The organism is Desulfobaculum sp. SPO524, assembly GCF_044987625.1.
Classification (GTDB): Bacteria; Desulfobacterota; Desulfovibrionia; order Desulfovibrionales; family Desulfovibrionaceae; genus Desulfobaculum.
Window position 1 is genome coordinate 56479 of the sequence record NZ_JBJDSB010000002.1, and the last position, 57671, is coordinate 114149.

Consider the following 57671-nt stretch of genomic DNA (forward strand, 5'->3'; position numbering starts at 1 on the left):
GTGAAAGGCGTCGTGCTGGAGTTGTTCCTCGGCGCGTTTTCGTTCGGTGATGTCCATGGCGTAGATGTGCAGCTGCTTGTCGCCGGGGATGGGGTGGTACACCCACGAGTAGGTCCGCCCCATGACGGTATGCTCAATGGCATCGGAGTCCTGTTCCGAAGCCAGCGCGGCGGCGGCGATGTGCTCGTGCCCCTGCGGCAAAAAGTCGCGCGGGCTTAGAAGGCCAAGGCGCTGGATATGCGCGGTGGCCGAAGGGTTGGTGTAGGAGATGTTCCCGGTGGCGTCCACGGCCAGTACGGGGTTGGGATTGAGTTCCGGAAACGTGGCAAGGCGGCGGATTTCCCGCTCCTGCTCACGGATTTGGGTCAGGTCCGTCACAAGGCTGAATGCGCCGATGGTGACGCCGTCCAAGTCGAAAATGGGCGCGACATCGTAGCGGAAATGGATGGTGCGTCCGGCCTGTGTGGTCAGGGACATTTCAATGTCCTGAAAGGCCCGCCGCTCGCGCATGGCGCGTCCTGTGAATGTTGTGTGGTCCGTGTCGCCGTAGAAGAATTCCGCGATGCTTTGCCCCACGTATTCCTCTGGCGCTCCGCTGCGGTCGTACATATCCAGATAAGGTTGGTTGACGTAGGTCAGGCGCTCCTCGGCGTCCGCGACCACGCAGGGCACGGTGAGGCCGTGGAGGATGCCGTTCAGGTAGCCCATGCGCTCCTTCATTTGCTGGACCATGCGCTGGATGGAGGTGGCGAGTTTGCCGACCTCTGCGCTGTGGTCCGTTGGCAGGGTGGCGGAGTAGTTTCCGCGCGACACCGCGTGGGAGTAGTGCACCACTTCGGCGAGGGCCACGGACACGGAGCGGTAGGTGCGGATGACCATCCACACGGCAAAGGCCAGCGCACAGACGCTGAGTGCCAGCCCCATGGTGCGCCATGTGGCGTAGCTGTTGCGGCGCAGGCGGATGAGGGTGCCCAGTTCATCAAGGGCGGTGTTCATGAGGCGGACCTCCGCGTCCGTGGCGGTGCGCAGCAGCGCCGGAACATTGGCGGCGGACGTGGGGCTGGTCTTGATGGCGGTCAGCGCCGTGAGCACATCGTCCATGGTGGCGGAAAAGGCCGCAAGCTCGGAGGCAAAGCGGTCCTGAAGCGTGGGGCTTGCGCCGTAGAAGGCGTCGTCCTCCATGATGGCGGCGGCCGCGGACTGCGTCAGGTCCACAAGGTCCCTCTCCTTGATGAGGGCGAGGGTCTGCAGCCACTGCTCGGACAGGGCGGCGCTTTTGGGCGCGTGCACCACTGCGGTGGTGAGCATGCCCAGCTGGTGCGTATGGACGATGATATTGGGCAGAATGCGCGACACCAGCCGCGCAAGGTGGGCGCTGTCGTGCACGGGGTCCACGGTGATGAGCGAGCTGTCCGCTGTGTTGCGGATAAGGGTTTGCAGGGCGGTCATAAGCGGCGGCGGAGTGCCCGGCGTGGGGGGAAGCGCCGGAGCCGGGGCGTTCCATAGCTGGTGGAGGCCGTGGGGATGCGGTCGCATGCGGATGCGGCGGGTTATGCCGACGATGGAGCCGTTGACAAAGCGGTCAAAGTCTTCATCCATGCGCATGAGGTCGGCGATGGTCGCCTCAATGCGGCGCGCGGCCTCGGCCATGTCGCCTTCTGGCGGCACATCCTGCGCGGTGCGTGCTCCGGCGCGGTGCAGGGCCGAAATGTCGCGGAAGAGAGGGGTGGCCGTGCGGATATACCGCGTGCCCACCAACTCGGTGTCCGCAATGCCGATATCGTAGCGGAAGCTGACCTCCATGAACCATGTCAAAATGGCGAGAGGCAGAACAAAGGCCAGAGAGCTGAGCAGCATTCTGGTGGAGAGGTTCAGGGGGCGAAAACGGGCCTCCACGGCGGTGTGCTCCTGTGGTGTGACGTGAAGCGGACAGGACCGCGTCGCCCCCGCGTACCCCATGGAAGAAACTGCAGGGGCGGGCTGGGCGCGGCGGTGGATAACACCTTTGGCAGTGTACCCGAGGGGAAAGAAAAAAGCGACAGCTCTGACGCGATGAGGACGCGCGTGAGGGCTTCGTCACGCAGTGCGGACGTAAAAAAGCCCGGCAGGGCCGGGCTGGAAAGACTGTGCAAGGGGCGCAGGCTAGGAGGGCAGAACAGCGTCCGGCCCAAGGCGCTCCATAAGTGCGCCAAGGCGTTCGCGGGGCTGACGCCGGGTCAGGTAATTGTCCAGAACCTGCGCGGCAAGGGCGGGAATGTCGCTGGCGGCGACGGTGCGGTAGCACTCTGTGGCAAGTCGCGGGTGTCGGCCCAGCTTGCCGCCAAGCTGAACGCGGAAGCCGTGGGGACCGGGCGTAAGCGTGCGCGTTGGGCAGGAGGCCATACACGCGCCACAGCGCACGCAGGCGTCCGCATCAACAGCGGTAACGCAGCCCATGTCATTGGCGACAAGGGCCTTTTCGCGGCACAGGTCAAAGCAGGTGCCGCATCCGGCGCACGGGGCGTCGCTCACCAGCGGGGAAACCGCGCCAATGCAGCCAATGTCCGCAATCTGCGGGCGCGAACAGCCGTTGGGACAGTACGAGATGGAAATGGTGACCGTGTGGTGCATGGGGACCACGCCGCCAAGAGCGCTGTGCAGACGCTCGCCAAAACCGGAGGCGGTTACGGCCTCAAGGATTTGCTCGGGCAGAGTAGGGGCGTCCAGCACGGCGTTGGGGCAGCCGTTGGCGCCGAAGCACGGCGTAATGCGCAGACCGGGGCCTTTGAGAATCTGTGGTGTGGGGCGCTGTGTTGTCATGTGTCCTCTGTGCATGAAGAAGCGGCCGCCGTCTTTGACCTTGGTCAAAAAGGGCGGCCGCTTTTGGTGGCAGGGGCTAGAGCGCGGAGTCGGCGCCGGGGTCCTGAACGGGCTGGTTCCAGTCCGCGACGGGCGCGCCAATGTCCGTGGCAATGGTGCTCATGATGGCCTGAATCGGCTCCATGGGCATGCGCGACTGCTGGGTGAAGAAGATAAAGTCCTTGGTGTGTCCGGGGCTCATCTGACCGGCCTGCGCCATGGACCAGATAAGCGAGCCGGTGGAGGCGTCGTAGATTTCTACGCGAACGGCGAGGTTGGTTTCGCCCTGCGTGCCGCCAAACATCACATGGGTGATGTCTCCGGCCACGATGAGGTCGGCGTGCGCGGCGCGGGCAATGGGCATGGCGTTGGCGGCGGTGGTCCATTTGGCGTCCGGCGCAAAGGTGATGACGGGGAACACCTCGTTTTGCTGCCACTTCTGGAGCAGGGTGCGGGTGAGCTCGCGGCTGAGGTAGCGGTGGTCGTCCACGCGCTGGTGGATGCGCAGCGGCAGGACCACGGCTGTGAGCTTTTGCATGGGGTGGTTTTGCGGATGCACCATGGTCTGGACATCCGAAACATCCACATATTCGTTGATGTAGACGGTTCCCGGGCCGGAGAGGTCGAAGTCTGCGGCGCATGAGCACAACATGAGGCTGGCCGCGAGGGCGGCGCAAAAGAGAGTGATGGTGCGGACGGTCATGGTTTGGGAAAGCTCCTTGCGTTCTTGCTGTTCTGCCGGAAGGCGCGGGGCCTTCCGGCAGAAAGTGAAGCAAGATGCATGCCGCAGGTGAGCGGTTATTGGATGGTCGTGGTGGGGGACGGCGCGGAGTTGAGCGACTCCAAAAGCTGATCGCGCGAGGAGAGCAGGCTTTCGCGCAGTTCCAGCCGCTTTTGCGGGGACAGGCGCTTAAACTCCGGCTTGGAGGCAAGGTCCTCAAGCTGGGCCATTTCCTCTCGGATGCGGCGCAGGCGGGTTTGGAACCTCGGCTCGCTATGCCAGAGTTTTGACGCGGCGTCGGCCAACTCCAAAAGCTCCGCGGATAGTTCCAGAAAGCTCTTGGGGTCGATTTCCTTGGCCCTGCGTCTGGCCTGAATGGTCTCGCGAATGCGCTGTTTGAACTTTTTGATCATGGCCGCTCCTCGCCGGAATTAGAACACGGGCTGCTGTCCCGGACCTGCGGCCAGAAGCACCGCCGTCACAAATGCCGTAAACAGGATAAACGGTATCCCAAGGGCAATGGTGACGCGGGTGTAGCTGGTTTCGTGCGCATGCTTGAGGCCGATAATGATAAGCCCAAGGTACCAAAACGACCCTGCAAGCGGCCCAATAAGCGGCACGGCGGCCAGCAGTGTGGGCGCGGATGCGTACGAGCAAACCCGGAACGTCGTGGTAAACCCGTTCTTGGCCGCCTTGAAGGGCATCAGGGCCAAGTGGGTAATACCCGATGTCACCATAATGCCGACGGCGAGGAGAATAGGCAAGACCATCACGAGCGCGGCAAGGGTCGCGGCGGTGGATGCGGACTCGACGTTATTGCTCTGCGGGAAGATATATGTCGTCAGGTCAAGGCCCATGGTCTGCCACGCCGTCTGGAAGTAGGCGGACAGCATCCCCGTGAGCATATAGAAGGCAAAGGGCCGCTTTTTGCCGGTATCAAGGGGCATGGTGGCAAAGAACAGGCGCGGGCTCAGGCAGATGCGCTTGATGGTTTCCGACAGGCCGTTGAAGAAGCCGTGCTCCTCCAGATGCTCAAAGGGCACGTCGATACGCGGGCGCTCGGCGTCGTGAGTGTCGCGCGGGGGCGGCATGTCGCCGGGGCGGCGCTCGTCTTCGGGGGCCATGTCCTCCAGTTTGGACCAGATGTCATCCGGCGCGTCCGGACGGCGCTGGGGCTGGCCGGGCATGTGCGCATGGCCGGGGGCATGCATGCCTGCGCGGTCTGCCTCTTCTGGCGCTGTGGTGGGCGCTGTGGTGGGCGCTGCGGTGGGCGCGGCGTCATCAGATGCGGGGGCCGCTGGCGCGGCCTGTGTCGCCCCGTCTTCTGGCGTCCCGTCTTCGGGACGTGGCGTGCGGGGTGTGACGTCCTGCGCCGGGGTCTCATGCGGCGTGGACGCGGCGCCGGTCTGGCTGGCCTCCGTGTGGGCGGCGGTGCTTTCCGGCTGGTGTGCGGCGGTTTCGGGCTCGGTCTCTTCCACGTCCTCCTCAAGGGTGAACTCAAGGGGGCGGAAGCGGAACTTGGTATGGCACTTGGGACAGGTTGCCATGACGGACTTGGATGGAATCTTGTCGTCGGCAACGTCCCGGGCAAATTGGCATTCGGGGCAAATAATCTTCATGTAACAACCTTTCTTTTTTGTAGAACTTTGTATCCTACCGGGAAGGTGGTCCGGAATCAACCCATGCTGGGCGCCTCCGGCGGGTGCGGTAAACGCAGAAATGCTGTGGGGCTGGCGGTTTGGGCCTCGTCCATGCAGTGGACGGGCATGCATGGGTAATCGCTGTGCAGACGGTGGGCAATGCCGCCGCCTGCTGCCGCGTCAAAGACGGCCAGCTTTTGCCGCAGGGCGGTGTCGTCCTTGAGCAGTCTGGAGAGGTGCAGAAGCGGCGCGCCGCAGGCAATGCCGACAGGGCCGCCAATGCCGTGCAGGCGCTCATGCACAGGGCGGACGTAGGTCAGGCCCGGCGTGCGGCGTACGGCGCGCAGTTGCAGGTCCGGCCAGAGGCCGTATCCCGTCAAAAAGGCTTCTTCGTCGGGAAACAGTGTGCGCCGGGGAAAGTAGTAGGCGTGGATGTCCGCGTTGTGGGCGGCGCGGACAAGGGCGCGCAAGGCGTGCCACCCCTGCGGGGTCCAGCGTTCGTCCGCGTCGGGCGTGAGCATCCAGTCCGTGGTGCAGGCGGCGAGGGCGGCGTTTCGCTGCGCGGCAAAGTCGCCGCCAAGGGGACGGGCAAGGTGGCGCACCGACGCAGCGCAAGGGAAGTCCACCGCCGGGGGCGCTGGCGCGTCCCAAACCACGATGACCTCATCCAGCCACGGGGGAAGCCCTGCGAAAAAGCCTTCAAGGCCGCTGTCGTGCGGGGAAAGAATAGCGGCGACGCCTATGGTCGGCTCCTGCGCCGGGGCGGGAGCTGCTGCGGCGTCGTGCAGGCGCGCGTCGGTCATGGTGCGCAGGAAGGCCGTCAGGGTATCGCGCTCGGCGCAGGGGGCGCTTGTCTCTCGCTTGGAAGGCTGGTTCTTTGGCGCGTGTGGCCGGTATTCGGGATTGACGCGGAAGAGGGCGGCGCTTGGCCCAACGCCGCAGGTGGTAAGGAGCATCAGATGCGCCCATGGCGAGGTGTCCACCAGCAGAGTGGACCGCGGAGAGCGGCGCAGGGCGTCCAAGGTGCCGTCACTCTCGTGCTGCCGCAGCCGTTCCGGCGTCATATCGACGATGACGAGGGACGCGCCGGGCGGAAGCGCGGCGTCGAGGCGGGTGGCGAAATCCCCGGAGCCAAGGCCCAGCAGGACGACGGTGTCCTTGCCCGTGGCCTCCAGTTGGCGCAGGGTGGAGGCAATGTGCCGCGCGGCGGCGGTGGCATCCAAAGGCGCAGGGGCATGCGCCGCATGCGCCGCGCCAAGGCGGAAGGATAGAACTTCCTGCGTGTGGCGTTTAAACAGACGCCGAACTGGCGGAGTAAGGGGCGTTGGCATCAGTGGTGCGACGGTCCAGCAAATCCTGATACAGGGTTTCGAGGGCGCGGGTGACATGTTGCACACGGAAGTGCCGCACCGCCTTTTCCCTGCCCCCTGCACCCATGGTTCGGGCAAGGTCCGGGTCGGTCAATAGGCGCGCAATGGCAGCGGCGTAATCGTCTTCCGTGTTCACCACATAGCCTGTCACGCCGTCATCCACAAGCTCCAGCTGGGCATTGTCGCGCATGCCTTCGGCGGGGTGGGTGACCACAGGCAGTCCGGCGGCCATGGCCTCGGCAATGGAGAGGCCAAAGCTCTCCCCCGTGGCATTGGCGTGCGCAAGCACGCTGCATGAGCCATAAAATGCGGCAAGGTCGGCTTCCGTGACGGCGGGGCCGCAGTACTGCACGTGCTGGTCAAGGCCGCGCGCGGCAAACCAGTCGCGGACCTCGGGCGTTGCGCCAATGATGCGGTAGGTCGCGTCCGGCACGCGGCGCAGAAGCCGCGGCAGAAAGCGGTAGCCAAGGGGTGACCATTTGCCCGGGTCCGGGCGGGAGACACGGCCGGCGGTGTGGCCCGTCCAGTCGCGCGGGACGGGGTTGTCCACATAGAAGTCCGTGTCCACGGGGTTGTACAGCACCTGATAGCGCGGTGAGGCCGGGATGCCGTTGACCGTCCGGTAGCGCCACAGGCAAAAATGCGAGACGAACAGGTGCCTGTCGATGATGGAGGCCTGCGGGCTGGGGTCGAATCGCCCAAAGACGTTGGTTTCCACCACGTGGGGGATTCCGGCAAGGGCGAGGGTGCGCAAAAAGCGCGGCTCGGGCCAGCCCGCGCGGTGGATATGCGCGATGTCCGGCCCAAGACGGCTGGTCAGGTCCAACAGGTCGCCGCCGACAAACACCTCAACGCCCGCATCCTGCAACGCCCTGCGCCGGGGACCGTCCTCAAAGCTGTAGACAACGGGGGTAAAGCGTTCCCGGTCAAGGTGCGACACGAAAAGCTGCATCGTCTTTTCCGTGCCGCCAAGGCCAAGATTTTTGACGATGTGCAGGACGCGCGCGGGGTGGGACATGGCCTTTTCCGCCCTATTTGATGGTGCCGGAGGGGCCGTAGGTTCCGGGCATATTCTTGCGCCGGAAGGTGCTGGGGCGCTTTCCGGTGGACTCGTCCTCGTCCTTGGCGGTTTTGTCCAGCAGGCCGGGGATGATGCCGCCACTGATGGAGGGAGCGGGCTGTGCGGGCTTGACCGGGGCCTGAGGCTGCTTGGCCTGAGGCTGCGGAGCGCTCTTTGGCGCAGGCGCGCCCTGCGGCACACCGGCAAAGGACTGCCCGAGCAGGTCCGGGAAGCTGCTGACCTTGGAAGTTTTTTCCGGGTGCTCCGAAGGGGCGGACAGCTGCGGCGTTTGCGGCGCGCCAGAAGAATCTGCGGACGATTCTGCGGACGATTCTGCGGACGGTTCGCCGGAAGGCTCGCCGGATGCGGCGCTTTGCGGCGCACGCTGGGCGGGCGCGCCAGCCGTGGAGGCAACCTGCTGGCCGCCGCCACCCTGAATTTCCTCAAACGCGTCCTTGAGGCCCTCAAGGATGCGGATGATTTCGTCAATGATGCTGACGTCCATATTCATATTGGCGCGCAAAAGCCGCGTGCTGCAATAGAAATACAGCTGGTGCAGGTTCTGCGCGACCTCGCCGCCCTTTTCGTTGTTGAGGCTCTGGTCGAGCTCGGCGATGACGTCGAGCGCTTTGGAAATAAGCACGCCCTTCTTGGCGAAGTCCTTTTCCGCGATGCGCTCCTTGGCTTGCATGAGGTATTTGATCGCACCGCTGTAGAGCATGATGAGAATATCGCCCTGCGACGTGGTGCTGACCTGGGTCTGGAGATAGGCCTTGGCGCCTTTGATCATGGATGGCTCCTGAAACTCCGGTTACTTGGAGGAAAGTTGCTTCAACTGGGATTCCAAAGACTTCTTCTGCTGCTCGTACGTGCCAAGCGTCTCTTCCAGTCTGGCATACTTGAGCCGGAGTGTCTTTTCGAGCTTAATGAGGCGTGTTTCCTCATAGTCGATCTTCTTTTGGATGTTTTTGATGATGTCCCGATAGTTGTTCTCAAGGATTTTGAGTGTCCCATCTTGGACGTCTGTCAGGTCCGAGAGAACATCGTAGAACTCACCGGCCTTGCCCTGCTTCACGCGGGCGTTGCCGGAGTGCGTCCCGGCATTGAGGTTGTTGATCGTCAGCGACAGACCGGATTCCGGGTTGCCCGACTTACCGGTAATCTTGTTGCCGTTGATGGTGGCCTCGTTGCCGTTGATGGTGGCGGCGGTGATGGTGCCGCTGCCGTCAACGGTGTATTCCACGGCGTATTCACCCGGCTCGGTGATGCCGGGAATCATGGACTCGAAGGCGAAGTCCGAGGTATCCGTCGCGCCTGTGCCCTGTGAGCTGAACAGCTCGGCCACGGCGTCGGAATCGTTCTCCAGCGCTTCAAGGAAGTCGGCTTCGTCAAAGACCAGCAGGCCCTGCGTGGGGGACCCTTCCGTGGCGTCGGTCAGGATGCCAATCTGCGCAAAGGTGGAGTAGACGTCGTCGTCGTAGTCAAAGCCGATACCCTTGGTGGCGGTGACGTCCTTAATCTGCGTTGCCACAATCTGCAGGCCGTAGTTGCCCTGCAGGATGGCGCCCTTTTTGGTCTCTTCGTCGTATTTGGTCAGCGCGCGGATGGAGGCGCGGACCTCGTTGACCTTGTCCACAAAGGTGCGGACCTGCTCAATGATGGCGTCCGTATCGTTGGCGATGGTGATTTGCGTGGTGCCCGTGGCTTTGAGGTTCATGGTCACGCCCTCAATGGCCTGCGTCACTGCGTTTGTGGCCAGTTCGATGTAGGTGCCGTCATTGGGCCAGCCGTCCACGGTAATCTGCGAGTTTTGCGCAAGTTGGGTGTCGTCGAAGCCCCCTGCCCCGTAATTGGTAAGGGTGGTTGAACCGTCAATGGTGATGGAGTTGTCCGCGCCAAGGTCCATGCCCTTGACTTGCAGAAAGTAGTCACTGCCGTTGTAGAGGATGCTGGCTCGTACGCCGGGGTTGTTGTTGTCCTTATTGATAAGGTCGCGCAGGCCGGCGAGGGTGGTGCCGTTTGGCACGTCAAGGCTGACGGATGTGGAGCCGTAGGTGTAGTCAAACACCAGCGAACCGCCGGAACTGTTGATGGACGTATCTTCCGTTGCAACGGCGAATGTGCTGGTCTTTATCTCGTTTTGGGCGAGCTGCTTGACGAAAATTTCGTGCGAGCCTTCCATAGCGCCGCTATCCGCAGAGGCGGACAGCACACTGGACGAGGAGACGTCCACGTTCTTTTTCAGGAACTCGTCCAAGGTGTCCATGGAGCGCATTTCATTCTTGAGGCTGAGCATCTGGGAGTTGAGGGCAGTGAAATACTCCTTCTTCTGAACCCAGGACTCCTGCCAGCTTTCAAGACGTTTCTTGTGAAAGCCCTCGGCAGTGAGTGTGGCCTCGATGATTGCGTCGAAGTCGGTCCCATTGCCGAGACCGGTGAAGTGGATTGCGCCTGATGTTGTAATTTCCGATGGCATGTGGGGTCCTCTCAGGAAAATTTTGCCGGGTGCCGAAGTATTCACCAGAATTTGTGCAAACGCAATGCCACTCAAACAGAGACCGGGGCGCGCGATGTCCGCACGCCCCGGCCAGTTCAGGGTGTTAAGCCGTTAGCGCGCTAGCCCTAACCGCCCAAGAGCTGCATAGCCAGCCTCGGCAGAGAGTTGGCCTGGGCGAGCATTGCCACTGCGGACTGCGACAGAATCTGCTGCCGCACGAACTCGGTCATTTCAAGGGCCACGTCCACGTCCGAGATGCGGGATTCGGACGCCTGCAGGTTCTCAGCCTGAATCTGCAGGTTGGAGATGGTGTTTTCCAGCCGGTTCTGCAAGGCACCGAGCTTGGCTCGGATGTTGTCCTTGGAGACGATGGCGTCGTTCAGCCCCTCCAGGGCGTTCTGGGCAGCGGACTGGGTGGAAATGGTGTAGCCGCTGTCCGTGACATCTGCCTGGTTGCCGACACCAAGGGCCGATGCCGTCGCGGTGTCGATCTTGATGTAGTAGTAGTCCTCTGCGCTGTCGTTTGCCGAGCCAAAGTGGACCTTCAGCTGACCTGTGGGCGTCAGGCCTGTGCCGTCATGGGTGCCGGACAGGTTGCCGTTCAGCAGGTGGATGCCGTTGAAGTCCGTGGCGTTGGCGATTCGTGTGATTTCCGACGCCATGGCCTGATATTCGGAGTCGATAATCAGGCGCTGGGTGGAGTCGTACGTACCGGTGGCGGCCTGTTCCGCAAGTTCCTTCATACGGACGAGCTTTTCGTCGATGACGCCAAGGGCGCCGTCTGCGGTCTGGATGAGCGAGATGGCGTCGTTGGCGTTACGCACGCCCTGGTTCAGGGCGGCAATGTCGGAGCGCATAAGCTCTCGGACGGCAAGCCCTGCAGCGTCGTCTGCCGCGTTGCCGATGCGGAGGCCGGACGACAGACGCCTTGTGGAAACGCCAAGGGCGCCGAATGACATACTCAGGTTGCGGGCAGCATTCATCGCCATGAGGTTATGATTGATAACCAGAGACATAGTACTTTCCTCCTTGAAAGCGTTTGTCTTCCTCGTGCTTGCGGCGTCCTTGCCCAAGCGATTACGGCCCTAAGGCCAGAGAGAAATCATGTGTTTGTGACCACACCTCCTTGCAGCTCTTGAGTGTGCCGGGCTGTTGCTCAATGTATCGTCGTGATGGGCGGAAAACTTTAGTATGCAGTGTGGCGGCTACTGCGTTATATATTTCGGTATGTTGCGTAGTTGTGTAGTGTTTGATGTGCGTTTTGTGTTGTTTTGTGTGGTGTGAAAAGCGTAATGAGTGCGAGGTGTTGCATTTATTGCGGGCTGCTTTGGGCAGAAGACGAAAAAAATCCCCTCACTGGTGCATCCAGTGAGGGGAAAATGCGTTGGGTCTTTGGCTGGTTGGGGCGGTGCGCCGCCAATACCGCGGGTGGAACGAGGCAGAAAAACATCCGCCACAGGGAGGAAATACCGCTCGCGGTGGGGCGTGTGACCGGACGGCGTGCTAGGCGTCGGCCTCGCTTCCGCTTGGGGCGCGCAGGCTGGAGGTGGCGTCGTCAAGGCGGCGTTCGGCCTCGTCGGGGTCCATGCCCCGGCGCTCGGCTATGCTGCGCAGATTGTCCTCAGCGTCCGAGGCGCGCAGGTACAGCGGATCGACGGGCGCGGCGGAATACTCGGCGGCGCAGGCCGCTTCGGCATAGACCTCGGGCAGAGGGTGGTCGAAGCGCGGCGGCAGGATGGCGCCGGCAAGGGGCGACTCGGCAAAGAATGCCGCGTTGCGCCGAAGGCCGCTGCCCAGCAGGGCAAGAGGGCCGTCAAAGGTCGCGCACAGGGCCAGGGTCTCGTCCAACGACAGCGGCGCGGGCGCGGCAAGGGCCGTGCGCGTGGCGGCGGCAAAGGGCTGTACATACACCTGCCGGGTGCGGGAATGCGTGACGGCGACGATGGTGCCTTCGGCCATGGGGGCCGGTCCAGCGGCCAGCAGGGGCAGATAGTCCAGCCCAGCCATGGGCACGCCAGCCGCGCGGGCAATGCCAAGGGCGGTGGCGAGGACCATGCGCAGGCCGGTAAAGCTGCCGGGGCCGCGTACACAGGCGATGCCCGTCAGGTCAGCGGTGGTGAGGGAGGCGCTGTCCAGCAGACCCTTGATGGCCGGGGCCAGAAACTGCATGGCGCGTCCGGGCACGGTCCATTGCTGGGCCGCGCCGACAAGGCCGTTTTGGGCCAGAACAAGATGGAGCCGGTCCTCGGTGCCATCAAGCACGAGGACCGGCGCGTCAAAGGTCGGTGTGGATTGTGGTTTACCCATGATGTGTCTGCTACATCGCCGATGGGGCGAAGAGGCGGTAGATGTCGTTGTAGGTGGCAAGGACCATCAGCGAGATAAGCAGGATGATGCCAAGTCGCGTGGTCATAATCTGCCACTTTTCGGGAACGGGCTTGCGGAACACCATCTCGAAGGTGAGGAACAGGATATGCCCGCCGTCCAGAACCGGAATGGGAAAGAGATTCAGCAGGCCAAGGTTCACGCTGATGATGGCCGTCAGGAACAGCACCTCCATCAGCCCGCGCTTGGCCTGTTGGTTCACCATCTGGGCGATCATGATGGGCCCGCCCACGGTGTCCAGTGGCACCACACGTTCGAACAGCTTGCCGATGCCGCGCATGGTCAGCTCAATGACCTGCCATGTCTGGTTGGCGCCCTCAACGAAGGCGCGGCCGGTCCCGAGGGGAATGGTGACGGTTTCACCGGCGGCGCTGACGCCCACCATGGGCGTGGAGATGGTCTCGCCGAAGATGTTTTTGCGCTCCATCACGCGGGGGACGACGTCCAGTTCCAGCGTGGCGTTGCCGCGTTGGACGGTGAAGTCCAGGGTTTGGCCCTCACTCTTCTGGATGGCATCGGCCATTTCGCTCCAGAAGGTGATGCTTTTGCCGTTGACGGCCAGCACTTCGTCACCGGGCTGGATGCCTGCCACCTCTGCGGCGCTGTCCGGCTGAATGCCCCCGATGGCGGGCTTCAGCTCTATAAGGCCGGTGGACATGAAAATGCTGGAGTAGATAACCCACGCGAGGATGAAATTAAAGATGGGGCCCGCGGCCACCACGCACATTCTGTGCAGGGGCGGGCGCTGGGAGAAGTTTTGCTCGGGGGTGAATCCTTCGGGCAGTTCGTCATCAGGATTTTCGCCCAGCAGCTGCACATAGCCGCCAAGGGGGACGGCGGAGAGCTGATAGCGCGTTTGTCCGCCCATGAAGGAGAACAGCTTGGGCCCGAATCCAAGGGAAAACGTGCGAACACCGATGCCGAGGAAACGGGCGGCGAGGAAGTGCCCAAGTTCGTGGAAGAAAATGAGCGCTCCGAGGACGAGAACGATTGCGATGGGTCCTTGCATGTTGCTTTAGCCTCGGCTTTGGCGCGTGACGCGTTGCCGGTTTGGGTGATGGTTTCCGGATGCCCTTACGGTCAGGCGGACGCCCATTTCCGGACCTCGGCCCGGGTGTTTTGGTCGAGGGCGAGGATGGCTTCCAGGCTTTCGGCGTCGGCTCCCGTGTGGGCGTCCATGGCGCGCTGTATGAGCGCGGGAATATCCAGGAATCCTATCCTGTTTTGCAGGAAAAGGTCCACGGCGATTTCATTGGCCGCGTTAAGGACCACGGGATAGCTTGCGCCTGCGCGCAGAGCGTCGAAAGCATAGCCCAGACAAGGAAATATATTTAACGCAGGGGCCTCGAAGGTCAAGTGCCCAGCCTTCACAAGATCCAGCGGCTCAAGGGACAGACCAAGGCGATGCGGCCAGCCAAGGGCGTAGGCAATGGGGATGACCATGTCCGTCGGGCCCATGTGCGCCAGCATGGAACGGTCCTCGTACTCCACAAGGGAGTGGACCACGCTCTGCGGGTGCACCACCACGTCGATGGCCTCCAGCGGCAGGCCAAACAGGTGGTAGGCCTCGATGACCTCAAGGCCTTTGTTCATGAGCGTTGCGGAGTCGATGCTGATCTTGGCGCCCATGGACCAATTGGGGTGGGCAAGGGCTTGCTCGCGGGTGACGCCCTCCAGTTCCTCTCGCGTTTTGCCCCGGAAGGGGCCGCCGGATGCCGTGATAATCAGGCGGCGGATGTCGCGTTGGTCGTGCCCGCACATGCCCTGAAACAGCGCATTGTGCTCGGAATCCACAGGCAGGATGACCGCGCCGGTCTCATGGCAGATTGTGCGGAACAGGTGACCGGCCAGCACAAGGGCTTCCTTGTTGGCGAGGGCGATGGTCTTGCCTGCGCGGGCGGCGGCGAGGGTGGGCGGCAGACCTGCCGCGCCAACCTGCGCCGCGAGGACGATGTCGGCCTCGGGCATGGTGGCGAGGTCCACATAGGCCTGTGGGCCAACGAGAATGGCGGGGGTGTAGCCCTCGGGCAGGCGCTCGCGCAGTTCGCTGGCGGCCTCGTCGTTCAGGACGGCGAGGAAGGGTGGACGCAGGCGGGTGGCCTGCTCGGCCAGCAGGGCCGCGTTGCGGGCGCCGGCAAGGGCCAGCACCTCAAAGCGGCCGGGATGTTCATCCAGCACCTTGATGGTGCTGACGCCGATGGAGCCGGTGCTTCCCAGCAGAACGAGGCGCCGTGCGCTCTCGGCCGGGGGCGTGAGGGGGGAGATGTACGTCATGTCCTGTGTCTCGAAAGGTGAGGGGCCGCGGCCTGCGCGAAATGCGCCATGGCCGCGTCCGCCCTACCGGAAGAAGTGGAAGATGGCATCCAGCCCGGCGTAGGTGGCTACGGCCAGCAGCAGACTGTCGATGCGGTCCAGCACTCCGCCGTGACCGGGGAGAATGGTGCCGGAGTCCTTGACGTTCTGCCTGCGCTTGATGGCGGACTCGATAAAGTCGCCGAACTGGGAGGAAATATTCAGGCCCATGCCCAAGAGCGCCCACATCCACCACGGGCGGCCAGCGCCGGCACCCGCGAGGAAGTATTCATCCACCGCGCCAGCAACAAGGCAGACCAGCACGGAGGCCGTCATGCCGCCGAGGCTGCCGCTCCACGTCTTTTTGGGGCTGATGGCGGGCCAGATTTTTGGGCCGCCAAAGGTGCTACCCGCGTAGAATGCACCGGTGTCCGCCGCCATGACGGCCAGCAGTACCACGATGATCTCCACGTGCAAAAAGCCGAAGAAGAACTGGAGCATAAGCGGGATGTAGAGCAGGCCGCTGACGAGAATGGCGGCAAGGCCGTAGGACGTGTTCTCGGAGAGGTCGTCCGTGCTTTTGGAATACTTGATGAGGAACCCAAGGCTGGAGACCCAGAAGGCGGCGATGAGCACGCCAAGGATGAGCCACGGGTTGCCGGTTTTTCCGGCCCAGAGGATGAAGATGCCAAGGGCGGACCCTGCGGCGCGGAGCCAAGTGTGGCGGCCGTCCTTCCAGAACATGCCGTAGAATTCCCACAGGCCGACGGCGGCGATGGCCGCGAGGGCGGAGAACTCGAACCAGCCGCGCAGCGCGATGGCGCCAAGCAAGAGGGGCAGGAGGACCAGGGCCGTACGGATGCGTTTTTTGTGAGAGCTGTTCATGGTGCGTGGCGGCTCGGGGCCGGAGTTTAAGCGTTGTGCCCGGAGGTCTGGGCGGACGAGAGCTGCTCGTCGGTACAGCCGAATCGGCGGCCACGGCCCGCAAACGCGGCAAGGGCGTCATGCAGGTGGGCTTCGTCGAAGTCGGGCCAGTGCGTCGGGGTAAAGTAGAATTCAGCGTAGGCGGCCTGCCACAGCAAAAAGTTGGACAGCCGCAGTTCCCCGCTGGTGCGGATGATGAGGTCCGGGTCGGGCTGGCCTGCGGTGTACAGGCGCTCGGCGATGGCGTCCTCGGTGATGTCTTCCGGGCGTGCGCCCTCGGCCGCAAGCTGGCGGCAGGCGCGCAGGATTTCATCGCGCCCGGAGTAGTTGAGGGCGAGGTTGAGGGTCATCTCCGTGCCGTCCTTGGACTGCGACACCGCGCGTTTGACCGCTTGCCGCGTCACCAGTGGCAGTTCGGAGAGGTCGCCGAGGATGTTGAGGCGTATGCCCTGTTCGATGAGGGAGGCCATCTCGCGGTTCATGAACCGCACAAGCAGGTCGAACAGGAAGGAGATTTCCTTTTTCGGCCGTGCCCAGTTCTCGCGCGAGAAGGTATACAGCGTGACGTGGCGGATGCCGAGTTTGCGGCATTCGGTGACGAGGCGCTTTGCCGAAGCGGTTCCGGCCTTGTGACCTTCGCTTCGTGGCATTCCCTGAGCCTTGGCCCAACGGCCATTGCCGTCCATGATGACGGCGAGATGACGAGGCAGTGTGTCGAACTTCAGAGTCATGCTCCGCAGGTTGGCTTGACGCTTGGGCGTCGAAAAAAGGAAAATCCTGCCGCCCCGGCAGAAGGGACGGCAGGACGAAAAGGGCGTAGATATCCGGGGCTAGAGCTCCATGATCTCGTCGTCCTTGGCCTTGAGGAGCTTGTCGGCTTCCTCGACCATGGCATTGGTGATCTTCTGGATCTCTTCCTGCCCGCGGCGCTGGTCATCTTCGGAAATTTCCTTGTCTTTTTCCAGCTTTTTCAGAGATTCGTTGGCATCTCTGCGGACGTTTCGGATAGCGATCTTGCAGTCCTCGGAGTATTTTTTGGCCAGTTTGACCAAATCCTTGCGGCGCTCCTCGGTCAGCGGGGGGATGTTGATGCGCAACAGCTTGCCGTCGTTGACCGGGTTCAGTCCGAGGTCGGAGCTGATGATGGCCTTTTCGGCGGGGGCAAATGCGCCACGGTCCCAAGGCTGAATGGTGATGGAACGGCTGTCCGGCACGGCGATGGAAGCAAGCTGCTTCAGGGGCGTGGGGGTGCCGTAGTAATCCACCATGACGTCCTCGACCAAAGCAGTGGAGGCGCGGCCGGTGCGCAGTTTTGCAAAATCGCGCTCAAGGCTGGCCAGAGCTTTTTTCATCCTGTCCTGACAATCATCCATCACGGACTGCATGGTCTAATCTCCTCCTTCGACGAGAGTTCCGATATTTTCGCCGCTAACGACTTTTTTGATATTGCCGCTCTCGAAGAGGTTGAACACGGCGATGGGCAGGTTGTTGTCCATGGCCAGCGAAATGGCGGTGGAGTCCATAACCTGCAGCCGTTTGCTCAACACTTCGATGTAGCTCAGGCTCGGGTATTTGACGGCATCCTCGTGGACCATGGGGTCTTTGTCGTAAACGCCATCGACCTTGGTGGCCTTGAGGATGGCCTGCGTGTGAAGCTCCGCAGCCCTAAGCGCCGCAGCGGTATCGGTAGTGAAATACGGGTTGCCGGTACCTGCGGCGCAGATGACGACGCGGCCCTTTTCCAGATGGCGGATAGCCCGCCTACGGATGTAGGGCTCCGACACTTCCTGCATGGAAATGGCGCTCATCACACGGGTCTGTATGCCTTCCTTTTCCAGTCCGTCCTGCACGGCAAGAGCGTTCATGACAGTGGCCAGCATACCCATGTAATCGCCCTGGGCGCGGTCCATGCCTTTGGCGCTCGCCGCCATGCCGCGAAAGATGTTGCCGCCGCCAATGACGAGGGCCACCTGTACTCCCATGCGGGAGACTTCCGCGATTTCGCGACAAAATGCGCTGACGGATTCGGGGTCTATACCGAATTTTTGCTTTCCCGCCAATGCCTCGCCGCTGAGCTTCAGCAGCACCCTCTGGAACCGCAACTCACTCATATTTCACACCTTTATACGCTTTCTGTGGTTAATTTGCCAGAACACCGTAACATAATTCTGGCAAAGGTTTGAGAAAAAAAGGCCAAAAAAAACGGGCCTTGCGGCCCGTTTCGGAGAGCTTAGCTTTGGGCGTCTTCGCCCACGGCTACGCGGGCAAATCGGCCAATCTGGATGTTTTCACCCAGAACAGCGACCAGCTCGTTCAGGAGGTCCTGAATGGAGAGCTTGTCGTCTTTTACGAAAGGCTGCTCAAGCAGGCAGACTTCCTTGTAGTATTTCTTCACGCGGCCTTCGACGATCTTGTCGGCAATGTGCTCGGGCTTGCCTTCTTCGATGGCCTGATTGCGGTAGATTTCCTTTTCCTTCTCCAGCATGTCCTGGGGCAGCTCGTCGGGGGAGACGCACACGGGGCTCATGGCAGCAATCTGCATGGCCACGTCCTTGGCAAAGGCCTGGAACTTATCGGACTTGGCGACGAAGTCGGTCTCGCACTTGATCTCGACCATGACGCCCAGCTTGCCGTTGGAGTGGATGTAGGAGCCGACGTAGCCTTCGGAGGTGGCGCGGCCGGCCTTCTTCTGGGCCTTGGCCAGGCCCTTCTCACGCAGCCATGCGACAGCCTTGTCGGTGTCGCCGCCGCACTCGCCGAGGGCCTTTTTGCAGTCCATCATGCCAGCGCCGGTCTTGTCGCGCAGCTCTTTCACCATTGCAGCGGTAATAGCCATTGTTACTTTTCCTCCGCGGATTCAGCTTCAGGGGCCTCTTCGGCCTTATCTTCTTCCTTGGCGGCTTCGGCGGCCTGGGCCATCTGCACTTCCTCCTGGCGGGCGTCGCCTTCGAGGCAGGCGTCAGCGATGGCGGAGGCGAACAGCTTGATGGCGCGGATGGCGTCGTCGTTGCCGGGGATAACGTAATCAACGAGGTCGGGATCGCAGTTGGAGTCGCACACGGCCACGATCGGGATACCGAGCTTGCGGCACTCGCGCACGGCGATGTCTTCGCGCTTGGGGTCAACCACGAAAGCAACGGCGGGCAGGCCTTCCAGGTCCTTGATGCCGCCGAGGGCGAGGTTCAGCTTCTGCACCTCGCGGGTCATGCCCACGATTTCGCGCTTGGGGAACTTGTTGATGGTGCCGTCTTCGAACATGGTCTCCAGCTTCTTCAGACGGTCAATGCTGTGCTTGATGGTCTGGAAGTTGGTGAGCGTGCCGCCGAGCCAGCGGTTGGTCATGAAGTGCTGACCAGCGCGGGAGGCTTCCTGCTTCATGGATTCCTGCGCCTGGCGCTTGGTTCCGATGAAGAGCACCTTGCCGCCGTTGGCGACCTTTTCTGCGATGAAGTCATGGGCCTTCTGGAACAGACGGACGGTCTGCTGCAGGTCCATGATGTGGATGCCGTTACGGGCGCCGAAGATGAACGGACGCATCTTGGGGTTCCAGCGGCGGGTCTGGTGACCGAAGTGAACACCGGTCTCCAGCATCTGCTTCATGTTGACATAAGCCATGGTAATTCCTCCAGGGTTGTTTTCCTCCACTCCGCGTAAAGCACGCCCATAACCCCCTCAACGGAGAGGGCACCCATGGGCGTCAACGTGGAGTGTGTGGGATTGAAATCGCGGCGTTATACTTGGAATGCAAGATGATGGCAAGCAGAAAATGTCCGCCGGCCACCATCCTTCACTACTGCACCCGGGCGGCGGCCGTATCGCCCCCGGAGTGGGACTGCGCGCTCTCCGCCTGAACGGGATTGGAGAGGCGGCCGAGTCCGCTGATTTCTACGCTGACAACGTCGCCGTCAGCGATGGTCGCACCGTTGTTGTTCACGCCGAACATCACCACGTCGCCGGGCAGCAGCGTCATGATGGACGACACGTGGCTGATGGCTTCCAGCGGCTGCATAGTCAGGTCGTCGATGGTGAAGTGCTTGGATGTCTCGTCGTTGACGGCGAGGGCGATGTCCAGCTCTTCAAGGGCGGGCAGGTCCGTTTCAATGAAGGGCCCGACCGGCGTAAAGGTGTCGAAGCCCTGCGCGGCGGCGGAGCCGGGTTCGGCAAGTTCGGGCACATGCGCGGCAATGTTGGCGCAGCATGTGTACCCAAAAATATGCGAGGGCATGTCCTGCGTCTGCACGCCGCGGCATTGCCGCCCGATGAGGATGCCCAGCATGGGGTTGGCCACGGCTTGCTGCGCTGTGGCGGGGATGCTTATGGTCTGTCCGTTGCCAATAACGGAGGACGGCGGCTTGAGATTCAGCCGGGGAGTGGGCTGGGGCGAATCGGTTGGGCGCGCTTCAATGGTGATGATCTTTGAGGGCACGGCCAGCGGGAGGAGGGTGGCTTCCTCGGGCGGGATGATGCCTTCAATACCTTTGGCACGGTCCAAACACTGCAGACCGCCGTCGGTGACGCGCGCATAAAACGAAACGCCTCGGTGCAATACGCGGATTATTCTCATAAGTGCCACCTTGTTCTTTTGGGGTGAGTGGTGCGCGGGACAAAGGGCGCATAGTCCTCTATAGCAGGTGACGGCTGTGGTGTCTAACCCACGGAAAATGTGCAGGGAATCTTTTGCCCCGTGGGCAAGACCCAAGCGCAGAAGCGAGCCGTTACCGTGCGGGTTTTCGGCGGTTTTCCCGTGGCGGGGCCTGGCGGGGCAATGATGATGGTCGCCTGCTGCGCGTCCGGTGTGGAGCGCCGGCGCGTGCGGCGGCGGGGGACTGGGCGCCGCAAAGTCTGCATTCAGGGGCTTGACAACGCTTCGGAAACGGCTCTACATATTGGGGATGCAAAACGTTGCCCCCACCACCATCGCGACCTCCTATTATTACGCTGCGGACATGACGGTCTGTAGCGACTGGTGCGTTGTGCTGTAGGGGCACGGAAAAAACGACAGTCGAGTGTAGCGAGGCCGTTGGATAACATCCAGCGGCCTCTTTTTTTTGTGCGATTTTGCAGCTAAGGGAAAGCGCAGGAGGAATGTCATGCACATTGGAAAAGCCATCCGCTTTGAACGAATTATGAACCGCAATACCGGCCGCGCCATTATTGTGCCGCTGGACCATGGCACCACCATCGGTCCGGTGGACGGCCTCATCGACATGCGCGAGACCCTCGCCCATGTGGCTGAAGGCGGCGCCAACGCCGTGTTGATGCATAAGGGGCTGGTTCCCTGCGGGCACCGCCAGCAGGGGCCGGACATCGGCCTCATTGTCCATTTGTCCGCCAGCACGGTGCTGTCGCCCTTCCCCAATGCCAAGACCCTCACCGGCACGGTTGAGGACGCCATCCGCCTTGGTGCGGACGCCGTGAGCGTGCACGTGAACCTTGGCGACGAAAGCGAACGCGACATGCTGGCCGACCTTGGCCGCACCGCATCGCAGGCTTCGGAATGGGGGATGCCCATTCTTGCCATGGTATACGCCCGCGGCCCCAAGGTCGCCAATGAGTTTGACCCCGACGTGGTGGCGCACTGCGCCCGCGTGGGCATGGAGCTTGGTGCGGACATCGTCAAGGTGCCCTACACCGGCTCGCCCGACACCTTCCGCCGCGCCGTGGCCGGAGCCTGCGTGCCTGTGGTCATTGCCGGTGGTCCCAAGGTGGACAGCCCGCGTGACCTGCTCCAGATGGTGTCCGACTCCCTCGATGCCGGCGGGAGCGGTTTGTCCATTGGCCGTAACATCTTCCAGGCGGAGGATACCTTCAATATGGTCCGCGCCCTGAACGGCCTTGTGCACGAGGGCTGGGACGTGGACAGCGCGCTGGACGTGGCCGAGGGCCGCTAGCGCCACAGCAGGGCGACGTCGTATCGCGGCTGGTGCCCGCCCGATTCTGCCCGATTCTGCCCGATTTAGGCAGACTTTCGCGGTCGTGGTGTCGCTCAAACGCTGCCCCGACGTCCCCCAAGACGCCGCGCCGTGGGCCGCGTGATGCTCATAACACGTCGGCCCGCGCCGCAGAGGGCGCGCCGTGCTTCCGGGCACGCCGCGACCTGACGGCCGGGGACGCCATACCGTTTTCCTTTCCTGCCGCATTCTGCCGGCGCGTATTGCGCTGGTTCTTCTCGCCATCCAAACGAGCACAGGCCCGGAGCGACACTGTCGCTTCGGGCCTGTTGCCGTGGTCCCCTTGGGACCATCCCCTTCCCGCGTAGGACTACGCAGTGAAAAGATCGAGCCGCGCCGGTGCGGCCGGGACGGGGCGTCCTTTCTTATAGGTCATACAGGTGTACTTGACCACCAGCCACGCGTCGGCAAGCGGGGCGGGCAGAAATGCCGGGGCCGACAGTTCCGGGTCCGCCTGCGGGGCGCGCCGGGGAGAGCGGGGTGCGCCGCCAAGAATGCGCTTCATGCGGCGGGATGCGTCGCCGGTGCCGGATTCCTCGGCAAGGGCGGCGGCCACGCGCCGGGCTGTGGCCTCGGGGTGGTCCGTAAAGTGACAGGCGCGGGAGATGGCCGTGTACACCGCGCTTTCGTCGCCGTTGTGCTCCATGGCCTGTGCGTAGGCGCGGCCTGCACCGGTCCAGTCCCCGCGTTTGACCATGGCAGCGCCAAGGTCGATGAACGGGTTGTCCGTCTCTGGGCAGTGCTTCAGCACGCGGATGAAGATGGTGCGCGCTTCCTCGTAGCGGCCAATGCGGGAGTAGGCCGCTGCGGCAAGGCGCATGTATTTGCGGGCCTGCTGTTCGTTGCCCTTGCCCTGCCACGCTTTGCCAAGCCCCTCGTACGCTTCGGCGTAGAGGCGGTCGAGGACGGTCGCCTTGCGGAAGTTGACGATGGCGCCGTTCCAGTCGCGCTTGCCAAGGCGGGCGCAGCCGGTTTTGTAATAGTCGCGGGCATTCTCCGGGGCGGCGACAACGTGCTCCCACTTGCGCATGGCTTTGTCCACCTGCCCTTCCTCGGCTTGGCGCGCGGCGCGTTCAAGGGCGGCGCGCTGGGCCGCGCCAGCAAGGTCGCCCTGCGCGGCAAGGCTCAGTTGGCGCTGGAAATTGTCCTGCGAGTAGGGGCGCAGCAGGTAGCCCGCGCATCCAGCGGCCACGGCGTCCAGCAGGGCGCCCTCGCTGGTATCCGTGCTGGCGAGGATGACCGGGATGCTCCGAACCTGCGGCGCATCACGAAGCATATGCAGAAAATCCAGCCCGCGTGCGCCGTGAAGCTGTTCGTCGCAGATGACGAGGTCGGCGTGTGTTTTTTCGATGAGGGACAACGCCCCGGTGGGCGTGTCCGTCCCGCTGATGGTGTTGACGCCGCACTGGCGCAAAAAGCGCTTGTCCCGCTGGCGGTTGGATTCCGACGCGGTAACGACAACGGCGCTGGTAAAGCCCGTGCGGGTGTGCTGTGGATTCTGGTTGTGCATTGAAATCTCCATAGAGCTGCCACCTCATTCATCGGCAGAAAATGCAGGGGCTTTAGCCCACTAGCGCGAAAAGGGCGGCGCAATGCTCCGGACGTTCACGTCCGTTCCCGCCGCGCCAGCCTACGCGCGGGGCGGCATCCGTGGCAGGGTGCGGGGACTGCCAGCGCCGTTCGTGGGTGTGCAAAAAATTCCGGCACGGAAATTGATTAAAGCCGGACGGATAGCACACCACGAACGGTCAACGGAGGTCGTATGCAGAAGAAGTGTTGCCGTTGTAACGGCGAGCTTGGTGAATGGAGCATATACGTCGAAACAGAGCGCGGCCCCATCTGCGGCGACTGCATTGTAACGGAGGGGCTTCGCGTTGCGCGGCCCGAGCAGCGCCGGAACAATGTCGTTCCGCTGACACGCGAGCGCATCGTCCTTGTTGACGACGCGGCGGGGTGGGGCGCGAAATAACGCGCCACGTCGTGAACGGGCGTGACAATGCGCTTTGATTCACATGCAGGGGCGCTGGGAGGCATTGGACCTTTCAGCGCCCCTTTTTTGCGGCTTGTGGCCGGAGAAGATGGAGAAAATCCCTTTCGCGGCAGTTTTCTTCTTTTCAACGCTATAGATGATGCGGTACGAGTTTGGACCTGTTGCAGGGGAAAAGGGGTTACGAGGGGAATTTGCCTGCAGAGGCGCGGCTTGACCCGTTTTGCCAGACGGGGCGCCTGCGGAGCATCCCCCCGGTTCTTTATGAAATAAATGCTTCTGAGAGGTCACAATGAGAGGGAAGGTCATTATCGGTGCCGTATTCGCCCTTGGGCTGTACGTTGCGCCGAGTGTGCATGCCGGAGGGTATGTGGGCTCCAAGGCCTGTGGAGAGTGTCACGAGGAAGAATATCAGCGGTTTACTGCGCATTCCAAGAAGGCCCGCTCATGGGAGAGCGTGGAAGTGATGGCCTCGGACCTGACGCAGGAGGAACTGCGCGGGTGTTTTGACTGTCACACCACGGGGTACGGCAAAGGCGGCTTCATCAGCCATGACGCCACGCCGCACCTTGCCGATGTGGGATGCGAAACCTGCCACGGGCCGGGCGCAGAGCATGCGGACATGGGGGACCCATCGCTCATCACGCGCACGCCAACCCTTGACGACTGTCGGCGCTGTCATAATGCCAACCGTGTTCAGAACTTTGACTTCAAGCCGCTGATCCACAGCGGCGCGCATTAAGGGGGCCACCATGCTGGATTACGTGAAGCGTCATCTGGGTGTGAAGGTCACCATCCTTGTCCTTGTGGTCAGCGTTATTGTCTTTACCGGTCTGGCCGTGGTCACCGCCGCATGGCGCAGCGAAGACTTTCGCGCAAGCCTTGAGCAGTCCGTCGGCCAGACGTCGGAGCTGCTCTACCACGCCATTGCCAAGCCTATGGTCGTTGGCGACGACGCAGGCACCCGCGAGCAGTTTGACTTTATCCGCGAAAAATACCCCGATGTGCAGGTCTACCTGACCAACTTCCGCGGCAATATTACCTACACCACCACGCCGGACCATGAGCGCATAGACCTCGACGAAGCCCTGCCCATGGACGGCTTGCACGCCATGTCCGAACAGGCCCTCAAGACGGATTCCTCGGCGGGCAAGCTCCTGCAGGCTGGAGACAAGCACGTGTTTGTGCGGGTGGATTCCATTCGCAACCGGCAGTCTTGTCATCACTGTCATGGGGCGTCGCAGCCCATTCTCGGCGAGATGGTCGTCATGCAGGACGTCACGCCCGCCATCGCCGGCATGAACATGGAAATTGCCAAGTTCGTCGGCCTGTGCGCGGCGGGGCTGGTTATCCTTGTGGCCTCGGTGGTGATATTCCTGCGGCGGCAGGTGGTGCGCAATGTGGGCATCATCGCCAAGGCCTCGCGTGATATCACCGCGGGCGACCTGAGCGCTGATTTTCAGGTGTCTACCAGCGACGAGCTGGGGCAGATGTCCCAGACCCTCGCGGAGATGGTGGACAAGCTCAAGAGACAGCTTGGATTCTCCGAGGGCGTCCTCAAGGGCATTACTCTGCCGTGCGTTATCAGCCGTCAGGACAGCACCATTTCCTACATGAACCGCCAGTTGTGCGAGTACCTTGGCAAGCCCGGCTCGCCGGAGCAGTACAAAGGGCAGCTTCTTGGCGAGTTTTTCTACGGCGACGCCGCGCACGTCACCACGTCCTGCCGCGCTTTGGAAACCAAGCGGCAGGTCACCGAAGAAATCACCTACGCCACGCCCGATGGCCGTAATCTTACCGTGGAAGTGACGGCAACGCCCTTCCACGACATGGACGGCAAGCTCCTTGGCACCTTGGCCATCTGGTTCGACCTCACGGAAATCCGCGCCAACGAGGAGCGCATCAACGAGCAGAACCAGCGCATGACCGGCGCCGCGCAGGAGGCCGAAGCCGTGTCCTCGCAGGTGGCGTCCGCATCCGAGGAACTTGCCGCGCAGGTGGAGCAGTCCACCCACGGCGCGGACGACCAGCAGCAGCGTATTGCCGAAGTGGCGACCGCCATGGAGGAAATGAACGCCACGGTTATCGAGGTGGCCCGCAATGCCGGAAGCGCCGCCGAAATGGCCGAGCAGGTCCGAAACCGCGCCCGCGAAGGGCACGAGGTGGTCAACTCCTCCGTGGAGCTGGTCAACGTGGTGTCGCAACAGGCGCAGGAGCTGCGCCAGAGCATGACCGAGCTGGGCGCCAAGGCCGACGGCGTCGGGCAGGTTATCACCACCATTGAGGATATTGCCGACCAGACCAACCTGCTGGCCCTCAATGCCGCCATCGAGGCCGCCCGCGCGGGCGACGCCGGACGCGGGTTTGCCGTTGTCGCCGATGAGGTCCGCAAGCTGGCCGAGCGCACCATGGCCGCCACCAAGGAAGTGACGGACTCCATCAAAGAGATTCAGGAAAGCGCCAACCTCAACGTGCGCGGTACGGAAAAGGCCGTGGACGCCGTGGAGCGCAGCCGCGACATGGCGCACCAGTCCGGCGAGGTGTTGCAGGACATTGTCCGCGTCATCGAGCAGACCGCCGACCAAGTCCGCACCATTGCCACCGCCGCGGAGCAGCAGTCCGCGACCAGTGAGGAAATCACCAACGCTACCGAGGGCATCCGGACCATCGCGTCCGAAACGTCCGTGGCGATGGATGAATCAACACGCGCCATCAGCGACCTTGCGGGGCTGGCGCAACGGCTGCAAACAGTTATTGAAACGATGCGATCCAAATAATGCCATAGCGCATTCCGGACGCATCTTGAGAGAGGGATGAAGAGGGCTCCGGACAGACGGTTCGGGGCCCTCTTGTGTTTTGACATGTAAGGGCGCACCCCGCGTCCTCAGCAGAGAAGGGGTTTCAATGCTGCGAATTAAGAGTTGCAACACGCTTCTTTCCGCGTTGGTTGTTCTGCTTATTGCGTCATCAGTCGGGGGGCTGGTGTGGTATGTGAACGCATCGTCCTACAGCATGGCGCTGGACATGGGACGCCAGACCGCCGTCCAAAGCTGCGAGAGCACCGTCCGCTCGTTGGACCGGTATCTGGAGAGCGCCGAAGTGCTGGCCAAAGGCCTTGCCAAGGAGCGTAAGGTCCGCAACAGCCTTATGTCCTCCTACGGCGCCAACAAGGCCTACACCCGCCTCAAGCAGGTGGTGGAGTCCCAGCCCGGCTACGCCGCCGTGGCTATCTTTGACGCGACGGGCCGCATCGTTGCGGGGGCGGATACTGAGGGCAACAGCCTTGCAGGAACTGACCCCGGTGGCGGCGACGTCATCAAGGCCATCCTTGGCGGCAGGATGTCCTTTGCCTCGGGCGACGTCGTCGCCCTTGATGGCGGTGGACAGGTTTTTGCCGTGGGACACGCCATCACCGACGGCGGCGACACGGCCACCGGCGGCGTGTTGGTCTTCCCGCGTCTGGATATCTTTATGACGCAGGTTCTGGAGCCGGTGCGCGTCGGCGATGCGGGCTACGGCTTTATTCTTGATGCGCAGGGCCGCGTCCTCGGCCACGGCGCGGACCCTTCGCTCGTTATGCGCGACGTCAGCGCCGAGCCGTTTATACAGAAGGCCCTTGCCGAAACGCATGGCGACATTTGGTACACATGGAATGGCCGCCACAAGCTGATGAGCTTTAAGACCGTGGCCGAAACGGGATGGCGCGTTGCCGTGAGTGTGGATGAAGCCGACCTTGCCGCCACTGCCGTACGCCAACGCAGCATCATGATTGCCGCTGGCGTCGCCATGATTCTGTTGGTGGCCGGGAGCATCGTTTTGCTCGTGCGCACCTTTGCCCTGCGCCCCCTCGCGCAGGTGGAGCGCTTTTCCGGGCAGGTTGCCGCAGGCGACTACAACGCCACGCTGGATGGGCACTTTCGTTTTGAATTTGCCGGGCTGGCCGAGCATGTGACGGATATGGTGGCCGAGCTGAAGTCCCGCCTTGGCTTTTCGCAGGGCGTTCTCAGCGGCATCACGCAGCCCTGCGTTGTGGTGGGGCCGGACAACCGCGTGCGCTACGTGAACGACGCCATGTGCGCCGTGCTGGAACTGCCCGGCGCGCCCGAGGACTACATCGGCACCGAGTCCGGTGAGTTCTTCTACGGCGACGCCTCGCGCCACACCATCACCCAGCGCGCGCTGGAGCAGGACCGCCAGCTTGAGGAAGAAATCACCTACTCCACGCCCAGCGGCCGCACCATCGTGGTCAACGTGACGTCCACTCCGTTTTTCGACATGGACGGCACCTGCCTTGGCACCATGACCCTCTGGTTCGACCTCACCGCCATTCGCGAGCAGGAGCAGCGCATCCGCAATCAGCACGAGCGCATCTCACACGCCGCAGGGGACGCCAACGACGTATCCTCCATGGTCTCCTCCTCCGCCGAGGAGCTTGCCGCGCAGGTGGAGCAGTCCAACCACGGGGCCGAGCAGCAACAGCAGCGCACCGGCGAAGTTGCCGCCGCCATGGAAGAGATGAACGCCACCGTGCTGGAAGTGGCCCGCAATGCCGACAGCGCCGCGGAAATGGCCGAGCAGGTGCGCGACCACGCCCAGCGCGGCGAAGGCGTCGCCGCCAAAGCGCGCAACGTGTCCGTTGCCGTGGCCGAGCAGAGCGCCCAGCTTACCGTGCAGATGGAGGAACTGGGCAAGCAGGCCGAAGCCGTGGGGCAGGTCATTACCGTCATTCAGGAAATTGCCGACCAGACGAACCTTCTTGCCCTCAACGCCGCCATCGAGGCCGCGCGCGCCGGCGACGCCGGGCGCGGTTTTGCCGTTGTCGCCGACGAAGTGCGCAAGCTGGCCGAGCGTACCATGAGCGCCACGCGCGAAGTCACGCAGTCCGTCACCCTCATTCAGCAAAGTGCCGCCCAGACCGTGGACGGCACCCGCGATGTCGCCACCGGCATTGAGGAAACCCGCGAAATGGCCGAGCAGAGCGGCGCCGTGCTCAGCGAGATTGTCCGCATGATCGATTCCACTGCCGATCAGGTACGGGCCATCGCCACCGCCGCAGACCAGCAGACCGCCTCCAGCGAGGAAATCACCCGCGCAACCGAAGGCATCCGCTCCATCGCCACCGAGACCTCAACCGCCATGGGCGAATCCACGCAGGCTATTCAGGCCCTTGCCGAACAGGCCGCGCGTTTGCAATCCATCATCGGCGACATGCGAAGCGGCGACGCCTAGCCCCGTCGCCTCCACACAGCACAAAAAGACGCCCCGGGACCATCAGGTTCCGGGGCGTTTGTCGTCAAAGGAAAAAAGGGCGCTATTTCTTCGCCTTTGTCTTGGCCGTCTTCTTCGGCTCCGTAGCGGCAGGAGCCTCTTCCGGCGCGGGCTCTTCGTCCATTGCCGCGTCGGCCTGCGTCTTTGGCGTGCGCGGCAGGTGGCGTTTCAGCTTTGCCATAGCCTTGGCCGGTTCTTCGCCCGGTCCAAGGTGGTGCATCACGCCCTTGGGCGAAATCCAGTGCCAGCCCTCCGGCTCCTTCAGCAGCGTTGCGCCGTGCGACTGCAAAAAGTCCTCGGCCAGCGAGCGTTCCACCGCGTCGTGCATCTGCTCCATCAGGCGCTCGTTCTCCAGCGCCAACGACGCCGTGCGGAAGATTTCCAGCGCGCCGTGGACAATGTCGTGCAGCGACACCGCGTCCGGGTCGGTCAGTCCCTTCTTTTTGCTGGACAGCAACCGTTCCAGCGCCAGCAGGTCCTTGCGGAGCGCCTTGATTTCGTCCTTGGCCAGTTCCTTGGCCTCTTCTGTCGATTCAACAAGGGATTTCAGTGCCGGTGCAGGCATGGTGCGGGATTGGGACATGGCGGGGCGGATGGCTCCTTTCGGCAAAAGCCGGTGGCAGTTCAGCGTCAGGCACACAACAGTTACGGAGTCGTCGTGCCAAGCACGGCCGCAAGGTAGCTCAGTACCGAGACTCCGGCAATCGTCCACAGGATAAAAAGCGCAATGACAAAGCACACAAGCGACAGCATACGCGAAATAAACCGCGGCGTCCGCATGCGCGAAAACAGCGTCTCCGTCAAAAAGGCATGCACATAAAAGTGCCACGCCAAAAGAAGAACCACCAAAACCGCGCCCGCGTAAATGACCATGGCTCCCTCCTCAGACACCACGCCAGCCTATCCCGGGAACGCCACGAGCCTAGCAGGATGCGCGCGGCGGGGCAACAGGAGCGCAGACGTGTGGCGAGTGGAGCGTGTGGCGTGAGGTGGGAGGCGAGTGGGGCGTGTGGCGAGTGGCGTGAGGTGGGAGGTGGCGCAGGGTTTTGTGTGCTCCGCAGGCCAAAGGGCCGTGGGCCCTTTGGAATCCCATTTGCGCACAGGCCGGGTGCGTGTGGATGGGACTGTCGTCACCCCTGTGCGGCTCCCGTCCGTGTGGAGGGGAGAGTTTTTGGGGGGGCGTTGGCGCGAGGGGGAAAGGGCGGTGAGAATCCCTGTCTGGCCTGCGGAAGAAGAAAAGGCATAAGGCAAGAGAATCCCGCTCCCCCCCCCCCCTCTATTTTCGGGGCGGTTTCCGCCTCGAAAATCCTAAGGATTGTTAAGGAAATTATTTCCTTAACCCGCCGGAGGCCCTCTGAACTCTTGCCGCCGTGGGCGAAACAGAAAACGGCCGGGCCCTCTTGGGAGGACCCGGCCGTACTTATGCGTATGTACCAGCGTGCTGGTGGCTAGTCGTTTTTGCCGCCGCGCCGGACAATTTCCTTGGCGGGGATGATGCCGGTGGCGCTGGCGGAGACGATGTTGCCGGCCACGCCGGGGCCATCGCCTGCGACGTAGAGGCCTTTGATTTTGGTTTCCAGCTGGTTGGAGGTTTCCACCTGCGTGGCGAAGAACTTGATCTCCGGCGCGTAGAGGAGGGTTTCGTCGTTGGCGACGCCGGGGACGACGAGGTTCAGCTTTTCGAGGCCTTCCACGAGGTTGGTCACGATACGTTCGGGCAGGGCCATGGCGATGTCACCGGGGGTGACGTTGGTCATGGTCGGCTCGACGTGGCTGTTCTTGATGCGGTTCCAGGTGCTGCGGCGTCCGCGTTTGAGGTCGCCAAAGCGCTGGAGGATGGGCTTGCCGCCGCCGATGATGGTGGCCAGCTTGCCGATGGACTCGCCATAGGCCTGATTATCGGTGACGGGTTCCGTCAGCACGACTTTGGACAGGAAGGCGAAGTTGGTGTTTTCGGACTTTTCCACCATGTTGGCGTGGCCGTTGACGCACACGAAGTCCTGATAGTTTTCGAGTGCGACGAAGCCGCCGTAGTTGGTGCAGAAGGTACGGGTCTGGTCGTCGTACTTCTGAGTGCGCACGAAAAAGGTGGGGTCGTAGACGATGTCGCAGAGGTCGCGCATGATTTCGTTGTGCACTTCCACGCGTACGCCGACTTCGATACCGCGCTGGCTGACTTCGAGGCCGTGGCTCTGCACGAGTCGTCCGCACCATTCTGCGCCCACGCGGCCGGGGGCGAGGATGACGTTGGGGGCGTAGAACGCGCCGCTTTTGCCCATAACGCCGGTGATGCGGTCGCCGTCAACGATGAGGTCTTTGACTTCTTCGGACGTGCGCACCACGACGCCTTTGGCCTCCAGATCTTCCACCATGCCGTTGATGTGGCCGGGGAGGTTATCGGAGCCAAGGTGTTTTTGTTTGATGAGCAAGAGGTCCACGCCGTTTTTCATGGCGTGCTTGCGGATGTCTTTCGCGGCGGGCATGTCGGTGGGGTAGACCTTTCCGTCCATGCCGTAGGCGTTGTAGATTTCTTCGGTCTCGTCGATGAGGGCCTGCGCTTGGTTCAGGGGCATGAACTGCGTCAGGTCCGTTTTGCCGAGGATGGGAATGTAGTTGAGCTTGCCGTCCGAGAACAGGCCAGCTCCCCCCATGCCCGAGAGGATGTTGCAGGGACGGCACTTAATACAGTCCTCGCCGTGACCGATGGGGCACTTTCGTTTGAGGGGCTGTTTGCCTTTCTCAAGGATGAGCACCTTGAGGTCGGAATTCTCGGCCAGATAATAAGCGGCGAACAGACCAGCGGGGCCGCCGCCGACGATGATGACGTCAAACTTCTTTTCTACGGTATTGGAACCCATTCCATATCTCCAAAAGGGTTTTTGTGATGGAGTGCGACGGAGCCGAAATGGCATCGCGCGCAAAACCCTTGATTGTCCTTTCCACGTTTAAAAAAGAAAAGCAATAGAAAAATTTTGCCTGTGGACTTTGGTGGTGCGTTGGTGCTGAAACAGGCAGGCGCAGCGGCGGATTGTGCCATTGAGGTTTGAAAATAAGGCAGGGTGGTATAGATTATTCTGTGGAGGGGAGTGGCCGGTGTGAACTGCGGCATCATTTCAGCGAGAGGTGGCTGATATGTTGAAGAATATGAGTATTCAATGGAAATTGCTGGCGGCTGTTGTTGCCGGGCCTCTTGTTGTAGCTCTGGTCATGGCTGTGATGCATGTCCGGGATATTACACAAGGCGCGCATGCAAGCATTGAGGAAAAGAGCAAGGCGATTGTGCTTATGGCGGAAGCGGCACGGGATGAAATGTCCCAAAAGCTGAAGCGTGGCGTTATCCGCCCGTTTGAGCAGATACCAGACGACTATATTATGGACGCCGTGCCCATTATCACTTCCATAAATATGGCCAAAGCCAAAGCGGATGAGGCGGGGTATGACTTTCGGGTGCCCAAGGTCAAGCCGCGAAATCCGAAAAACACTCCTACGCCGCTGGAGGAGGACGTGCTCAGGCGGCTTAAGGCCGAGAACCTTGATGAATTGGTTCTGCGGGAGCCCACGCAGATTCGCTATTTTAAGCCCATACGTCTGACGAAGGATTGTTTACACTGCCATGGCGACCCCAAAGGCGCGCGTGATGTTGTGGGCGGCGTGAAGGAGGGCTGGAAGGTAGGGGAAATCCATGGTGCATTTCAGATTATTAGTTCGTTGGAAGAGGTGCACGCGGACGTGGTTGGGGCAAGGTTGAGCATCACCATGTGGACCTTGGGGATTTTGGCTGTCATTGTGTGTGCGTCGTGGATTGTGCAGCGCCGGGTTATTGTGCAGCCCCTTTTGGGAATACGGCTTTTTGCACGCACGGTTGCTGATGGCGATTTGGACGCCACTGTAGACGAGGAGTACGGCGCGGAACTCGGGGCTATGCAAGGGTCCATTACGCGGATGGTGGAGCATTTGAAAACCAAGATGAGCGAAGCCGAAGAGAAAAGCGAGGAAGCGGAGCGTGCTCAGGAAGAGGCTGAGCGGGCGTTGGAACGAACCCGGCAGGATGAGCAACGCATTTCACGTTTGCTGGAGACTATGTCTGCCGTTGCGGAGGATGCCGCAAGCATTGCGGGGCAGGTCCTTGAATCGTCGGCGCATTTGCAGGAGCGTGTGGAGGAGGTGTTGCAGGGGGCCGAGATACAAAGTTCCCGAAGCTCCGAAACCGCAACGGCGATGGACGAGATGAACGCCACCGTGACCGAGGTTGCTATGAATTCGAGCTCTGGTTCGGAAAGCGCGGGGCAGGCGCGTGAAAAGGCTATGAACGGTGCATCCGTTGTGCAGCGGGTTGTGGAGGCCAACGGACGTGTGGCGAACATGACGGATGAGCTCCGCAAGGAGATGACGTCGCTTGGAGAGCAGGCTGAGGCCATTGGCAAGGTGATGGTCGTCATCACGGATATTGCGGACCAGACCAATTTGCTTGCCCTTAATGCCGCCATTGAGGCAGCCCGGGCGGGCGAGGCTGGCCGTGGCTTTGCCGTTGTGGCTGATGAGGTCCGTAAGCTCGCCGAGAAGACAATGTCTGCCACCCATGAGGTTGGAGAAGCCATTAGTTCTATTCAGGATGGTGCACGTCGAAACATAACCAGCGTGCAGAATGCCTCGGAGGCTGTAGAGGAGGCAACCAAGCTGGCGAATGAATCCGGCGAGGCGCTTAATGAAATAGTCAGCATGGTGGCAACAACCACGGAGCAGGTGCAGTCCATTGCCACGGCAACGGAGCAACAGTCCGCCGCCAGCGAGCAGATTAGCCGCGCGGTGGAGGACATCAGCCGCATTGCTGGCGAGACGGCGCAGGGAATGGAAAAGGCGAACGAAGCCGTTGTGGAGCTGGCGAACCTGTCCGAAAAGCTGAATGAGTTGATGGCGAAGTTGCTGGAGACAAGTCAGTAGTCATCTTCTTGTGGCGTAATGAAAGATAAAGCGCCCCGGTGTACCAGACTGTGCGTTCGGTACACCGGGGCGCTGTGCGTTTGGCGGAAAGGAGCCGCTAGCTTTGCTCCAGCTCGCGCAGGTAGCGGAACAGCTGGCGCGAGCTTTTGGGCGGTTTGTTTTTGGCGATTTCCTTGGCGGCGTTGCGCGCAAGTTGGCGCAGGCGCTGGCGGTCGGCGTCCGGGTGGGCTTCGATGATGGCTTCCAGAACGTCCAAGTCGCCGCCGACGAGGGCGTCGCGCCATTCCTCAATGCGGTGGAATTCGGCGGTGTCGGCCTTATGGCCGGCTTCAAGGATGCCAAGGGCGGCGCGTAGGGTGTTCACGTCGCTGGTGTTGCGGACAAGGCGGCCCATGTACTGCATGTGGCGGCGGCGTCCTTCGTGCGCGGTGATGGTCTTGGACTCCAGCGCGGCGTCAATGAGCTCTGCGGGGATGGCCAGACGTTTGATGACGTCCGGCGGCAGGGCGCAGAGCTTTTCGCCGAGGGCTTGCAGTTCGTGCATTTCGCGTTTGAGTTGCGATTTGCTCTTGCGGGGCTGGTCCATATCGTCATGCTGGTTGGGCATCGGTCTTCTCCGTGGCGGTGCGGTAAACTGTCGAGCTTGGGGCGGGGGTGCCCGTGTGGTGGCGGGTACAGTGCCCGGCGCGCAGCCCTCCAAAAGCAGGCGGCACGCGGTACATGGTACGGATACAACAACACCCGTGGGGCGTCCAGTGGCCTGCTGAGGCATGGACATGGGGCGGCTCAGGCAGCCCGCGCTTGTGAGTGTGATGTGGTGTGTGCTATGGACCTTGAATCCTGAAAAGTTTGTGTATTCGCGCCGCCGCAGGGCGTGCGCAGTTGGGAACGCGTCACCACCGGAATAATGGATGAAGATGGAACACGAGCAGACACGCGCTGAGATGCAAGAAGAACTCCTTACCTTGCGGGCCAAGGTCCGTGAGCTGGAATCCAGACTGCATGTCTGCAAAGCGCCGGAGTTCGCCATACTGGAAACCGTCGTGGATGGGCTGGACACCCCGGTCTTCGTCAAGGATGGCGAGCACCGCTGGGTGTATATGAACCGCGCCGGGGCAAGCATCCTTGGGGGCGATCCGGGCGGATTTATCGGGCAGACGGACCATGACCGGCTGGACCAACTGGAGGCCGACCGCCATTGGGCCGAGGACGACCTTGTCTGGCAGGCGGGCGCGCCCATGTATTTCCGTGGTTCGCGCACGTGGGATGGCTCCAGCCGTCAAACGCGCAGCAAAAAAATTCCCTACGAGGATCCGGAAACCGGCGAGCGGTACATTATTGGCATCATTGAGGATATGACCGAGATGGACGCCAGCCGCAAAGCCGCCGAGGAAAGCGAATTGCGTTACCGCCTGCTGGTGGACAACGCGCGCGAGGCCATCACCGTCATCGATACGGACCGCATCATCTACGCCAACCGCCGCGCGCAGGAAATGGCGGGCTACAGCCTTGATGAACTGCGTGGCATGGCGCTGGCCGAGCTTGTGTACCCGGCGGACCGGGAGAAGGTTTTTGCCTGCCAGCGCGAGCGCCTTGCTGGGCGTCCGGCTCCGGAAACCTACGACTTCCGCATGGTGACCCGCACGCGAGAGGCGCTGTGGCTGTCGGTTACGCCTATGTGCATCGACTGGGAAGGCAAGCCCGCTGTTCTCAGCTTCTATACGGACATCAGCGAGACCGTGGCCGCGCGTGAGGCGTTTGAATGCTCCGAGCGCCGCCTGCGCAAGATTATCGACCTTGTGCCGCACATGATTTTTGCGCGCGACTACAAGGGCCGATACCTTATGGCGAATAAGGCGACGGCCGAGGCGTGCGGGACCACGGTGGAGCGGCTTGTCGGGGCGTCGTACACCGAATTTTGCTCCAAGAAGAGTGGTGGGCGCGACATGTTCGTGGCCTATGACAGAAAGGTCCTTGTCACGGGCGAGGCGCGGTATGCGCAGGAGGTGCCGTTTACCGACGCCAAGGGCGCGGAGCGCATTCTGCAGTGCTCGTTTATCCCCTTTGACTTTGACAAAGGCCGCCGTGCCTGCCTTGCCGTGTGCACCGACGTAACGCGCGAGTTGCGGACCAAACAGCGGCTGAGCATGCTGAGCTCGGCGCTGCTGTCCTTTGGCAGTGACCATCGCGAGAACATCAATCTGGTGGTGGAACTGTGCGGGGCGCTGCTTGGCGCGGAGTGCGCGGTGTACAACAGGTTGCACGGCGAGCGCCTGTGCGTCCGCGGCGGGTGGAACGCTCCGTCAACCATGCCCCCAGAGGATGTGGCAAAGGGGCATATCTGCACGGATATCATCGGCACGGGACGCATCGACGAATTGCAGGTGCTGCGCAATCTGGCGGATTCGCCCTATGCGGAGACGGACCCCAATGTGCGGCGCTATGACATTGAAACCTACCTTGGCATGCCCGTGTTTTTGCAGGGGCAGGCGGTGGGCGCGCTGTGCGCGGTGTACTGCACGGATTATGAGCCGACCTACGAGGACGAGTGGCTTACCGGGGTGCTGGCGTCCGCCATCAGTGTGGAGGAGGACCGGCTCCGGTCCACCATGCAGCTGCGCGAGAGCGAGGCCCGCTACAGAGCGGCCTTTGATCAGGGGGCCGTTGGCATGGTGCACCTCGACATCAGCGGCGCGTACCTGAAGGTCAACGACAGATATTGCGAAATTACGGGCTATAGCCGGGATGAATTGACGGGCGTGCGCTTCGACCAAATCACGCACCCCCTCGACCGCGAACGCAACCGTGACCTGCACGAAAAGATTATCTGCGGCGCGCTGGACTACTATGATGTGGAAAAGCGCTATCTGCGGCGCGACGGCAGTGTGTGCTGGGTGCGCGTGACCGCGTCGCCCGTGCGCAGCGCCAGCGGGCAGATGGTGCTCATCAACGCGCTTATCCTCGACGTCTCCGCGCGCAAGCAGGCCGAGCAGGCCCTGCGCGAAAACGAGGAAAAGTACCGCATGCTCTTCCACAACGCATCCGACGCCATCTTCCTGCGAACCGGGGAGGATGGGGAGCATCCTACGCGCTTTGTGGACTGCAACGAAAAGGCCTGCACCATGTTCCGTATGCCGCGAGAGGCGCTGCTTTCCCGTCGGCCGCAGGAGATTTTGGGGCCGCTGGACACCGCCGGAGCCTTGGACCACCCCGTGGAAACGCGGGCTACGGCCAACGACGGGCGGGTGCTGGACCTTGAAGTCGGCTCCCATGCCTTCCTGCTTGGCGGGGAGCGGGTTGTCCTCTCCGTGGTGCGCGATATTTCCGGCCGCAAGGAAATGGAAAAGGCCGTGCTCCGGCGCGACGCCGTGCTGGAGGCCGTGGGCTTTGCGGCGGAGCGGTTTCTGCACTCCCCGGACTGGCGCGGGCATATGTCCGATGTGCTGGGCCGCATTGGCACCGCGGCGGACGTCAGCCGCGTGTACGTGTTCCGCAATTTTGAGGTCCCGGACAAGGGGCTGGCCATGGGGCTGGAGTTTGAGTGGTGCGGCGAGGGCGTTGAACCGCAAATTGACACCCCGCACCTGCAATGCCTGCTCTATGACGAGGAAGGCCTGCACCTTGTGCGCGAGACCCTTGAGCGGCGCGAAGTCTATCGCGGCAACGTCGCGGACCTGCCCTCTGCCCACCGCGCGGTGCTGCAGCCTCAGGGCATTGTGTCCATTGCCATCGTGCCCATCTTCGCCGGGGACGTGCTGTGGGGCTTTGTGGGCTTTGATGAATGCCGCGCCCGGCGTGAGTGGTACGCCTCGGAACTGGAGGCGCTCATGGCGGCGGCGGACATTCTTGGCAATGCCATTGTCCGTGGCCGGGTGGAAAACGCTCTGCGCGAAAGCGAGGCCCGCTTCCGCCTCATTGCCGATGCGGTGGAGGATGTGTTTTGGCTGGCGGAACCCGGGCAGGGCGACGTGCTGTACTATAGTCCGGGCTTTCAGCGGTGGGTTGGGCCGTGCTCGTCGCCGCTGGAGACGCGGGAGCGGCACCTGAGCGCCATCCACCCCGACGACAGGGACCGCGTGCTGGAGGTCTACCGCGACAGCGGGCGCGAGGCATGGGAGCTGGAATACCGCATCATGTGCCGCGATGGTAACACACGCTGGTTCCGCGAGCGCGCCTTTGCCGTGCAGGATGAACTGAGCCCCACCATGCTGGCGGGGGTGACCTCGGACGTGACCGAGCAAAAGCGCAACGAGGAAAACATCTGCGAGGCCCTGCGCACCAAGGAGCTTCTGCTGCGCGAAATCCACCACCGCGTGAAGAACAACCTACAGATTATTTCCAGCCTGCTGGATATGGCTGGCCGCCATATCGAGGACGAGCGCTCCTCCGCCGTGATGAAGGACCTGCAATCCAAAATTCACAGCATGGCCATGATCCATATGCATCTGTACGGCTATGATAATTACGACAGCATTATCATTTCGGACTACGCGCAGGTGCTGGCCCAGCAGCTTGGGCAAATGTACAACGCCCGCAACGTGGAGCCGCGCTTTCATATGGAGGACGTCATCCACCTGCAACTGGACCTTGCCATCCCGTGCGGTCTGGTGCTGAGCGAGGCGCTTTCCAACGCCTACAAGCACGCTTTCGGTCCCGAGGGTGGCGCCGTGGACCTGACCATTGAATACACGCCAAGCGGCCGCGTCCACATCCGTGTGCGGGACGACGGCACCGGCATTCCGGACGACCTGGATATTGACCGCACCAGTTCCCTTGGCCTGCGCCTTATGCGAAACATCGTGGAATATCAGCTGGGTGGACAGCTTGAGGTGACGGCGGACAGCGGAACAGTCATCGACATTACCTTTGGTGACCCCGTCGAAGGAGGGGAAGCATGAATACGCAGACAGAGGACGCCCATTCCATACTGGTTGTAGACGATGAGGCGGTCATCATCACGCAGATGGAAGAGATGCTCAGTTCCCTTGGGTATAATGTGGTGGGCAAGGCGGGTAGCGGCGCGCAGGCCATCAAGCTGGCGCAGGAGCTGTCGCCCGATTTGGTGCTGATGGACATCGTCATGCCCGGCGATGTGGACGGCATTGCCGCGTGCAGCGTCATCCAGCGTGAGATGGACATCCCGGTCATCCTGTTGACGGCCTACGGCGACGACAAGCACATCTCCCGCGCCAAGGCTGTGCAGCCTTATGGCTATATCCTCAAGCCCAGCCAGAACGACCAAATCAAGGCCGCTGTGGAGATTGTTCTGGAAAAGAAGGCCGTGGAGCGGAATCTGGACGGTATGATGGACGGACTGCGCCATACGGCGGAGGACCGGCGGCTTCAGATCAAGGAAATCCACCACCGCATCAAAAACAATCTGAACATGATTACGGCCCTGCTTGCCTTGCAGGCCATGCATTCGGCTACGCCGGAGTGTTCGGACGCGCTTCAGGCCGTGCGCAGCCGCGTGCTGACCATCGCGAAAATTCATGAAAAGCTCCATACCTCGGACAACATGGAGCATATTGACTGCGGCGAATATTTTGAGAGCATCGCCTGCTCCCTCCTGCGCGCCAGCGACAAGGCGGACGCCATCGACTTTTCCTTCCAGTGCGAGCCGCACCAGCTTGAGCCGGACAAGGTGATGCCCATGGGCCTTATTCTCAATGAACTGGCGTCCAACGCCATGCACCATGCCTTTGGGCAGGGGGAGCAGGGGCGCATAACGATCAGCTTCCGCCGCGAAGGGCCGGACTATGTGCTGGCTGTCACGGACAATGGCGTCGGTCTGCCCGAGGGGGTGACCATGGAGACGGCGGAGTCGCTGGGGCTGGAGCTTGTGCGCAGCTTGGTGGCTCAGGTGGGCGGCACCCTGCACTTGCGGCAGGAGGCCGGAACCGCCATAGAGGTGCACTTTCCCGTGTAGTGTGGCGCAGATTTGCACGCCGTCCGGCAGCGCCGGGCGGCAGTTTGCGCCAGCAAAACGCCCCCGCTCGCACTGTGCGAGCGGGGGCGTTTTGGCGTGCCGGGACGCATAATGCGTGGACGGCCGGGCCGGACGCTAGATGATTTCCGCGCCGGAGAGGATTTGGACAAAGCGTTTGTACATGTCCATATCGATTTCGTCCTGCATTTGGTTGCGCATAAGGTGCAGCACCTGAAAAGGATTCATGGCCTTGGCGTAGGGGCGGTCCGAGGTGAGGGCGTCGTACACGTCGGCAATGGCGATGGCGCGGGCTTCCAGCGGGATGTCGAAACCCTTGGAGCCGCAGGGATAGCCGCTGCCGTCCATGCGCTCGTGGTGAAAGAGGATGCAGTTGTACGCCGTTTGCGACAGGGCTAGCTGCGAGCACAGCCCGATGCCCTTGACGGGGTGCTCGTTGACGATGCGGCGTTCCTGCTGGTTGAGCGCGCCGGGCTTGTTGAGGATGCGCTCGGGGATGAGGGTTTTGCCGATGTCGTGGAGCATGGCCCCAAGGCCGCACTGCACCAGGTGCTCTTCGTCCAGTCCATAGGCCTGCAAAATGGCCGAGGAGTACAAAAAGACGTGCATGCAGTGGGCGTAGGTTTTGTAATCGTGCTCCACCAGCTGGGCTACCGCCTTGAAGGAATTCTCCAGCGTCAGGAACTGCACGCCCTGATTCACAAAGTCGATGATGCGGTTGAAGCTGTCCTGCTTGATCAAGGTATCGGGCAGGCGGTTGTCAAAGGCTTCGCGCACAATGGAGACGGACGTGTGGTGGAAGAGCTTGGCGCGGTCCGGCAGGGGGATGTCTTCGTTCATGAGGATGGTGCCGAGGTTGGCCTCAACATATTCCTTGTACGAATCGCTCTCGCTGGAGCGGATAAAGACTTCCTTGATGCCGTGCTCGTACAGGGCGCGTCTGTGACGCTCCGTAAAGCATTCCTCTTCAGAGGCATAGAGGACGTAGCCATCGCCCTGCCGCAGATAGACGCTAAAGCGCCCCATGCAGCCGGGGGAGATGAGCAGGGGCGACACGGCAAGGTAGTCGTCCCGTCTGGAGCGTGTCCCTGTGTTTGTGAGGGGTTGGTTAGGCATAACGTCGTGTGCTTCCAGTTCGGCCTTCTGGTGGATTCCATGAAAAAACGCGCTGCATCGGGTGTGCCTGCGGCGCGGAAAAGGTCTCAGGACCGGGTGTTTAGTAGATGTGGCGCATTATGCGCGCCTTGAGCAGGGGGAGATATACGTCTTTCACTTGTAAAAGTATAGGGGGAAAATGCAAAAGCCTGTACCGGGGTAGGATAGAGTGTTCGATAGTCAGAGCTGATCGATGCAGTGGGAAATTATTACAAACGGAATGGAGTTGATTCTGGCGGAGACGGGTGGTGTTGCAGGGGTGCCCTCTCTAGTGGCAATGCATCCTGTGGAACTCTGGTTTGCTGCGGCGTTAAGAGGCGGTGATTTGTCTCGAATTATGAAGACGTTACGCAGTTCTTGCGCCCAAGATAAAGACCATGGAGGCGCAGACTACCCCCCTATGGCGGCCATGCCCTTGGCGCTGACATCGGTGTCACGCTCCTTCTGGAGCAGGCGGTAGCCAAGGGGCTTGTCGCCCACAGCGCGGGCGATGGCGGCGTGCAGGTCGGCGTCCGTGACGCCGGGCGTGCGCAATAGGCCGCGCAGCGGCGTTTCGTTGTCGGAGTAGAGGCAGGTGCGCAGCGCGCCGTCGCTGGTCAGACGCAGGCGGTTGCAGGTGGAGCAGAAGTGGTTGCTCAGGGCGGAGATAACGCCGATGCGGCCCGCGCCGCCGGTGATGGAATACATGCGCGCCGGGCCGTGGTTCTTTTCGTTGGTGGCGGGGACAAGCTGGGCGTGGCGGCGCAGCGTGGCAAGAATGTCCTTGGACGACATGTACAGCCGCTGGGTCCAGTGGCTTGCGCCCATGGGCATGAACTCAATGAAGCGGACATCAATGGGCTGGGTGCGGGCCAGTTCGACAAAGTCCGCCAGCTCGCTCGTGTTGACGCCGGCAAGGGCCACCGCGTTGAGCTTGACCCGCAGACCGTGGGCGAGGCAGTCGTCAATGGCGCGGCGGACGTCGGCATATTTGCCAAAGCCGGTGATATCCTTAAACCGTTCGGGACGTAGGGTATCGAGGGAAATATTTACGGTGCTCATGCCAAGGCGGGCAAGGCGGGGAACCACGCCCCGCAGCAGCGTACCGTTGGTGGTCAGGCGCAGGTCCAGCGCCGGGTGGCGCTCGGCAAGGCGCTCCAGAAAGTCCACAGCGCCTTTGCGCGCTAAGGGTTCGCCGCCGGTAAAGCGCACCTTGCCAATGCCGCGCTGCGCCAGCACGCCGATGACGCGCTCAATTTCCTCGTACCGCAGGATGTCGCCATGCGGGATGAATTCGGCGCGGCCGGAACTGCAATACATGCAGCGCAGGTTGCAGCGGTCCGTAAGGCTGACGCGCAGGTAGGCGGCGGTGCGGCCGTGGGCGTCGGTGAGGGGGCATGTGGGCGATGTGGGCTTCTGCATGGGGATATCCGTAGGGGTTAGAGCCTGTCGCCATTGGCGCGGCGCGCGCACAGGGGGCAGAGGGGACCGTCGGCCCCGGCGAAGACCGCGCCGCAGCGCTTGCAGGTGGCCAATTCCCCGCTGGCAAGGAGCCGCGCGGGGGCGGCGAGCAGGGCGGGGGGACCCGGCGTTACCGTGAGGCTTTTGGGCAGGCAGGTGCGGCGGCACAGGCCACAGCCTATGCACTGCCACGGTTCATGCTCCAAACGGAACGCGCCGCTTTGTGTTGTCATGCACAGGGCGCCAGTGGGACAGGCGCGGGCGCATGCGCCGCAGGCGGTGCAGGTCCGGGAGACGGTGATGGCGCTGACGGGCGCGATGTGTGAGGGGGCCTCGCCGGGCGCAGTTTCCTGCGGGGCCGAGGTGGCACAGAGGCGCTCCAGCGCGGCGTGCAGGAGTCTGCGGCGCGCCGGGGGCTGTTTGTCCTCGCCTTCGCCCGCGGCGGGCAAGAGGAGTGGGCGCGGGGTTGTCGCCGCGGTTTTGCGCGGGGCAAATTGCCGCAGCAGGGCGCGTCGCGAAAGGGCGGGGTCCGAGGCATCACGCGGGGCGCGCGCCGCTTTGCCGCGCGCGGCCGGGGCCTGCGTGATGGTGAGGGCGCCCGGAGCAAGCTGGTCAAGGAGCAGCGCGGCGTCGCGCAGGCGCTTTCCGTGGTCGCCGCACTCGCACGCAGCGCAGGCGTTGGCCGGGAGGACCAGCGCGGTGACGCCGGAGGCCGCAAGGGCGGCCAGCGTTTCCACACCAAGGGCGGAGAGGCACCCCGGTATGCGGATAACGGGCGCGTCGGTGTCCGTTTCAGGGCCAGCAGGCGCGCCGGAACAGGCAAGGGCAAGGGTGCTGCGGTCCTCACGCAGGGATGCGGCGCGCAGGAGGTCCGCCACGCCGCCACAGTGCAGGGCATCCGCAGGGCAGACCGAGGCGCACAGCCCACACCCAAGACAGGCCGAGGCGTCCACATGGGGCGCGTCGGCAAGGGTGATGGCTCCCGCAGGGCACACGGCAACACACCGCCCGCAGTGCCGCGAGGGCGCGGGCAGGCATGCACCGGGAGTGACCTCCGGCGGCGTGGCCGAGGTCTGGCGGGAGAGCAGGGCGCGCCACAGGGCCATATTAGGCGGTCTCCACCCCGGCGAGGATGCCGTCCAGCTGGGCAAGGGTGCCCCGGCCAAGCTGGGCAATGCCCCGGTAGTAGTTGGTGGCGGCCTTTTCGGCAATCTGGTCAAGGCACTTGGGACCCCATACGCCCAGATGGTCGGCAATGAAGGTCCGCGCGGAGGCGATGTGCTCGCGCATGGTCTGGGGCGCGCCGTCGTCTGCGGCCCGCAGGGCCAGCGTCAACAGGTGCGCCACAAAGGCGAATTCCAGCCCGATGTGGTCATCCGGCTGGTGGGCGTTGTCCGGGGCTTCAAGGCCGTAGGCGGCAAAGATGCGGCGGACCTCAAAGGTGGGCTCGTCAAAGAGCAGGCGCTCGCGCGTGGTCCAGACGGATTCCCAAACCGGAACCGGGTCCGTGGGGCCGATGAAAAGCTCGGTATGGTCGCGGGAGACGGCGTGCATGGCCTCGGGGCCGGACACGGCGAAAAAGGCGCGCAGGGTTTCAAGGCCCTTGGCGGTGTCGTCGGTGTCGGCGGGTAGGGGCCATTCGGCAAACAGGTCGTCCTTGCCGAGGGTCTCCAGAAAGTCCTGCGTCGGTTCGGCAAGCAGGGCGCGGCTGAAAAAGCCGCAGGCCAGCGTACAGGCGCTTAAGGTATCAATGGTGCTCATAGGTCATCCATGAATCGGGCCGGGGTTTCCCCCGGCCCGTTGGTGTTGTTACAGGCCGATGCGGGCGTAGGAGAGGTAGAACATCATCCTGCCCAGCACTTCGCCCGCGGCCACAAAGGCCAGCGCGCAGAAGGTGGCGGTAATCATGGTGCCGGAGGCGCGCTCCAGCATGGCGCGGAACGTGGCCCAGCCAAAGAGCACGGCGCCGGCCACGATGAGCAGCATGCGCACCACGAACAGGCCGGAGCCGCTGGCGAACAGCACGCTCAGGCCGGAGACGCCGTAGTGGTTCTCGGCGCTTCCTGCCACCATGGACAGCGGAATGCCGATGAACTGCAGCGCCAGCCCAAGGGCGGCCACAACGGCCACCACGCCAAACAGGCGGCCACGCAGGGCGTCGTCGTCCGCGCCGCTACGGCGCATGCGAAGCGCCAGCAGCAGCGCGCTGCCAACAGCGCCGATGAGGAACGTGGTGCCGAAGAAGGACAGCGCCGTTGCGCCGGTATCCCACACAGGGATGGTCACCAGCTGGTACACGCGGGACATAACGTACACCGCAACCAGACCGGCCACACAGGCCAGCGCGCCCAGCGCGCCGGCACGGACGCCCTTGGAGCGCAGCAGCGTCAGCACGGCAACAAGGCCGAAGAAGCTGCCGGTGGCAAGGATTTCGCGGCTCAGCCACGACTTGCCGATGTTGGCCACCGTGAACACGCTATGCAGGGGCGTGCCAAGGTGAGACAGGGAGATGACAAGGCCCACAGCGGTGAGCAGGCATGCGGCCGGCGTATGCCAAGACAAGAGCGAGGTGGCCCTGTCGTCTGCGCTGAGGGCGCGGGCGATTTCGGACACGATGAGCATCCCCGCCGCACACTGGACGAGGATGGTGAACAGGATAAGGCTCCATTCGTTCATGACTAGACCTCCTCGGGGTTGCGGATCTTTCCGCTGCGGGAACCCGCGGGCTGTGCGTTGCGGTTGGGCCGGAACACGAGGTTCGGCTGCGTGATGCCCTTGTCCGGCAGGGGTGCGACAACCTGCGCTTCGCCGTACTTGGCGACGAGGTCCTCGTACTCACCGTAGTGGAGCGCCCTGCTGGGGCAGGCGGCGACGCAGGCCGGAGCCTTGCCTTCTTCGAGGTAGTCACGGCAGAAGTCACACTTGGTCATCTTGCCGATTTCGGGGTTGTACTGCGGGGCGGAGTAGGGGCAGCCCCATTCGCAGTAGCGGCAGCCCACACACTTGGTGTGGTCCACGCTGACGATGCCGTTCTCATCCTTGTGCATGGCCGTGGTGGGGCAGGAGCGCACGCAGATGGGATTTTCGCAGTGGTTGCACGACAGCGACACGTAGTAGGCGAAGATGTTCTGGTCACAGCTGCCGTCGGCATTGGTGACCCAGTTGCCGCCCACATATTCGGAAACGCGGCGGTACAGGACGCCTTCGGGCAGGTCGTGCTTGTCGATGCAGGCGATCATGCACGTCTTGCAGCCGGTGCAGGCTTCCATATCAATATAGAAAGCAGGTCTCTTGAGCATTGGTCAGACTCCTTTACGCCTTGGCGACCTGTACCAGATTGGTATGCTGAGGGTTGCCCTTTGCAAGGGGAGAGGGGCGCTGCGAGGTCAAAACGTTCACGCAGCCGCCGGTGTCCGCGCCCTTGGAGTTGGGCGTGAACCATGCGCCTTCGGGCAGTGAAAGCACGCCGGGCATCATTCTGGGGGTCACCTTGGCGACGGTGAACACAGTGCCACGGCCGTTGTAGACCTTGACCTTGTCGCCGTGCTTAATGCCGCGGGCGTCGGCGTCCATCGGGTTGATCCACAGTTCCTGCGGGGCAACCTGCTTCAGCCAGTCCACGTTGCCGTAGGTGGAGTGGGTGCGCTGTTTGTAGTGGTGGCCGATGAGCTGCAGGGGGAATTCTTCGCGCAGCGGGTCGGACACGCCTTCCCATGTGGGGGTGTACTCGGGCAGGCCGGTAATCACGTCGCCTTCGGCAAGCTCCCACTTCTGGCCCAGTTCCCACAGGCGCTTGGAGAAGATTTCCAGCTTGCCGGAGGGCGTCTTGACCGGGTGCTTTTCCGGATTGTCGTGGAAGTCCTTAAAGGGCACGTTCGGCTTTTCCGTGTTCATGCGCTTGAAGATGCCCATGGCAAAGGCGTCTTCCAGCTTGGCCGGAAGCTCGGGCAGCAGCTTTTTGGATTCGTCGTAGATGTGTTGGACCCACTGCTGGCGGGTACGGCCTTCGGTGAAGGTCTGCTCCGCGCCAAGGCGCTTGGCGATGCCTGCGCACATGTCGTACACGGTGCGGCACTCAAACATCGGCTCCACGGCGTGCTCGGCAAAGATGACGTAGCCCATCTTGGAAGCGGAGCCCTGTGGGGCGAAGTCGTCTTCCTCAAGGTTGGTCACGGCGGGCAGCAGGATGTCCGCATAGCGGGCGCTCGGCGTCATGAAGTTTTCAATGACGACGATGGTCTCGCACTTGGAGTCGTCCTGCAGAATCTCGTGGGTGCGGTTGGCCTCGGAGTGCTGGTTGATGATGCAGTTGCCCGCGTAGTTCCAGATGAACTTGATGGGCGTTGCCAGCTTGTCGCGGCCCTTGACGCCGTCGCGGGTGGCGGTCATTTCCGTGCCGCGCTCGATGGCGTCAGTCCACATGAAGCACGAGATGGAGGTCTTCACCGGGTTGGACAGGGTGGGGAAGCTGGCAAAGGGAACGCCGTAGCCGCTTTCGCGCGCGCCGGTGTTGCCGCCCTGCACGCCCACGTTGCCGGTGAGGATGGGCAGCATGCTGACGGCGCGGCAGTTCTGCTCGCCGTTGGCCTGACGCTGCACGGACCAGCCCTGCGAGATGTAGCACGGCTTGGCGGTGCCGATTTCGCGGGCAAGCTGGATGATGCGGCGCTGGGGGATGCCGGTGATTTTGGCGGCCCATGCCGGAGTCTTGGCCGTGCCGTCCTTGCCCTTGCCCAGGATGTAGGACTTGTAGGAATTTCCTGCGGGCACGCCTTCGGGCATGCTGTCTTCATCAAAGCCGATGGTACAGCGGCGGATGAAGTCGTTGTCCACGAGGTCTTCGGTAATCATCACGTAGGCCAGCGCGCTGATGAGCGCCGTGTCCGTGCCGGGGCGGATGGGAATCCACTCGTCGGCCACGGTGGCGGCGGTGTCGGTGTAGCGCGGGTCCACAACGATGACCTTGACGCCGCTCTTCTGGCGGGCTTCGATGAGGTCGTGGATGATGCCGCCGCCGCTCATGCGGGTGGCGCCGGGGTTGTTGCCGAAGAACACCACCAGCTTGGAGTTGACGATGTCGGACACGGGGTTGCCGCTGACCCAGCCGTCACCAAAGGTGTAGGGCAGGGCCATGTCGATCATGGCGTCGCTGTAGGTGCCGTAGTGGTTCAGATACCCGCCGAGGCTGTTCATCAGGCGGGCGATGGGGGTGGCGCCGGTGGGCCACGACTTGGAGAGCACCGCACCGAGGTTGCCGGTGCCGTAGTTCAGGTACACGGACTCGTTGCCGTGCTTTTTGATGGTGTCGCCAAGGCGCTTTGCCACTTCATCAAGGGCCTCGTCCCAGCTGATGCGCTCGAACTTGCCTTCACCACGCTTGCCGACGCGGCGCATGGGGTACTTGATGCGGTCCGGGGCGTAGATGCGGTGACGCATGGAACGCCCACGCAGACAGGCGCGCACCTGATGGTTGCCGTAGGAGTCGTCGCCGAGGTTGTCCGTCTCAATGCGGGTAACCACGCCGTCCTTCACATGGGCGCGCAGGGCGCAGCGGCTGCCACAGTTGACGTTGCAGGAGGTCCAGACGATGTCTTCGGCCTCGGTGCGGGCGCTGACTGCGGGCTTCAGGCCGTAGAACAGGCCGCCGCCGGAAAGGGCGGCGACACCACCAAGCGCGGCGCTCCACTTGAGGAAGCTGCGGCGCTTGATGCCACCCTTTGCGGGAGTTTGTGATGCCTTTGTTTCGTGCATTCTCAATCCTTGAAGATGGTTTCGTGTGTGTTGGAACGGAAACCTGATCGTGTCCAAATTGTCACAGAAGGAACAAGATGCGTGCCATAGAGCGAAAGGCTTTGATTTCGGGCAGATAGTGAACGTTGTGGCCGCACGCGCCGCGGCGGGTTCCACTTTTTGTGGAGGGTGCGGCGCTGTGTGGGGTGTCCGTGTCCAGCGTGGGCGGAAAAGTTAGTCCTTATCGATGTCAAAGCGCTTGAGCTGGGCGTAGATGCGGCTTTTACCAAGGCCGGATATTTCACACGCTTCGCTCACCTTCCATCCGGCGGCTTCCATAAGCCCCGTAAAATAACACTCGTCCATAACAGTCAGAATTTCCTCACGAAAATCCTTATAGTTCGGAAAGCCGCCCGTGGCGCACAGGTGCGCGTCGAAGACGCCCCGCATGGCGCGCTGCGGGTCGCAGGCGGCGTCCGGCGCGCTCTCGCTTGTGCCCGTGGGCACACTGGCGAGGTTCTCCTTCAGCATGCTGATGCGCAGGCGCTCGGGCAGATGCTTGAAGAAGAGTTCCGGCTCGTAATAGGCGCCGACGATGGCGCTCTCCAGCGTATTGCCCAGTTCGCGCACGTTGCCGGGCCACGAGTGGGCGCGCAGGGCGTCCATGAAGTCCGGGGCGAAGGTTTTGGGGGTAATGCCGTTTTTGGCGTAGATGCGCTCCGCCAGTGCGGGGACAAGGGCGTCGATGTCCTCGGGGCGCTCGCGCAGGGGCGGAATCTGGATGGTGACGGCGCACAGGCGGTAGAGCAGGTCCTCGCGGAATTCGCCGTCCTCAGCCATGGTTTCCAGATTCCGGTGGGTGGCCGCCACCACGCGGAAGTCGCTGGAGACCTCGTGCTGGGCGCCAACGGGGCGGAAGCGTTTTTCCTGCAACACGCGCAGGAATTTTTTCTGCAGGTCAAGGGGAAGCTCGCCGACCTCGTCAAGGAACAGGGTGCCGCCGTCGGCTTCCTTGACCAGACCGGTGCGCGGGGCGTCCGCGCCGGTAAAGGCGCCGCGCACGTGCCCGAACAGGGTGCTCTCCATGAGGTTGGCGGGAATGGCGGCGCAGTCCACCACGATGAAGGGCTGGTCCGCGCGGGCGCTGTTTTCGTGCAGGGCGTGGGCGAAAAGCTCCTTGCCGCTGCCCGTCTCGCCGGAGAGGAGCACATTGGCGTTGCCGCGCGCGGCGATGGCGAGGCGCTCCATGGTCTTCTCTATGGCGGCGCTGTCGCCAACAATGCCGCAGCGCTTGACGGGTGCGGGGCGGGTCAGCTCGCGCAGGTTGTCGCGGTATTTGAGCACGCGCTTGAGGGGCAGCAGGATTTTCTTGGGGGACAGGGGCTTTTGCAGGTAGTCCCACGCGCCGTTTTTGATGGCGAGTTCCGCGCCGTCCGGGTCGCCTGCGCCGGTCATGATGATGACCTCGGGCGGCACGGGCAGGTTCTTCAGGTGCGGCTGGATGTCCAGACCGTTGCCGTCGGGCAGGCGGACGTCCAAAAACAGCACGTCAAAGTCGCCGCCAAGGGCGCGGCTGAGGCCGTCGGCATAGGTGTGCGCGCTTTCGGCGTTGTGCCCGATGTTGCGCACCAATTCGCCGAGTGCCTCGCAGGTGGGGGCGTTGTCGTCAATGATCAGAACATTTGCCATGATATTCCTCTGTCGCTAGGCCTGCCGGCCGTCTTCGGTCTGGGGGCGCAGATATTTGCGCACCGTGACGGCAAGGTCCTGCAGGCTGACGGGTTTCTTCAGGTATTCCTGTATGCCAAGGCGCGCGGCGTCGTGCTCGTTAAAGCTGTGGCTGTAGCCTGTGCACAGAATGATGGGCACATCCGGCCGGATGGCGAGGATTTCCCCCGCCAGCTTGTCGCCGCGCAGGTCCGGCATGTTGTAGTCCGTGATGACGAGGTCAAAGGACGCCGGGTCCCGGCGGAAGTCGCCAAGGGCGGCGCGGCTTTCCGTGGCGGCATGCACGCGGTAGCCAAGGCGCGTCAGCAGGCTGGTGTACGACTCGGTAAGGTCGTGCTCGTCATCCACAAACAGGATGCGGCCTGTGCCGCAGGGCAGGCTGGGCTTTTCATGCGCGGGCTGGACTTCTTCGGCAAATTCTTGCGCGGGCAGGAGCACGGTAAAGGTGGAGCCTTTGCCGAGGGTGCTGTCCACCAGCACGGTGCCGCCCCATGATTTGACAATGCCGTCCACCACCGCAAGGCCGAGGCCCGTCCCCTCGCTGGGGGTTTTGGTGGTGTAGAACGGCTCGAAAATGCGTTCCAGTTTTTCCGGACTGATGCCCGTGCCCGTGTCCGCCACCGCAATGGCGAGGTAGCGTCCCGGTGGCAGGGAGCCACCTTCCGGACCGCCCGTCATGCGGCGGTGCACTGCGCCAAGGGTGATGCTCAGGCGTCCGCCCTCTGCGTGCATGGCGTGGGCGGCGTTGGTGCACAGGTTCATGAGCACCTGATGAATCTGCGTCGGCTCGGCAAGAACCGGCGGCTCCGGCGACTGGATGGTGTAGTCGATGGCGATGGACGCCGGGAGCGAGGCCTCAAGGAACTTCACGGTCTCCTTCACAATGGGGCTGATGGTCAACAGCGCCACTTCGTCGCCGCCCTTGCGGGCAAAGCTGAGAATCTGGCTGACGAGGTTGCGGCCTCGGTCCGCCGCCGTGAGGATGCTGCGAATTTTGTTCTTGAGGGTTTCGTCGTCACCGGCGTGGAACATCTCCACCAGTTCGCCGTTGGCGATGATGACGCCGAGGATGTTGTTGAAATCATGGGCGATGCCGCCGGCAAGGGTGCCGAGGGCTTCCATGCGCTGCACGCGCTGGAGCTGGCGCTCCTTCTCGTGCAGGGAAATTTCCGTGCGCTTGCGTTGCAGGGCTTCCTCAAAGGCGAACAGCATCTCCGCCAGCAGGGTGACTTCACTTTGGGTATGCGCCTGCCGCATGCGCGTTGCCGCGATGATTTGGGGCTTGGCGTCGTGGTCGCCCTGCAGCGGTACGGCCACAACGTGCAGGTGCGCCTTGCCTGCCTCGTCGGTGCACAGCGCCTGAATAACGCGGCCACGCGCGAGGTCGCGGACCTGCGTCTCGTCCAGCCGGGTGGAGAGAAAGAGCGTGGCGTGCTCCTCGGATGCATCATGCGAGGCCACGCCGAGCAGTTCCAGAATGGAGCCATCGGCGTGCACTTCGCCCCATGCGGCGTAGTCGCTGCCGGACAGGCCCATGGCCTCATCCAAACAGCGGCGCATGACTTCGCGCTCCGTGTGGCACTCCAGTGAGCCGAGCAGAACCTTGTTGATGGAGCTTAGCGCCGCGGTCCGCAGGGCCACCTGCCGTTTGAGGCTGCGGTTCCATACCAGGATAAGACAGATGCCGCCGATGACAACACCCACCGCCGCCAGCATGCCCAGCCAGAAGGTGCGGCTCATCCAGAACGGTTCGTACTGCAGGGACAGCCACTTTTCCTCAATGGCCTTACGCTCGTGCGGGAGGATAAGGGCAAAGCCCTTGCGCAGGATGCTGTTGAGCATCTGCATGTTCTTGCGCGAGGCCATGCGCAGTTCGATGGAATAGTTGGTCAGCCCCGCGATGCGCAGATTGCTGATGCGCGCGTTGGCGATGTAGTGCGAGGCCAGCGCCATGTCGCAGATCAGCGCGTCAATGTCGCCAACGGCCAGCGAGCGCAGCCCGCCGATATAGCCGCCCGCCACGGGCACCACTTCGCAGTCCACCTTGAGGCGTGTTTTCAGGTACTTGGTGAAGTCCGGCGACACGGTGACGCCAATGCGCATGCCGCCCAGCTTGTCGAGGGTGAGGTCGTCCGTGAATTCCTTTCGCGTGATGATGGCGGCGGGAACGCTGACGTAGGACTGGGTAAAGTCAAGGTACTGCTGGCGCTCCTCGGTCATCTCAATGGCGGCGATGATGTCGATGTCGCCGGCCTTGATGCGCCGCAGGAGTTCCTCGCGGTTGCGAAAGCGGACGGGCTTAAAGTCCAGCCCCACCTTTTTGCTGATGAGCTTGATGTAGTCCGCACTGAGGCCGGTGTACGTCCCCTCAAGGTCAAATTCCTCGTACGGGGGGAAGTGCAGGCTGGTGCCGATGGTGATCTCGTCCTTGTGGTCCTTAATCCACTGCCGCTCTTCGGGCGTGAGGGGATTTTGGGGCGAGTAGTCGTCGCAACCGGCAAGAACGGTGATGGCCACAAGGGCGAGGAGCACAAGGGCTCGCTTGAGCATGGGGGGTGACTCTCCTTGGATGCGCCCGCCGCCCCGGGGGGGGCGGCGGGGCGGAGCATCCATAAAGGCCGTGGCTATTTGCCGAAGGGGCACTTGGGGAAGCTGCAGTTGGTGCAGCCAAGGCACATGCCGCCTTCGCCAAGGCGGGCGAGGTCTTCGCGGGTGATGGACAGACCGGCCAGCAGGCGCGGCAGCAGCAGGTCAAGGCTGGTGCGCTTGAAGAACAGCGCGCAGGCGGGAACGCCCAGCAGCGGCGCATCGCCAACGCGGCCCACCAGCGTCATGGCGCCGGGCAGAATGGGCGCGCCGTAGACGAGGTCCGTGGCTCCTGCGTCCACAAGGCCGTGGCGGGTGACGTCGTCCGGGTCAACGGACAGGCCTGCGGTGGTGATGATGAGGTCGCAGCCGTCGGCAATGAACTGCTTTACGGTGTCGCGGATGATGTCGCGGTCGTCGGGGACAATGGCGCAGCGGTGCACGCTGGAGCCAAGGTCCGTGAGCTTGGCGCGGATGATGCCTTCAAAGCGGTCCTCAATGGTGCCGTTGAACACTTCATCGCCGGTGATGAGCACGCCCGCGCGGGCGGCCTTCAGCGGCAGCACCTGAAAGACGGGGCCAGCCTCAAGGGTGGCCATGGCGCGCTGGAAGTCCGGGCGGCGCAGGTACAGCGGAATGGCGCGGGTGGCGGCCACTTCGGCGTCTTGTCGCACGAGGGTCCAGCCGTTGCGGCTGGCGGCCATCACGCCGGGGGCGAGGTTGAAGGCGTACAGGCGGTCGGTATCCACGCACAGCAGGCCGTCGCGCTCGGCGCGCAGGGTGACCTTGCCTTCGTGCGGTTCTGCCGGGGCGTGAACGCCGGCGCCGGACATGGCGTCTGCAAAGGCCTTGGCGCAGTCGTTTTCGTGCACCCAGTCCTCGCCGACTTCGCTTTCGGAAACATAGACGTTGTTGCGGCCCATGGTCTGCAGGCGGCACAGGTCGCCCGCCTCAAAGGTCTGGCCCTTGCGGAAGGCCGCGCCCTTGCTCTCGCCGGGGACGATGCGGGTCATGTCGTGCAGGGCGTCCTTGCCCACGGCGTCGTCCACGGCCACGGTGTGCAGGGTTTCCGGCACGGGGTAGACCACGGATTCGCCGTCGCCCTCAGTGGTGGCGGGGCGCACGTAGGGGGATTCGCCACGGCAGGAGCGGCACATGGGGCCGTGCATGGAGGGGTAGGCGTCGCCGCACAGGGGGCAGATGGCAATGTCGCCCTTGCTGCGCTTGACCAGCATCTCCTTGCTGACCTGAATAGGCTCCACGCTGAGGATGTCCGCGCCGTAGGTGCCGATTTCCCAGCGGAGCTTGTCGGAGTCCTGCTCGGGCTTGGGCTTTTCCTTCAGGAACCATACGCGCAGCTCCGAGTCCGCCGGGAGCTTGTCCACGTCCAGACGCACGCGCACGCCAACGCCGGTGTATTTGTCGTACATGCTCATGGCGTAGATGCCAAAATTCAGCACACGCACCCAGCCGTTGCCCAGCGTACAGGGCGTCAGCATCTGGATGGCGTCGGGCAAACACCACGAGGTTTCGGAAATGGCCTCAAAGAGGGTGCCTTCGGGCAGGTGGCGTCTGGCCTCTTCCACCATGTAGCCGCCAATAAGCAGGCCCGGGGCGGGATAGTTGTGGAACAGGCGCGCCATCTCGATGAATTCTTCAAAGGTATGGGAACCGATATTCCTGTATCCGGCAGCGCCGGACGTCTGGGATGCAGTCATGTGATGCTCCTGATGGATGATATAGGGGGTGCATCCGCTCAGTACAAGGAGTGTGCCAGAAAGGGAATGTTGTGATGGGAACGATTTCAACAGGTTAGCTGAAGAAGCGGCGCACGCACGAAGGGCAGTTTCCATAAAATGTGGAAGGTCTGTCAAACGGAAAAGTGTCGCCTTCCAGAAAATGTGGAAGTTTTGGGCTGGAACGTCTGGGAAAAGCGGAAGAACTTTTTTTGCCCGTGCTCGCGGGCTGGGGGGAGGCCGAAGACCGCGGCGAGATGCGGGAGCATGTGGGCGGTAAGACAGGGGGAGGAGTTGGAGCGGTGAGGGCCGGGACAGTTTCCCGCGCGGCGCTGGGCATGGGATATGCGGCGAGGTGGTGGTCGCGTGTTGTTTGGGTGCGGGGTGGGGTCCCCAGCCGGGCGCTGCGGGGCTTTTGTGCGGGGGGATTGGCTCTGGCGCGCCGCGTGTGTCCGCGTGCGGTGGAAACGCGCGGCGGAAGTATGCGGTGGAGACGTGCGGTACTGGGCGGGGAGCGCGCGACGTGGTGGACCACCGCCGGGGACGGGCATGCGACTTTAGCCGGAAAATGGGTCGTCGGGCCAGTGGTGTTTGGGATAGCGGCCCTTCATCTCGGCCTTGACCGAGCGGTAGCCGTTTTCCCAAAAGCTTTTGAGGTCGCGCGTGATTTGCAGGGGGCGCCCAGCCGGGGAGAGCAGGTGCACCGCAAGGGCGTAGCGTCCGGCGGCAATGCGTGGGGTTTCCACCACGCCAAACATGCGCTGGAGCTTGACGGGCAGGGCGGGGCCGCCCTCCTGTGAATAGTCAATGCGCACGCGTCCGCCGTCCGGGACGCGCAGGTGCGTTGGCGCTTCTTTGGCGAGGCGTTGCTGCTGGTCCCACGGGAGCATGGCGTTGAGCGCTGCGGCAAGGTCAATGCGCTTGAAGTGGCTTCGGCGCGAGAGACCCGTCAGAAATGGGGCCAGCCAGTCCTCAAGGGTCTCCAGCAGCGCCTCGTCCGAGACGTCCGGCCACGTGCTTTCGCCGGGGGCGTCCAGTGCGCGCAAAAACGCCACGCGCGTGCGCCAGCTTTCGGTGCCGGCGTCCCACGGCAAAACGTGCAGGCCCATCTGGCGGATGCCATGGACCACGGCGGCGCACACGGCGTCCGGTGCCGGAGCATGAAGCGGGGCGTCGCTGAGAATCACGCGGCCGATGCGGCGCTGGGAGCGGGCCACCACGGCCTCGGTGCGCGCGTCCCATTCCACAAATGCGGCGTCTGTGAGCGCCTCGGGGAACAGGTCCTCCAGCTCCTGCCGCAGAACCGGGGCCGCGCGCCAAATGCGCGCGCGGGCGGCGTTGCCGTCAAGGTCGGCCACGGCCAAAAAGTCTTCCCGCGCCAGTGCGTCGTCCTGCGGCAGCCAGCCCGCGCGTCCGCAGGAGAGGCGGAACTGGCCGTCTCCTGTGCGCTGGGCCACGCGGTCCGGGTAGGCAAGGGCTATGCACGGGCCTGCGGCCTCCACATCAATGCGTGCGGGACCGGAGATTTTTGCGGTGCGGGCAAGGCGCGCGGCAAGCTCGCTGATGCGGCGCGGCGGGGCCTGTGCGGGATTTCTGCCGGGGATGAGGCGCGAAAGGCGGGCGCGCATGTCTGCCCCGCCACGGAGAATGTCGCGCTCCGCGATGAGGGCGGCCACGGCGCAGGCCGTGCGGCCAAAGCCGTGGGCGTCGGCCATGAGCACCATGTGGGCCAGGCGCGGGTGGATGGGCAAGGCGGCAAGGGCCCGGCCATGGGCGGTGATGCCCCCGTCTGCGCCCAGCGCGCCAAGGGACTGGAGCACCTCGCGGGCTTGCTCCATGTTGCGCTGTGGCGGCAGGTCCAGCCATTTGAGGTCGGCGGCGTCGCGTACGCCCCATTGGGCCAGCTCAAGAACAAGGGGCGCAAGGTCGGCTTCCTGAATTTCCGGCGCGGGAAAGGGCTTCAGTAGGCGGTCTTCTCCGGCGCTCCAGAGGCGGTAGCATAGGCCGGGACCAAGGCGTCCGGCGCGGCCGCGGCGCTGGTCCGCCGAGGCAGTGGACACGCGTTCCGTGGTCAGGCGCGTCATGCCGCTGCCGGGGTCAAAGCGGGGGACGCGGGCGTATCCGGCGTCGATGACCACGCGGATGCCCTCAATGGTCAGGCTGGTTTCGGCAATGGATGTGGCGAGCACAACTTTGCGGCGCCCCTCCGGCGGCGGAGCAATGGCGGCGTCCTGCTCCTGCTGGGGGAGCGCGCCAAAGAGTTGATGCACGGAGGTCTCCGGGGGAAGGTTCCCGCCCAGTTGGGCCGCGGTGCGGTTGATGTCCGCCGCGCCGGGCAGAAAGACGAGAATGCTTCCGGATTCTTCACGCAGGGCGCGGCGCACGGCCAGCGCCGTGGTCTGGGCGATGTCCATATCTGGATGCTGGGGCGGCAGGTGGATGGTCTCCACCGGGTAGGCGCGGCCGGCACTGCTCAGCACCGGGCAGTTCTCCATAAGCCCGGACACGCCGGCGCAGTCGAGGGTGGCGGACATGACCACAATGCGCAGGTCCTCGCGCAGGGCGTCCTGACACTCCAGAGCGAGGGCAAGGCCAAGGTCCGCATGCAGGCTGCGTTCGTGAAATTCGTCGAAGATGAGGCAGGCGACATCCGGCAGGTCCGGCTGGGCCTGAATCATGCGCGTGAGCACGCCCTCGGTGACCACCTCAATGCGTGTGGCGCGGGAGACTTTGGTCTCCGCGCGGACGCGGTAGCCCACAGTGGCCCCTACACGCTCTCCCATCTGGCGCGCCATAAACCGCGCGGCAGAGCGCGCCGCAAGCCTGCGCGGCTCCAGCATGATGATGCGCTTTCCCGCCATCCACGGCTCCCCCAGCAAGGCTACAGGAACACGGGTGGTCTTGCCCGCGCCGGGGGGCGCGTGTAGCACAACATTGGCGCTGGTTCCAAGATGGGCGCGCAGGTCAGGCAGGATGTCGTCTATGGGGAGATGGGCGTGTGTGGTCATTGCGCCTTGGCGGTATCGCATTCGGGCGCATTCGGCAAGGCATGGGGGGTGGGGGAAAGACCGTGCCCGTGGGGCGTACGACACCCGTCCACGTTTGGCGGGCGCATTGAAGACGGCTGGAAGAGAGCAACTGAATGCTGGTTTTATTTGTGCGTATTGTCGAGGTGACGCGTGCGGTGCCGTGCCACAAAAAAACGAGGGGAGATGTGGACGCCCATGTCCACGTTAGCGTGGGAGGTTTCAGCCTTGACGGTGTGGACGGAAATGCAACCTACCGGGATGAGCTCGCGGTTGAGGATGGTCAGGGTGTCGTGCTCGCGCACGCCATGGTTTCTGCCAAGTCCGAAAACGACTTCCCAATGGTCGCCGCGGCGGGCGAGTTTGTAGATGGGGGCTATGCCGTTGGCGAGCAGGCGGTTCATCTCGCGGCCTTTTTCGCGGAAGACGACAACGGTGAACAGGATGGC

45 protein-coding genes (2 of these 45 only partly in view) are annotated in these 57671 nt (G+C 62.9%); 8 read left to right on the forward strand and 37 right to left on the reverse strand.

Going from position 1 to position 57671, the window contains the following annotated elements; genetic code table 11:
- The 20 genes from ACI3L3_RS05845 to ACI3L3_RS05940 form a co-directional block, all read right to left on the reverse strand.
- Window positions 1-1896 carry the 5' portion of an EAL domain-containing protein gene (locus ACI3L3_RS05845; protein ID WP_404844178.1) on the reverse strand. The gene continues 1284 nt to the left of window position 1, outside the view, so only the first 1896 of its 3180 coding nucleotides appear in the window; its start codon is at window positions 1894-1896; its stop codon lies off the left edge, out of view.
- 246 nt (window positions 1897-2142) lie between these two features.
- Window positions 2143-2799: a 4Fe-4S binding protein gene (locus tag ACI3L3_RS05850; protein ID WP_404844179.1), complete on the reverse strand. Its 657-nt coding sequence runs from the start codon at window positions 2797-2799 to the stop codon at window positions 2143-2145.
- Between the two features lie 76 nt (window positions 2800-2875).
- Complete coding sequence (locus tag ACI3L3_RS05855) at window positions 2876-3541, reverse strand: hypothetical protein (protein WP_404844180.1); 666 nt, start codon at window positions 3539-3541, stop codon at window positions 2876-2878.
- Window positions 3542-3636: 95 nt separating this feature from the next.
- A complete protein-coding gene (locus ACI3L3_RS05860; RefSeq protein ID WP_404844181.1) occupies window positions 3637-3972 on the reverse strand; it encodes a hypothetical protein in 336 nt (111 codons plus the stop codon).
- Window positions 3973-3990: 18 nt separating this feature from the next.
- On the reverse strand, window positions 3991-5178 hold the full coding sequence (locus ACI3L3_RS05865; protein WP_404844182.1) for a YIP1 family protein: 1188 nt from the start codon (window positions 5176-5178) through the stop codon (window positions 3991-3993).
- A gap of 56 nt (window positions 5179-5234) precedes the next feature.
- Window positions 5235-6530: a glycosyltransferase gene (locus ACI3L3_RS05870; protein WP_404844183.1), complete on the reverse strand. Its 1296-nt coding sequence runs from the start codon at window positions 6528-6530 to the stop codon at window positions 5235-5237.
- Complete coding sequence (locus tag ACI3L3_RS05875; protein ID WP_404844184.1) at window positions 6490-7587, reverse strand: glycosyltransferase family 4 protein; 1098 nt, start codon at window positions 7585-7587, stop codon at window positions 6490-6492. The genes ACI3L3_RS05870 and ACI3L3_RS05875 overlap by 41 nt, the downstream gene beginning before the upstream one ends.
- 13 nt (window positions 7588-7600) lie before the next feature.
- On the reverse strand, window positions 7601-8419 hold the full coding sequence (gene fliS, locus ACI3L3_RS05880) for a flagellar export chaperone FliS (protein ID WP_404844185.1): 819 nt from the start codon (window positions 8417-8419) through the stop codon (window positions 7601-7603).
- Window positions 8420-8440: 21 nt separating this feature from the next.
- Complete coding sequence (gene fliD, locus ACI3L3_RS05885) at window positions 8441-10105, reverse strand: flagellar filament capping protein FliD (RefSeq protein WP_404844186.1); 1665 nt, start codon at window positions 10103-10105, stop codon at window positions 8441-8443.
- A 146-nt stretch (window positions 10106-10251) separates the two neighbouring features.
- On the reverse strand, window positions 10252-11142 hold the full coding sequence (locus tag ACI3L3_RS05890) for a flagellin (protein WP_404844187.1): 891 nt from the start codon (window positions 11140-11142) through the stop codon (window positions 10252-10254).
- Window positions 11143-11629: 487 nt separating this feature from the next.
- A complete protein-coding gene (gene tsaB, locus ACI3L3_RS05895) occupies window positions 11630-12433 on the reverse strand; it encodes a tRNA (adenosine(37)-N6)-threonylcarbamoyltransferase complex dimerization subunit type 1 TsaB (protein WP_404844188.1) in 804 nt (267 codons plus the stop codon).
- 10 nt (window positions 12434-12443) lie between these two features.
- Window positions 12444-13520 (reverse strand): RIP metalloprotease RseP, encoded by a 1077-nt coding sequence (gene rseP / locus ACI3L3_RS05900; RefSeq protein ID WP_404844189.1) that lies wholly within the window; start codon window positions 13518-13520, stop codon window positions 12444-12446.
- A gap of 71 nt (window positions 13521-13591) precedes the next feature.
- Window positions 13592-14785 (reverse strand): 1-deoxy-D-xylulose-5-phosphate reductoisomerase, encoded by a 1194-nt coding sequence (dxr, locus tag ACI3L3_RS05905; protein ID WP_404844190.1) that lies wholly within the window; start codon window positions 14783-14785, stop codon window positions 13592-13594.
- Between the two features lie 63 nt (window positions 14786-14848).
- Window positions 14849-15688, reverse strand: a complete 840-nt coding sequence (locus tag ACI3L3_RS05910) for a phosphatidate cytidylyltransferase (RefSeq protein WP_404844191.1) — start codon at window positions 15686-15688, stop codon at window positions 14849-14851.
- A 26-nt stretch (window positions 15689-15714) separates the two neighbouring features.
- Window positions 15715-16467 carry an isoprenyl transferase gene (locus ACI3L3_RS05915; protein ID WP_404845205.1) on the reverse strand — a complete coding sequence of 251 codons (753 nt, stop codon included), beginning with the start codon at window positions 16465-16467 and terminating at the stop codon, window positions 15715-15717.
- Between the two features lie 90 nt (window positions 16468-16557).
- A complete protein-coding gene (gene frr, locus ACI3L3_RS05920; RefSeq protein ID WP_404844192.1) occupies window positions 16558-17112 on the reverse strand; it encodes a ribosome recycling factor in 555 nt (184 codons plus the stop codon).
- A gap of 3 nt (window positions 17113-17115) precedes the next feature.
- Window positions 17116-17838 (reverse strand): UMP kinase, encoded by a 723-nt coding sequence (pyrH, locus tag ACI3L3_RS05925; protein WP_404844193.1) that lies wholly within the window; start codon window positions 17836-17838, stop codon window positions 17116-17118.
- 119 nt (window positions 17839-17957) lie between these two features.
- On the reverse strand, window positions 17958-18563 hold the full coding sequence (gene tsf, locus ACI3L3_RS05930; protein ID WP_404844194.1) for a translation elongation factor Ts: 606 nt from the start codon (window positions 18561-18563) through the stop codon (window positions 17958-17960).
- Window positions 18564-18565: 2 nt separating this feature from the next.
- Complete coding sequence (gene rpsB, locus ACI3L3_RS05935) at window positions 18566-19342, reverse strand: 30S ribosomal protein S2 (protein ID WP_404844195.1); 777 nt, start codon at window positions 19340-19342, stop codon at window positions 18566-18568.
- Window positions 19343-19517: 175 nt separating this feature from the next.
- A complete protein-coding gene (locus ACI3L3_RS05940; RefSeq protein ID WP_404844196.1) occupies window positions 19518-20291 on the reverse strand; it encodes a fumarylacetoacetate hydrolase family protein in 774 nt (257 codons plus the stop codon).
- 526 nt (window positions 20292-20817) lie between these two features.
- On the opposite strand from ACI3L3_RS05940, the gene ACI3L3_RS05945 reads away from it, so the two are divergent.
- Entirely contained in the window at window positions 20818-21618 is an 801-nt protein-coding gene (locus ACI3L3_RS05945; protein ID WP_404844197.1) for a 2-amino-3,7-dideoxy-D-threo-hept-6-ulosonate synthase, read from the forward strand.
- Window positions 21619-21988: 370 nt separating this feature from the next.
- On the opposite strand, the gene ACI3L3_RS05950 is transcribed toward ACI3L3_RS05945, so the two are convergent.
- Window positions 21989-23188 (reverse strand): response regulator, encoded by a 1200-nt coding sequence (locus ACI3L3_RS05950; protein ID WP_404844198.1) that lies wholly within the window; start codon window positions 23186-23188, stop codon window positions 21989-21991.
- 252 nt (window positions 23189-23440) lie between these two features.
- Here ACI3L3_RS05950 and ACI3L3_RS05955 point away from each other — a divergent pair, with 252 nt between their 5' ends.
- The 4 genes from ACI3L3_RS05955 (at window position 23441) to ACI3L3_RS05970 (ending at window position 28894) form a co-directional block, all read left to right on the forward strand.
- Window positions 23441-23647 carry a hypothetical protein gene (locus ACI3L3_RS05955; protein WP_404844199.1) on the forward strand — a complete coding sequence of 69 codons (207 nt, stop codon included), beginning with the start codon at window positions 23441-23443 and terminating at the stop codon, window positions 23645-23647.
- A gap of 310 nt (window positions 23648-23957) precedes the next feature.
- Complete coding sequence (locus ACI3L3_RS05960; protein ID WP_404844200.1) at window positions 23958-24407, forward strand: multiheme c-type cytochrome; 450 nt, start codon at window positions 23958-23960, stop codon at window positions 24405-24407.
- A gap of 10 nt (window positions 24408-24417) precedes the next feature.
- Window positions 24418-26442 carry a methyl-accepting chemotaxis protein gene (locus tag ACI3L3_RS05965; RefSeq protein WP_404844201.1) on the forward strand — a complete coding sequence of 675 codons (2025 nt, stop codon included), beginning with the start codon at window positions 24418-24420 and terminating at the stop codon, window positions 26440-26442.
- A gap of 127 nt (window positions 26443-26569) precedes the next feature.
- Window positions 26570-28894 (forward strand): methyl-accepting chemotaxis protein, encoded by a 2325-nt coding sequence (locus ACI3L3_RS05970; protein ID WP_404844202.1) that lies wholly within the window; start codon window positions 26570-26572, stop codon window positions 28892-28894.
- A gap of 82 nt (window positions 28895-28976) precedes the next feature.
- Here ACI3L3_RS05970 and ACI3L3_RS05975 read toward each other — a convergent pair whose 3' ends face one another.
- The 3 genes from ACI3L3_RS05975 to ACI3L3_RS05985 all read right to left on the reverse strand — a co-directional run bounded on the left by ACI3L3_RS05975 (window position 28977) and on the right by ACI3L3_RS05985 (window position 31791).
- Window positions 28977-29516 (reverse strand): hypothetical protein, encoded by a 540-nt coding sequence (locus tag ACI3L3_RS05975; protein ID WP_404844203.1) that lies wholly within the window; start codon window positions 29514-29516, stop codon window positions 28977-28979.
- A 62-nt stretch (window positions 29517-29578) separates the two neighbouring features.
- On the reverse strand, window positions 29579-29806 hold the full coding sequence (locus tag ACI3L3_RS05980) for a hypothetical protein (protein WP_404844204.1): 228 nt from the start codon (window positions 29804-29806) through the stop codon (window positions 29579-29581).
- A 575-nt stretch (window positions 29807-30381) separates the two neighbouring features.
- Window positions 30382-31791: an NAD(P)/FAD-dependent oxidoreductase gene (locus ACI3L3_RS05985; protein WP_404844205.1), complete on the reverse strand. Its 1410-nt coding sequence runs from the start codon at window positions 31789-31791 to the stop codon at window positions 30382-30384.
- Window positions 31792-32065: 274 nt separating this feature from the next.
- On the opposite strand from ACI3L3_RS05985, the gene ACI3L3_RS05990 reads away from it, so the two are divergent.
- Window positions 32066-33874 carry a methyl-accepting chemotaxis protein gene (locus ACI3L3_RS05990; protein ID WP_404844206.1) on the forward strand — a complete coding sequence of 603 codons (1809 nt, stop codon included), beginning with the start codon at window positions 32066-32068 and terminating at the stop codon, window positions 33872-33874.
- 97 nt (window positions 33875-33971) lie between these two features.
- Here the strand turns inward: ACI3L3_RS05990 and yjgA are convergent, their stop codons facing one another.
- Window positions 33972-34481: a ribosome biogenesis factor YjgA gene (yjgA, locus tag ACI3L3_RS05995; protein ID WP_404844207.1), complete on the reverse strand. Its 510-nt coding sequence runs from the start codon at window positions 34479-34481 to the stop codon at window positions 33972-33974.
- 304 nt (window positions 34482-34785) lie between these two features.
- On the opposite strand from yjgA, the gene ACI3L3_RS06000 reads away from it, so the two are divergent.
- On the forward strand, window positions 34786-38772 hold the full coding sequence (locus ACI3L3_RS06000; RefSeq protein WP_404844208.1) for a PAS domain S-box protein: 3987 nt from the start codon (window positions 34786-34788) through the stop codon (window positions 38770-38772).
- A complete protein-coding gene (locus ACI3L3_RS06005) occupies window positions 38769-39803 on the forward strand; it encodes a sensor histidine kinase (RefSeq protein WP_404844209.1) in 1035 nt (344 codons plus the stop codon). The genes ACI3L3_RS06000 and ACI3L3_RS06005 overlap by 4 nt, the downstream gene beginning before the upstream one ends.
- A gap of 135 nt (window positions 39804-39938) precedes the next feature.
- Here the strand turns inward: ACI3L3_RS06005 and ACI3L3_RS06010 are convergent, their stop codons facing one another.
- From ACI3L3_RS06010 to ACI3L3_RS06065, 12 genes are all read right to left on the reverse strand, one after another.
- On the reverse strand, window positions 39939-40937 hold the full coding sequence (locus tag ACI3L3_RS06010) for an HD-GYP domain-containing protein (protein WP_404844210.1): 999 nt from the start codon (window positions 40935-40937) through the stop codon (window positions 39939-39941).
- A gap of 429 nt (window positions 40938-41366) precedes the next feature.
- A complete protein-coding gene (gene moaA, locus ACI3L3_RS06015; RefSeq protein ID WP_404844211.1) occupies window positions 41367-42377 on the reverse strand; it encodes a GTP 3',8-cyclase MoaA in 1011 nt (336 codons plus the stop codon).
- Between the two features lie 17 nt (window positions 42378-42394).
- The gene (locus ACI3L3_RS06020; RefSeq protein WP_404844212.1) at window positions 42395-43522 is read right to left on the reverse strand and encodes a 4Fe-4S dicluster domain-containing protein; all 1128 of its coding nucleotides are present in this window, start codon (window positions 43520-43522) and stop codon (window positions 42395-42397) included.
- A gap of 1 nt (window position 43523) precedes the next feature.
- On the reverse strand, window positions 43524-44177 hold the full coding sequence (locus ACI3L3_RS06025; RefSeq protein ID WP_404844213.1) for a molecular chaperone: 654 nt from the start codon (window positions 44175-44177) through the stop codon (window positions 43524-43526).
- A gap of 48 nt (window positions 44178-44225) precedes the next feature.
- Window positions 44226-45092, reverse strand: coding sequence for a dimethyl sulfoxide reductase anchor subunit family protein (locus ACI3L3_RS06030; RefSeq protein WP_404844214.1), 867 nt, complete (start codon window positions 45090-45092; stop codon window positions 44226-44228).
- 2 nt (window positions 45093-45094) lie between these two features.
- Window positions 45095-45715, reverse strand: coding sequence for a DMSO/selenate family reductase complex B subunit (locus tag ACI3L3_RS06035; RefSeq protein WP_404844215.1), 621 nt, complete (start codon window positions 45713-45715; stop codon window positions 45095-45097).
- A 13-nt stretch (window positions 45716-45728) separates the two neighbouring features.
- Window positions 45729-48167 (reverse strand): DMSO/selenate family reductase complex A subunit, encoded by a 2439-nt coding sequence (locus ACI3L3_RS06040; protein ID WP_404844216.1) that lies wholly within the window; start codon window positions 48165-48167, stop codon window positions 45729-45731.
- A gap of 213 nt (window positions 48168-48380) precedes the next feature.
- Window positions 48381-49835, reverse strand: coding sequence for a sigma-54-dependent transcriptional regulator (locus tag ACI3L3_RS06045; protein WP_404844217.1), 1455 nt, complete (start codon window positions 49833-49835; stop codon window positions 48381-48383).
- 15 nt (window positions 49836-49850) lie between these two features.
- Complete coding sequence (locus ACI3L3_RS06050) at window positions 49851-52424, reverse strand: ATP-binding protein (RefSeq protein ID WP_404844218.1); 2574 nt, start codon at window positions 52422-52424, stop codon at window positions 49851-49853.
- Window positions 52425-52498: 74 nt separating this feature from the next.
- Window positions 52499-54178 carry an FmdE family protein gene (locus ACI3L3_RS06055; protein WP_404844219.1) on the reverse strand — a complete coding sequence of 560 codons (1680 nt, stop codon included), beginning with the start codon at window positions 54176-54178 and terminating at the stop codon, window positions 52499-52501.
- 575 nt (window positions 54179-54753) lie between these two features.
- Window positions 54754-57204: an ATP-dependent helicase HrpB gene (hrpB, locus tag ACI3L3_RS06060; RefSeq protein ID WP_404844220.1), complete on the reverse strand. Its 2451-nt coding sequence runs from the start codon at window positions 57202-57204 to the stop codon at window positions 54754-54756.
- Window positions 57205-57347: 143 nt separating this feature from the next.
- Window positions 57348-57671, reverse strand: the 3' end of a protein-coding gene (locus ACI3L3_RS06065; protein ID WP_404844221.1) for a hypothetical protein. Its footprint extends 549 nt past the window's final position; 324 of the gene's 873 nt are visible here — the last part of the coding sequence; the start codon falls outside the window, past its right edge — the gene reads right to left on this strand; it ends in the stop codon at window positions 57348-57350.

What these genes read in the sequence shown, in the direction of transcription:
- ACI3L3_RS06005 (WP_404844209.1), top strand. Translation starts at nt 38,769, where the DNA reads ATGAATACGCAGACAGAGGACGCCCATTCCATACTGGTTGTAGACGAT.
- ACI3L3_RS05990 (WP_404844206.1), top strand. Translation starts at nt 32,066, where the DNA reads ATGTTGAAGAATATGAGTATTCAATGGAAATTGCTGGCGGCTGTTGTT.
- ACI3L3_RS05975 (WP_404844203.1), bottom strand. Translation starts at nt 29,516, where the DNA reads ATGTCCCAATCCCGCACCATGCCTGCACCGGCACTGAAATCCCTTGTT.
- ACI3L3_RS06010 (WP_404844210.1), bottom strand. Translation starts at nt 40,937, where the DNA reads ATGCCTAACCAACCCCTCACAAACACAGGGACACGCTCCAGACGGGAC.
- rseP (WP_404844189.1), bottom strand. Translation starts at nt 13,520, where the DNA reads ATGCAAGGACCCATCGCAATCGTTCTCGTCCTCGGAGCGCTCATTTTC.
- ACI3L3_RS05950 (WP_404844198.1), bottom strand. Translation starts at nt 23,188, where the DNA reads ATGCACAACCAGAATCCACAGCACACCCGCACGGGCTTTACCAGCGCC.
- ACI3L3_RS05955 (WP_404844199.1), top strand. Translation starts at nt 23,441, where the DNA reads ATGCAGAAGAAGTGTTGCCGTTGTAACGGCGAGCTTGGTGAATGGAGC.
- ACI3L3_RS05945 (WP_404844197.1), top strand. Translation starts at nt 20,818, where the DNA reads ATGCACATTGGAAAAGCCATCCGCTTTGAACGAATTATGAACCGCAAT.
- ACI3L3_RS06045 (WP_404844217.1), bottom strand. Translation starts at nt 49,835, where the DNA reads ATGGCAAATGTTCTGATCATTGACGACAACGCCCCCACCTGCGAGGCA.
- ACI3L3_RS05940 (WP_404844196.1), bottom strand. Translation starts at nt 20,291, where the DNA reads ATGAGAATAATCCGCGTATTGCACCGAGGCGTTTCGTTTTATGCGCGC.
- ACI3L3_RS05980 (WP_404844204.1), bottom strand. Translation starts at nt 29,806, where the DNA reads ATGGTCATTTACGCGGGCGCGGTTTTGGTGGTTCTTCTTTTGGCGTGG.
- ACI3L3_RS05860 (WP_404844181.1), bottom strand. Translation starts at nt 3,972, where the DNA reads ATGATCAAAAAGTTCAAACAGCGCATTCGCGAGACCATTCAGGCCAGA.
- fliD (WP_404844186.1), bottom strand. Translation starts at nt 10,105, where the DNA reads ATGCCATCGGAAATTACAACATCAGGCGCAATCCACTTCACCGGTCTC.
- ACI3L3_RS06020 (WP_404844212.1), bottom strand. Translation starts at nt 43,522, where the DNA reads ATGGCCCTGTGGCGCGCCCTGCTCTCCCGCCAGACCTCGGCCACGCCG.
- hrpB (WP_404844220.1), bottom strand. Translation starts at nt 57,204, where the DNA reads ATGACCACACACGCCCATCTCCCCATAGACGACATCCTGCCTGACCTG.
- ACI3L3_RS05855 (WP_404844180.1), bottom strand. Translation starts at nt 3,541, where the DNA reads ATGACCGTCCGCACCATCACTCTCTTTTGCGCCGCCCTCGCGGCCAGC.
- moaA (WP_404844211.1), bottom strand. Translation starts at nt 42,377, where the DNA reads ATGCAGAAGCCCACATCGCCCACATGCCCCCTCACCGACGCCCACGGC.
- dxr (WP_404844190.1), bottom strand. Translation starts at nt 14,785, where the DNA reads ATGACGTACATCTCCCCCCTCACGCCCCCGGCCGAGAGCGCACGGCGC.
- fliS (WP_404844185.1), bottom strand. Translation starts at nt 8,419, where the DNA reads ATGATCAAAGGCGCCAAGGCCTATCTCCAGACCCAGGTCAGCACCACG.
- ACI3L3_RS05960 (WP_404844200.1), top strand. Translation starts at nt 23,958, where the DNA reads ATGAGAGGGAAGGTCATTATCGGTGCCGTATTCGCCCTTGGGCTGTAC.
- tsaB (WP_404844188.1), bottom strand. Translation starts at nt 12,433, where the DNA reads ATGGGTAAACCACAATCCACACCGACCTTTGACGCGCCGGTCCTCGTG.
- ACI3L3_RS06050 (WP_404844218.1), bottom strand. Translation starts at nt 52,424, where the DNA reads ATGCTCAAGCGAGCCCTTGTGCTCCTCGCCCTTGTGGCCATCACCGTT.
- pyrH (WP_404844193.1), bottom strand. Translation starts at nt 17,838, where the DNA reads ATGAGTGAGTTGCGGTTCCAGAGGGTGCTGCTGAAGCTCAGCGGCGAG.
- ACI3L3_RS05870 (WP_404844183.1), bottom strand. Translation starts at nt 6,530, where the DNA reads ATGCCAACGCCCCTTACTCCGCCAGTTCGGCGTCTGTTTAAACGCCAC.
- ACI3L3_RS05970 (WP_404844202.1), top strand. Translation starts at nt 26,570, where the DNA reads ATGCTGCGAATTAAGAGTTGCAACACGCTTCTTTCCGCGTTGGTTGTT.
- ACI3L3_RS06030 (WP_404844214.1), bottom strand. Translation starts at nt 45,092, where the DNA reads ATGAACGAATGGAGCCTTATCCTGTTCACCATCCTCGTCCAGTGTGCG.
- ACI3L3_RS05965 (WP_404844201.1), top strand. Translation starts at nt 24,418, where the DNA reads ATGCTGGATTACGTGAAGCGTCATCTGGGTGTGAAGGTCACCATCCTT.
- ACI3L3_RS05985 (WP_404844205.1), bottom strand. Translation starts at nt 31,791, where the DNA reads ATGGGTTCCAATACCGTAGAAAAGAAGTTTGACGTCATCATCGTCGGC.
- ACI3L3_RS06000 (WP_404844208.1), top strand. Translation starts at nt 34,786, where the DNA reads ATGAAGATGGAACACGAGCAGACACGCGCTGAGATGCAAGAAGAACTC.
- tsf (WP_404844194.1), bottom strand. Translation starts at nt 18,563, where the DNA reads ATGGCTATTACCGCTGCAATGGTGAAAGAGCTGCGCGACAAGACCGGC.
- ACI3L3_RS05850 (WP_404844179.1), bottom strand. Translation starts at nt 2,799, where the DNA reads ATGACAACACAGCGCCCCACACCACAGATTCTCAAAGGCCCCGGTCTG.
- ACI3L3_RS06035 (WP_404844215.1), bottom strand. Translation starts at nt 45,715, where the DNA reads ATGCTCAAGAGACCTGCTTTCTATATTGATATGGAAGCCTGCACCGGC.
- ACI3L3_RS06040 (WP_404844216.1), bottom strand. Translation starts at nt 48,167, where the DNA reads ATGCACGAAACAAAGGCATCACAAACTCCCGCAAAGGGTGGCATCAAG.
- yjgA (WP_404844207.1), bottom strand. Translation starts at nt 34,481, where the DNA reads ATGCCCAACCAGCATGACGATATGGACCAGCCCCGCAAGAGCAAATCG.
- ACI3L3_RS06025 (WP_404844213.1), bottom strand. Translation starts at nt 44,177, where the DNA reads ATGAGCACCATTGATACCTTAAGCGCCTGTACGCTGGCCTGCGGCTTT.
- rpsB (WP_404844195.1), bottom strand. Translation starts at nt 19,342, where the DNA reads ATGGCTTATGTCAACATGAAGCAGATGCTGGAGACCGGTGTTCACTTC.
- frr (WP_404844192.1), bottom strand. Translation starts at nt 17,112, where the DNA reads ATGCAGTCCGTGATGGATGATTGTCAGGACAGGATGAAAAAAGCTCTG.
- ACI3L3_RS05875 (WP_404844184.1), bottom strand. Translation starts at nt 7,587, where the DNA reads ATGTCCCACCCCGCGCGCGTCCTGCACATCGTCAAAAATCTTGGCCTT.
- ACI3L3_RS05910 (WP_404844191.1), bottom strand. Translation starts at nt 15,688, where the DNA reads ATGAACAGCTCTCACAAAAAACGCATCCGTACGGCCCTGGTCCTCCTG.
- ACI3L3_RS05865 (WP_404844182.1), bottom strand. Translation starts at nt 5,178, where the DNA reads ATGAAGATTATTTGCCCCGAATGCCAATTTGCCCGGGACGTTGCCGAC.
- ACI3L3_RS05890 (WP_404844187.1), bottom strand. Translation starts at nt 11,142, where the DNA reads ATGTCTCTGGTTATCAATCATAACCTCATGGCGATGAATGCTGCCCGC.
- ACI3L3_RS06055 (WP_404844219.1), bottom strand. Translation starts at nt 54,178, where the DNA reads ATGACTGCATCCCAGACGTCCGGCGCTGCCGGATACAGGAATATCGGT.